The organism is Streptomyces sp. NPDC050418, assembly GCF_044458745.1.
GTDB lineage: Bacteria > Actinomycetota > Actinomycetes > Streptomycetales > Streptomycetaceae > Streptomyces.
This window is the reverse complement of sequence record NZ_JBITIG010000005.1, coordinates 171,922-229,592: the sequence shown is the minus strand read 5'-3', so window position 1 is coordinate 229,592 and position 57,671 is coordinate 171,922. Positions and strand designations below refer to the sequence as shown.

The window sequence follows — 57,671 nt, the reverse complement described above, 5'->3', positions numbered from 1 at the left end:
CCCACATGATGAACATCATCAGCCAGGCCAGGATGAACGTGGAGCGCGAGCGCCGTACGTCCAGATCGAGCGCGGCGACCTGGCTGTCCGTCGACGGGTCCCCCACCCGGGGCGAGAAGAACGGGTCCGTGTCCTGGAACTCCAGGCGCACCGCCAGCTGCTTGTCCTCGCTGACCGCGCTGAACCCGACGTCCGCCGCATAGCGGTCGAACGGATAGTTGGTGACCGTCCCGTCGTCGAGCGCGACGGCCACCTCCTGCGTCGTCACCCGCTCACCCGCCTTGAAGTGCATCTTTCCGCGCAGCAGCGAGGAGGTGTAGACGGTGAAGTCCTGGGACGGGGTGAACGCGTCGGCGGCGTCCTGGAGGCGGCCCTGCGGATACGCGTCCACCCGGAGCGTCAGATTCTGCGCCACCGGGTCCACCTTCTGCAGCTCCGCCTTGATGAGCACCCCGTCGTCGGGGGACGCGGCCCCCGCGTAGTGGACGCGCTGACGGGTGTCGCGCTCGTCGAAGTAGAGAAGGATCCCGGTCGCGGCGGCGACCAGGGCCAGCACGAAGACGATCACATGACGCACCGTGCGGGCCCGGGCCTGCGCGGCCCGCGCCCGGGCCCGCAGCCCGCCGGGGGGTGGTTCGTCACGCTCTGTGCGCATATGCCCACGGTACGGCGGATCCGCGCGGTGAGCGCGGCGCCGCCGTCCGGACCGGGTGCGGCCGAGGAGCCGGTGTGTCCGCAGTGTCCTGTACGGCTACGGGGTGGCCGCCCGCGTCAGCCTGCTGCCCAACCGGCCGATGTGCTCGGCCAGTTCGGCAGGGCCGTGCACCGTGAAGTCCACCCCGCTCAGCGCGAGCCGTATCGCCACCCACTCGAGGGAGTCGGTGATGGTCGTCCGCAGCCGGCAGCTGTCGCCGTCCGGGGAGTCCCCGCACGGCTCGGGCGTCCCGAAGGACGGCGGCAGCCGGCGCGCGAGATCGGCGGCCGGCGCATGGAAGGTCACATCGATCGCGAGCTCCGGCGCACCGCGCCACACCGTCGCCCGCATGAACTCCGCCGCGTCCCCGGTCGGCACCTCGCGCGGCGCGAACCGCGCCCCCGTCGCGAACGGATCGGCGACCCGGTCCACCCGGAACGTCCGCCAGTCGTCCCGGTCCAGGTCGTACGCCACCAGGTACCAGCGGCGGCCCGTCGCCACCAGGCGGTACGGCTCGGTCAGCCGGCGGGTGCGCGCACCGTCCCCGGCCTCGTACGAGAAACGCAGCCGCTCATGGCCCGAGGTCGCCGCGGCGAGCACCGTCAGCGTCTCGGGCGCGATGACCGCGCCGTCGCCGCCGTCCCCGTACACCAGGGAACTCGTCGCGGACTGGAGGGTGCTGACGCGGTGGCGCAGCCGCGAGGGCAGGACCTGTTCGAGCTTGGCGAGGGCGCGCACCGAGGCCTCCTCGATGCCCTCCACCGCATGGCCCGCGCCCGCGCGCAGGCCCACCGCGATGGCCACGGCCTCCTCGTCGTCGAGGACGAGGGGCGGCAGCGCCTTGCCCGCGACGAGGCGATAGCCTCCATCGGCCCCCATCGTCGCCTGCACCGGATAGCCGAGATCGCGCAGCCGGTCCACATCGCGGCGGACCGTGCGCCGCGAGACCTGGAGGCGATCGGCGAGCTCGCTGCCCGGCCACTCACGTGGCGTCTGCAGGAGCGACAGAAGCTGCAGCAGTCGTGCGGGAGTGTCTGTCGTCATGTTTCGAGCGTGCCCCGCAATTAGGTCGTGAACTGTCCTACATGACGTCTAACGTACTCCTTATGAAGAAGACAAGCAGCAGCGCGCAGGGCATAGCCCAGGACGTGGGCCAGGACATGGGCCAGGGCGCGGACGCGGGGGACCGGCGGCGCTGGATCGCGCTCGCCATCGTGATGACGGCGTCCTTCATGGACCTCGTCGACGTGACCATCGTCAATGTGGCGATTCCCACCATCAAGGCCGACGAAGGCGCGTCCGACAGCCAGATCCAGTGGATCACCGCGGGGTACGCGCTGGCCTTCGCGGCCGGCCTCATCACCGGCGGCCGCCTCGGTGACATCTACGGCCGCAAGCGGCTCTTCCTGATCGGCATCGCGGGCTTCACGCTCGCCTCCGCGCTCTGCGGCTTCGCCGCCAACCCGGACATGCTGGTCGCCTCGCGGTTCCTGCAGGGTGCGACCGCGGCGCTGATGGTGCCGCAGGTCCTCTCGATCGTGCACGCCACGTTCCCGGCGCACGAGCGCGGCAAGGTCTTCGGGCTGTTCGGCGCGATCGTCGGACTCGGCGCGGTGACAGGGCCGCTGCTCGGTGCGCTGCTCACCGAGTGGAACCTTTTCGGTCTGGAATGGCGCCCGATCTTCCTGATCAACCTGCCGGTCGGCATCGCCGCCCTGATCCTCGGCCGCAAGTTCATCAGCGAGTCCAAGGCGCCCAAGGCGCTGAAGCTCGACCTCGTCGGTGTCGTCCTCGTCGTCGCCGCGCTCCTGATGCTGATCTACCCGCTGACCCGCGGGCACGAGCTGGACTGGCCGCTGTGGGGCCACCTGATGATGGCGGGCTCGCTCCCGGTCTTCGGTCTCCTCGTCGCGTACGAGCGCTTCAAGGCGAAGAAGGACGGCTCGCCGCTGATCGAGCTGCCGCTGTTCAAGGTGAAGAGCTTCGCCGCCGGTATCGCGGTGCAGCTGACCTTCGGTCTCGTCATGGGCATCTTCTTCCTGGTGTGGACCCTCTACATGCAGACGGGTCTGGGCTGGAGCGTCCTCAAGGCCGGTCTGACAGGCATCCCGTTCTCGATCGCGGTCTCCGCCGCGGCCGGTATCTCCGTGCAGCAGCTGGTCCCGCGCTTCGGCCGCAAGGTCCTGCAGACCGGCGCCCTGACGATGGCGGCGGGTGTCCTCCTCTACATCTGGGAGGCCGACCGCTACGGGATGACCATCACCGCCTGGCAGATGGCACTCCCGCTGGTCGTGATGGGCATCGGCATGGGCCTGATCGTGGCGCCGCTGACCGACGCGGTCCTGTCCGAGGTGCCTCGCGAGCACGCCGGTTCGGCCTCGGGCCTGATCAACACGACGATGCAGATGGGCAACGCGCTGGGCCTCGGCCTCGTCTCGGTGGTCTTCTTCGGGCAGCTCTCGGACAACGCGACCCCGCAGCAGATGGCCCCGGAGATCGTCGAGGCCTTCCAGTACGCGCTCCGGTACGTGGCCGCGGTCCTCGCCGGCATCTTCCTGGTGATGTTCGCGCTCCCGAAGAAGCCGAAGCAGCACCTGGAGGGCGGCGACACGGACGAGCCCTCCAGCGAGTCCTCGAACGCGGCCGCGCCCGTGGGCAAGTCCTCGGACGACGACGAGGAGCCGGTGCTGGTGCACTGATTCCGTAGGTCTGCCTAGGCGCCTCCGCACCGTTTGTGGTGCGGAGGCGCTTTGCATATCCAGCCCCGCCGGCGTTTGAGGCGATCCGAACGAAGTTCGGATGCGGGGGTCCGGGGCGGAGCCCCCCACGCGGCGGAGCCGCTAGACGGGTGCAGTCGGGAAGGGGCGGGGTGGGGGAAAAAGTCACCCACCCACCGGGCCCAAAGCCCGTTTCTGCCCGAATAGGGCCCGAGTGCGTTTACTTACCCGTCATCCAGTCGTACGCTGGCGGAGAACCAACAGATCCGGGCACGAAGCGGAGCCAAAGAAACATGTACGCACCCGAGCGCCAGCAGGAGATCCTGCGGATCGCCCGCGAGAGCGGCCGCGTCGACGTACTCTCGCTCGCCGAGGAATTCCAGGTCACCGCCGAGACCGTCCGCCGCGACCTGAAGGCACTCGACCGGGCCGGCCTCGTCCGCCGCGTCCACGGCGGCGCCATACCGGCAGGACGCCTCGACTTCGAGCCGGACCTCGCCGAACGCGAGTCCACCGCCGCCGACGAGAAGGACCGCATCGCGCGCGCCGCCCTCGCCGAACTCCCCGCCGACGGCAGCGTGATCCTCGACGCCGGCTCGACGGTGGCCCGGCTCGCCGCGGGCCTGCCCCTCGAATCCGCGCTCACGGTCGTCACGCACTCGCTGCCCACCGCGGCCCGCCTCGCCGACCACCCCGGCATCCAGCTGCACCTCATCGGCGGCCGGGTCCGCCACCGTACGCGCGCCGCCGTCGACGCCTGGGCACTGCGGGCCTACGGCGAGGTCCGCGCCGACGTCCTCTTCCTCGCCGCCAACGGCTTCTCCGCCGCGCACGGCCTCACCACCCCCGACCTCGCCGAGGCCGCCGTCAAGCGCGCGGCCGTCGCCGCGGCCCGGCGCGTGGTGCTGCTCGCGGACTCCGCGAAGTCCGGCGCGGAGCACTTCGCCCGCTTCGGCGATCTGACCGACGTGGATCTGCTCATCACCGACACCGGCCTCTCCGACACCGACACCGCGGCCCTCGAGAAGGCGGGCGTCGCAGTCCGCCGCGTCTGACCCGCAGCCCTCCCCGAGGGCACCCCCCCACACGTACTCCCTTGAACCACCCGGAAGCAGCGGTACGCATGATCCTCACCGTCACCCCCAATCCCTCCCTCGACCGCACCTACGAAGTGCCCGCCCTGGAACGCGGCGAGGTCAACCGGGCCTTTGGCGACCGGATGGACCCGGGCGGCAAGGGCGTCAACGTCTCGCGCGCCGTGGCCGCGGCCGGCCGGCGCACCGTCGCCGTGCTGCCGCTCGGCGGGGCGCCCGGCGCGCTGGTCGCCGAACTCCTCGGCGAGCAGGGCATCGAGGTCGCGCCGGTCGCCGTGGCGGGCGCGACCCGGTCCAACATCGCGCTCGCCGAACCCGACGGCACCCTCACGAAGATCAACGCGGCCGGGCCCGAACTCACCGCCGCCGAGGCCGAGTCACTGCTCGCCGCGGTGCGCGCGGAATCCGCCGGCGCCTCGTGGATCGCCTGCTGCGGCAGCCTCCCGCGGGGACTCGCACCCTCCTGGTACGCGGACCTGGTGGCGCGGGCGCACGCCGCCGGAGCCCGGATCGCCCTCGACACGTCCGGGCCCGCGCTGCTCGCCGCACTGAGCGAGCGGCCCGACGTGGTCAAGCCGAACGCCGAGGAACTCGCCGAAGCGGTGGGCCGCCCGCTGCACACGGTCGGCGACGCCGTGAAGGCCGCCGAGGACCTGCGCGCGCTGGGCGCCCGCGCGGTCCTCGCCTCGCTCGGCGCGGACGGCCAGCTGCTCGTCTCCGACAGCGGAACGTACTTCGCGAGCGCCCCCGTCGAGACGGTCCGCAGCAACGTCGGCGCGGGCGACGCCTCCCTCGCGGGCTTCCTGATCGCCGGCGGCACGGGCCCCGAGGCCCTCGCCTCCGCGGCCGCCCACGGGGCGGCGGCGGTCCAGCTGCCGGGGAGCGCGATGCCGACGCCGGGGGATGTGGACCTGGCGGCGGTTCGGCTCACGGCCGAGGTTCCCCTGGACCGCGCCCTGACGGAGCCCGCCGTATGAGCACCCGCGCCCACGCCCCCGTCCCCATCACCGTTCCCGTCCCCGCCCTCTCCCCGTCCCCCATATGCGAGCAAAGGAGCCCGCGATGAGCGAGATGATCACCGCGGAACTTGTCGATCTCGACCTGTCCGCCGAGACCAAGGAAGCCGCGGCGCGGTCACTCGCCGAGCGCATGGTGGCTCTCGGCCGGGTCACCGACCTCGACGGGTTCCTCGCCGATGTCGCCGCACGCGAGGCGCAGATGCCGACCGGGCTCGACGGCGGTATCGGCATCCCGCACTGCCGCAGCGCCCATGTCACCGCGCCCACGCTGGCCTTCGGCCGGTCCGCGCGGGGCATCGACTTCGGCGCGCCCGACGGGCCCGCCGACCTGGTCTTCCTGATCGCGGCACCCGCGGGAGCCGACGAGGACCACCTCACCATCCTGTCCTCGCTCGCTCGTCAGCTGATGGACGCCGGGTTCACGGCGGCGCTGCGGGCGGCCGGGGACGCGGGTGCGGCGGCCGCGCTGATACGGGGCGAGGCTCCCGTAGCGGATGAGGCGCCGTCGGCGTCCGGACCGTCCGGGCAGGAGTCCGAGCCCGCCGGGGCCTTCCGGATCGTGGCCGTCACCTCCTGCCCCACCGGCATCGCCCACACCTACATGGCCGCCGAGTCCCTGGAGAACGCGGGACGTGAGGCGGGTGTCGAGCTCGTCGTCGAGACGCAGGGGTCCGCGGGCTTCACCCGGCTCGACCCGGCCGTGATCGCGGCCGCGGACGCGGTGATCTTCGCGCACGACGTCCCGGTACGCGACAAGGACCGCTTCACCGGGAAGCCCACCGTCGACGTCGGCGTGAAGGCGGGAATCAACCGCCCCGCCGAACTGATCGCCGAGGTCCGCGAGAAGGCCGCGCGCGGCGAGGTGTCCACCAAGGCGACGCCCGTCGAGGCGGCCGGTGACGAGGGCGACGGTTACGGCACCAAGCTGCGCAAGTGGTTGATGTCCGGCGTCAGTTACATGGTCCCGTTCGTCGCGGCCGGCGGTCTGCTCATCGCGCTCGGCTTCGCGATCGGCGGCTACGAGATCAACACCGCGAAGTCCGTCGTCGACCACTTCGTATGGACCGAGGCCGCCAGCTGGGCCGCGCTGTTCTTCCAGGTCGGCGGACTCGCATTCGGCTTCCTCGTCCCGGTGCTCGCCGGTTACATCGCGTACGGCATGGCGGACCGGCCCGGTCTCGTGCCCGGTTTCGTCGGCGGCGCGGTGGCCGTGACCATCAACGCCGGTTTCCTCGGCGGTCTCGCGGCCGGTCTGATCGCAGGCGCCACGGTCATGGCGATCCAGAAGGTCCGTATTCCTGCCGTATTGCGCGGCATCATGCCGGTGGTCGTGATCCCGCTGATCTCCTCCGCGGTGGTCGGCTTCCTGATGTTCCTGGTGGTCGGCGAGCCGATCGCCTCGCTGCAGAGCGGCCTCACGAACTGGCTGGAGTCCCTCGACGGCTCCAACGCGATCATCCTGGGCGTCATCCTCGGCCTGATGATGTGCTTCGACCTGGGAGGTCCTCTCAACAAGGTGGCCTACGCCTTCGCGGTAGGCGGCCTCGGCGCCGACGCAACGGACGGCAACCTCAAGGTGATGGCCGCGGTCATGGCCGCCGGCATGGTCCCGCCGCTCGCGATGGCGCTGGCCACGACGGTGCGCGGCAAGCTCTTCACGAAGGCCGAGCGGGAGAACGGGAAGGCGGCCTGGGTGCTCGGGGCCTCCTTCATCACCGAAGGCGCGATCCCGTTCGCGGCGGCCGACCCGCTCCGGGTCATTCCGGCCTCGATGGCCGGCGGTGCCGTCACCGGAGCGCTGTCGATGGGCTTCGGGGCGACGCTGCAGGCCCCGCACGGCGGTGTCTTCGTGGTGCCGCTGATCGGGCAGCCGCTGCTCTACCTCGTGGCGGTCCTCGCCGGTACGTGTGTGTCGGCCGCGCTCGTGATCGTGCTCAAGGGGATGCGCAAGACGACCCCCTCGGCCGTTCCCGGCCGGGCGACCGCCCCCGAGGTCACGGCCGAGCCCGCGTCGGTGGCCGTCAAGGAGACGGTCGCGGCCTGAGGCTGCGCGCAAGGCCCCGGATTCCCGCGAGGAAGTCCGGGGCCTTCCGTATGCCCGCACCCTTGTGCCCGATTCACCGCGTCCTGCGCCCGCTTCGTAGGCCCGTTCCGTAGGCCCGCTTCTTATGTCCGGTTCGCGGGCCCGCTGCAGAAACGCTGCGAGATACGTCACTTCGGGACCAAAGTCCCTTTCGGGGCCTGTCCTAAGGCCCGTTCGTGAGGTTCACTGGCCCGCATGTTCGATCAGATCTCGATAGTCCAGCAGATCGGCCTGGCAGTGCTGTTCGTCGCCACCGTCGCCTGGGTGGCCGGCCTGGCCCGTCTCCTCCGGCGCGACCGCTTCGAGATCGCGGCGTGGCGCGAGGCCCGGCGTGCGGGCACGCTGCAGGCCCATCTCGACGGCATCCCGCGGCAGTCGGTGCCGCACCCGGTCGAGCGCGTGGAGCTGACGGCCGAGGAGCACGAGGCCTTCGCCGGTCTGGTGCGCGGCCTGTCCGACAAGCGCTGACGCGGCCCGTACGGCCCGTACCGGTCAGAGCGAGGCGCTGCGGCCCTCCATGACGCCGCGGGCCCGGTCCTCCTGCGCGTACACCTCGCAGACATGGCGGCCGTCCGGTGAGTGGGTGTGCTCGACCTCCCACAGGCTCAGCTCGCTGCCGTCGGCGAGCAGGAACGCGTGCTCGTAGAGCGTGAAGCCCGGTTCGGTGTGCCCGGGGCGGCCGAAGGCCTGGGTGATCTGGTGGGCGACGGCCGTGCGCAGCAGGCGCGCGGTGTCCTCGGCGGGCCGGTCCGTGTTCTCCGCGCGGCGCAGGAGCCGGCGGCCGTGGTCGGCCGCATCCTCGTGCGCGAAGTGCGCATACGCGCTGCGGGGCGCGGGCGCGATCATCAGGACCGTCTCCAGGAGCAGCTGCTCGGCGGCCGCAAGGCCAGGGTCGGGCGCGCCCGCGGGGTCGTGGCGCGGCTGGGCCTCGGACGGGAAGGGCAGGCGGCCGCCCGCGGTGAAGGCCTCCTCGGCCTCCGTGTACAGCTCGTGCTGCTGCTCGCCGTCCGCCGTCGCGTTGTGCACGAGCTCCCACAGGACCAGGGCGCTGCCGTCGGCGAGCAGCCAGGTGTGCCGGTACGTCTCGCGGTGGAGGCCCGCGCTGTGCTGGGCCGAGTGCAGGGTGGTGTCGTGGGCGAGCGCCGAGGCGAGGCGGGTGATCGTCTCGTCGGGCAGCTCGAAGGAGTTGAGGGCGCGTCCGAGGAGCCGGTCCAGCTGCTCCTGGGGGGTCTCGTTCGGAACGCTCAAGGTTTCTCCCGGCGTTGCTCCGCTTGCGGCTGTGCTGCGGCTCGCTGCTTGCTGTTGGTGACCTCTTGGCCGCTCACCGTAGTGCCTCGGTCGGACATCATGTCCGTCGTTCGGGAAAACGTACGAGAACTCTCAGGGGTTCCCGCAGGACGATCTGCCCAACTCGCCTGTCGCGCGGGGGCGGAGAGGGCTGCGGCGTCCGTCACGAAGCCCCGTACAACTCGCGGTACGAGGGGAACTCGCCGCCCGGCCCTCGTACGCTCTGCGCCGCCTCGACGGCCTTCACGATCGCGCGCGTGACGGTGTCCGCGGCGGCCGCGAGCAGTGCGTTCACGGTGAGCAGGGCCTCGGCCGGCCCCTCGGGGAGCGGCCGCTCGCCGGTCGCGAGGGAGAACACGGTGTCCCCGTCGTGCAGCAGATGGACGGGGCGTACGGCGCGTGCCAGCCCGTCGTGCGCCGTACCCGCGAGCTTCTGTGCCTGGGCGCGGGTGAGTTCGGCGTCGGTGGCGACGACCGCGAGGGTGGTGTTGAGGGGCGGCCCGCCGCTGCCGGCGGCCGTCTGCAGCGCCGTCGTACGGGACCTCGCCTCGGCCAGCCGCGTGCGGGCGCGGTCGTGGGCCTCGGGTGCGGGGCGCTGGTCCGTCTCCGTGAAGTACCGGCCGTAGAGGACCCCGTTGCGCGGATCCGCCACGTCGCCGACGGCGTTGACCACGACGAGCGCGCCGAGCGTGTGCCCGGAGCCGAGGCGGACGCTCGCCGTCCCGACCCCGCCCTTCATGCCGCCGGCCACGGCACCGGTTCCGGCGCCCACGCAGCCCTGGGGGACGTCGGCGGTCTCCATGGCCGCGGCGGCTGCCGCGGCCTCGCGTCCGAGCGAGGCGTCGGGCCGCGCCCGCCAACTCCCGCCCCGTCCCAGGTCGTAGACGCACGCCGCGGGCACCACGGGGACCACCTGTCCGGGCCCGCCGACCGGGAAGCCGCGGCCCTGCTCCTCCAGCCAGGCCATCACCCCGGACGCGGCGTCGAGCCCGTACGCGCTGCCGCCGGTGAGCACCACCGCGTCGACGCGCTGCACAAGATTGCGCGGATCGAGCGCGTCGGTCTCACGGGTGCCGGGCCCGCCGCCGCGTACGTCGACGGCGGCGACGGCGCCGCCCTCGGGCGCAAGCACCACCGTCGTCCCGGTCAGCCACCCGTCCCCGGTCCGCGTCGCGTGCCCGATGCGTACGCCCCGAACATCGGTGATCGCGTCCCTGGTCTGCTGCTCGGCGCCCTGGTCCATGGCCTATAGGTAGCACGCGGTGTTACGGGGAAGGGGTGGACCGCGGTGTGCCGTAGGCCGTGCGGGCGGTCAGGGTCGTGCCCGTGGCGACCGTCGCCGTGAGGACGAGACCGGCCGCGAGCACCGCCCAGCGTCCCGCGAACGTGCAGGCCAGGACCGCCAACGCGCTGCACGGGAGCACCAGTTGCTGTGCCAGGCCCACCTTGAAGTGGCGCGAATGCAGGGCCCAGACCGTCAGCAGGTAGAGCGCGGTCGGCACGGTCACCGCGGCCGACGCCGCCGCCGTCGAGATGTGCGCCTCGTGCAGCGCCTCCTCGACGGCGACCTCCAGGCCGGCGCCGATCGCGGCCGCCGACGCGAAGATCACGTAGTGCCCGTAACCCCACAGGAATCCCTGCTTGTTGGACTTCAGGAGTCCGTGGACCGGCACGACGAAGTAGATCCACCAGGCCGCGAAGACGATCAGGAGTCCGCCCGCGGCGACGGGCAGCAGCTCGTCGAGGGCGTCGTGCTCCTGCACGCCCGACTTCACGGCGATGGTCGCGGCGGCGATCGTCTCGCCGAGGACGATGATCGTGAACAATCCGTAGCGCTCGGCGATGTGGTGCGGATGCCAGCTCGTGTACCGGTCGCGCTCGGCGATCACCGGTACGGCCATCTCGGCCGGCGCCATCACCAGGAACACCCAGGGCAGCATGTCCTTCGGCGCGAACAGGAGCGCGGTCCAGCCGAGCTGCACGATCAGGACGCCCACCGCGTACCGCAGCGCCGTCTGCCGCTCCGCGCCGCTCGTGTGCTTCGCGGCGCGCAGCCATTGGGTGACCAGGGCCAGCCGCATCACCGCGTACCCCAGCCAGACCAGGAGGAAGTCCTTGTCCTCGACCGCGCTCGAGATGCCCGCGGCGAGGATCAGCACACCGGCGATCTGGACGAGGGTGACCACGCGGTAGAGCGCGTCGTCGTTGTCGTACGCCGAGGCGAACCACGTGAAGTTCATCCACGCCCACCAGATCGCGAAGAAGACCATCGCGTAGTTCAGGATGCCTTCGCCCGCGTGCCCCTCGGCCACGGCGTGCACCAGCTGCACCCCGGCCTGCGCGACGGCCACGACGAAGCAGAGGTCGAAGAACAACTCCAGCGGAGTGGCCGCCCGATGCCCCTCCTCGCGGCTGCGCGCGGTCATCGGGAGCAGGGGCCTCGGGGGCTTGGGGACTTCGGGAACGTTGCTCATGCCGCACAGCGTGACAGCGCGGCGCTTCGTGCGGGGGCGGCGCGAGCGGGTGGGGCGGCGGTCGGAGGTTTTGAGCAGCCGGGTGGCTCAGGCGGCTGCCAGGTGGAGGGTGCGGTCGTGGTGGAGGACCTCCGCCGTGTAGCGGCGCAGCACCAGGCGGGCGACGCGGGGGTGGTCCGCGAGGGGCTCGGCCACGGTCCAGGCGCCGGCCGACGCCAGCGCGTGCGTGAAGCGGCCGGGGGCGAGGAGGTGGGTGGCGACGGCGACCCGACGGTGGCCGGCCGCTTCCAGCAGCGCCACGGCCTCGGCGACGGTCGGCTCGGACGAGGAGCAGTACGCGGCAAGCACCGGGACCGGTCCGCGCTCGGCGTCGAGCAGCGCGCTCAGCTGACCCACGGCCGTACGCGCCCCCTCGTTGCCGCCCGCGCGCGAGGAACCCGCGGCGGCGAGGACCACGGCGTCGGCGCGGCCGCCCGCCCGGCACTCGGCCTCGCGCAGCCGTCCGTACAGGGCGAGCGCCACATCGGGCGCACCGCTGAGCCCCTTGGTGACGGTGACGTCGAGGTCACGGGGCGCCGCCAGGACCTCCGGTATGTCGACGGTCCGGTGGAAGCCGTCCCCGAGCAGCAGCGGTACGACCACCGCTCGCCGCCCCGTGCCGGAGAGCCCGTCGAGCACCTCGGCGAGCGACGGCTCCTGATGATCCATGTGCCCGACGAGGGGCCGCACCCCACCGAGCGCCTCGACCGCGTCGCAGAGCCGCCCCACGGTCACCGCAGCCTCGGCCACGGCACTCCCGTGCACGGCGAGCACCAGCGCGGGGGCACGGTCGCCGGGGGACATGGGCGTGCCGGCCGCGTCCGCGCGGGAGACGTCGACGAGGACGGGGACGGGGACGGGGACGGAACCGCCGGCGGAGCCGGACGCCGGTGCCGGGGCGAGCGCCGGGACCGGTGCGAGCGCAGGGACGGAGGCGAGGGCAGGAGCATGCATGCCTTCGACGCTACGGATCCGGGCGCGGCGCCGAATCTGCCGTAAGCCCTCAGCTCGCCGGGCCGGTGGTCCCGGGCCGCCCCGCCCCGGAGAGCGCCCCGGCCCCCTGCCCGCGCCCCCGCCCGCGCGCCCCTGCCGGAGGACCCACCCCTGAAGGGCCCCATGACCTGTGCAAACAGGTCCTTCACGGGCCGGGAGCGGCGCCCGCGCGGCCTATCGTCGACACAGAGGCTTCCCCTACGTACGCCGGAGAGTGACCCACCATGACCCAGACCCTGGTACTCATAGGCCACGGCATGGTGGGCCAGCACTTCCTGGAGGTCCTCGCCGAGCGCGGCGCCCTCGCCCGCGAGCACACCCCCGGCTGGCAGGTGATCGTCCTCGCCGAGGAGGACCGTCTCGCCTACGACCGCGTGCACCTCTCCTCCGCGTTCACGGGCACCGACCCCGACGAACTCGCCCTCACCGACACCGCGTTCATCGAGCGGCACGGCATCGACCTGCGCCTCGGCGACCCGGCGGAGCACATCGACACCGCCGCCCGGCAGGTCACCACGGCCTCCGGCGCCGTCGTCGCCTACGACGCCCTCGTCCTGGCCACCGGCTCGTACCCCTTCGTCCCGCCGATCGACGGCGCCGACGCCCCGGGCTGCTTCACCTACCGCACCCTGTACGACGTCGAGACGCTCACCGCGTACGCGAAGAACGCCCGCACCGGCGTCGTCGTCGGCGGCGGTCTGCTCGGCCTGGAGGCCGCCGGCGCCCTGCGCACCCTCGGACTGCGGACGCACGTCGTGGAGTTCGCCCCGCGGCTCATGCCGCTGCAGGTCGACGACGGCGGCGCGGCCGCGCTGCGCGCCACGATCGAGGGCATGGGCGTGGCCGTGCACACCGGTGTCGGCGCGAGCAGCATCGACACCGACGTCGAGGGCCGCACCAGCGCCCTGCGTCTGTCCGACGGCGAGGTCCTCGACGCCGACGTCGTCGTCTTCTCGGCGGGCGTGCGCCCCCGCGACCGCCTCGCCCGCGAGGCCGGTATCGCCGTCGGCGACCGCGGTGGTGTCGTCGTCGACGAGCACTGCCGCACCACGGACCCGTATGTCTACGCGATCGGCGAGTGCGCCCAGACCGCCGACGGCCGCGTCTACGGCCTGGTCGCCCCCGGCTACCAGATGGCCGAGACCGCCGCCGACGCCCTCGCCGGCGAGGGCGGCAAAGTCTTCCGCGGCGCCGACACCTCCACCAAGCTCAAGCTGATGGGCGCCGACGTGGCCTCCTTCGGCGACCCCTTCGCCCAGGAGGGCAAGGACGGAGCGGTCTCCGTCGTCTTCTCCGACTCGCGCGACGGCGTCTACAAGAAGCTGCTCCTCGGCCCCGACGGCGCGCTGCTCGGCGGCATCCTCGTCGGCGACGCCGAAGCATACGGCTCGCTGAAGCCGCACACCGGCAAGCAGCTCCCGGCCCCCGCCGAGGCCTACGTCGGCCCGGTGACGGACGCCGGCCTCCCCGGCGCCGACGCGCTGCCCGACGACGCGGTGCTCTGCTCCTGCCACAACGTCACCAAGGCGCAGGTCACCTCGGCCATCGCGACCGAGGGCATCACGGACCTCGGCGGCATCAAGAAGTGCACCAAGGCCGGTACGGGCTGCGGCGGTTGCGTGAACACGCTGCAGGCCGTGCTCGACGCCGAACTCGCCGCCGCGGGCATCGCGAAAGCCAAGGGCCTGTGCGAGCACTTCGAGCTCAGCCGCCCGGAGATCTACGAGCTGATCCGCACCGAGCACATCCGCTCGTTCACCGAACTCCTCGAGAAGCACGGCACGGGCGAGGGCTGCACGGTCTGCAAGCCGGTCGTCGGCAACGTCCTCGGCACCCTCGGCCCCGAGCTGGGCCTGGCCCACATCCTCGACGGCGAACAGGCCACGCTGCAGGACTCCAACGATCTGTTCCTCGCCAACCTCCAGAAGGACGGCACCTACTCGGTCGTGCCGCGCATCCCCGGCGGCGAGATCACCCCCGACGCGCTCATCGTGATCGGCGAGATCGCCCGCGACTACGGCCTCTACACGAAGATCACCGGCGGCCAGCGCATCGACCTGTTCGGCGCCCGCGCCGAGCAACTCCCCGACATCTGGCAGCGGATGGTCGACGCCGGCTTCGAATCCGGCCACGCCTACGGCAAGTCCCTTCGTACGGTGAAGTCCTGCATCGGCTCCAAGTTCTGCCGCTTCGGCCAGGGCGACTCCGTGCAGCTCGCCATCGACCTGGAGCTGCGCTACCGCGGACTGCGCGCCCCGCACAAGATCAAGGGCGGTGTCTCGGGCTGTCTGCGCGAGTGCGCCGAGGCGCGCGGCAAGGACATCGGCGTCATCGCGACGGCCAACGGCTGGAACCTGTACGTCGGCGGCAACGGCGGCACCACGCCCCGTCACGCGGACCTCCTCGCCGCCGACCTGGACGCGGCCGGACTCTTCCGCCTCATCGACCGCTTCCTCATGTACTACGTGCGCACCGCCGAGCGCCTGGAGCGCACCTCCGCCTGGCTGGAGCGCATCGACGGCGGCCTGGAGCACCTCAAGTCCGTGCTCATCGAGGACTCCCTGGGCCTGTGCGCCGAGCTGGAGGCCCAGATGGACCGGCACGTGGGTGCCTACCAGGACGAGTGGGCCGCGGTGCTCGCCGACCCGGCGAAGCTGCGCCGCTTCAAGCCGTTCACGGCCGCTCCCGACGATGGAGTGTCCTTCCGCGAGGACCTGGCATCCGAGCTGGAGCCGGGCCGCGGCCGGGTCGCGGTCCTGCCCGACGGCACCGAGGCCGCCCTGTTCAAGGACCGCTCCGGAGAGGTCTACGCGGTCGGCAACCACGACCCGTACTCCGGCGCGGCCGTCATGGCGGGCGGCATCATGGGCAGCCGCGACGGCGTCCCGACCATCGCCTCGCCGATGCACAAGCAGGAGTTCGACCTGCGCACCGGCGTCAGCCTGGACGACCCCGCCGTCTTCCTCGGCATCCCCGAGCTGCCGTAACCCGACGACGCCACCCCCGTGGGCCGGTCCCGACCGAGGGCCGGCCCACTGGCCGTACCCGGGACCGGACCGCCCCGGCGCCTCGTCCCCGTGCACACCCCGCGCCCCTTGCCCGCGCCCCGGACCAACGTCCGCCCCGAAACAGGCCCTTGGCCTGCGCGGCAGCCGACTTACGCCTCTCCTGCCGAGGAAGCCGCAGGCGGAACCTGGATAAGTAAGGAAGATCCACTCCTCCTCCACCCCCAGGAACCGCACATGCCTGCCGTCAAGGAAAGTGTCGAGGTCGTCCCGTCGTCGTACGACCCCGCGCAATACCGCCCGGGTCGCCCGATCACCGACTGGGAACCGGAGAACGAACTCTTCTGGAAGTCCACCGGCAAGCGCGTGGCGCAGCGCAACCTGTGGATCGCCGTCCCCGCCCTGCTCGTCGCCTTCGTGGTGTGGCAGGTGTGGAGCGTCACGGCGACGAACCTCGCGGACGTGGGCTTCGCCTTCTCCACCTCGCAGCTCTTCTGGCTGACCGCCATCCCCGGCCTGACCGGCGGCACGGCCCGTATCTTCTACACCTTCCTCGGTCCGAAGATCGGCCAGCGCACCTTCACCGCGCTCTCCACGGTCGTGCTGATCGTCCCGCTCCTGTGGCTGGGCTTCGCGATCCAGGACACCTCGACGTCCTTCACCACCATGGCGATGATCGCCGCGCTCTGCGGTATCGGCGGCGCCAACTTCTCCTCCTCGCTCGCCAACATCGGCTTCTTCTTCCCCAAGCGCGAGAAGGGCAACGCGACCGGCATCAACGGCGGCCTCGGCAACCTCGGTGTCTCCGTGGTCCAGCTGCTCACCCCGATCGTCATCACCAGCTCGGTGATAGCCATCGGCTCCGGCCAGCACAACGCCAAGACCGGCGCGACGGTCTACCTGCAGAACGCGGCCTTCCTGTGGGTCCCGGTCCTGATCGTGCTCGCCGCCCTCGCCTGGTTCGGCCAGAACGACCTGAAGACCGCCTCCACCTCGTTCAGCCAGCAGAAGATCATCTTCAAGCGCAAGCACAACTGGCTGATGACCTGGCTCTACGTCGGCACCTTCGGCTCCTTCATCGGTTTCGCGGCCGCACTGCCGATGCTGATCAAGACCACGTTCCCGGCCTACTCGGTCGCCACGTACGCCTGGATGGGCCCGGCCCTCGGCGCCCTCGCCCGCTGGGCCGGCGGCTGGATCGCCGACAAGATGGGCGGCGCCCGCGTCACCATCCTGTCCTTCGTGGGCATGGCCGCGTCGATCATCGGCGTCATCAACTTCCTGCCCTCGGGCGGCAACGACGGCAACTTCGCCGGCTTCTTCGCCTGCTTCCTCGCCGCGTTCTTCTTCTCCGGCATCGGTAACGGCTCGACCTTCCGCCAGATCCCGGTCATCTTCCGCAACCAGCACCTGAAGGGCCTGACCGAGGGCACGCCCGAGTACGCGAAGGCGCTGAAGCAGACCGAGATGGAAGCGGGCGCCGTCACCGGCTTCACCGCCGCCATCGCCGCGTACGGCTTCTTCTTCATCCCGGCCCTGTTCGCCAACTTCGCGGTGACCAGCGCGATGTGGGGATTCGTGGCCTTCTACGCGAGCTGCATCGTGGTCACCTGGTGGTTCTACGCCCGCAAGGGCGCCGAGTCGCCGTCCTGACCACCCCTTCAGCACCCCGGGCCCCCGGACACCGCACAGCGGTTTCCGGGGGCCTTTGCGCATTCGGGTCACCCTCGCCGAAAAACTTGTGAAAGTTTTCACAAGCGGACAAGGGACCTTCGCCCTGCAAGAAACCGCAGGTCGGAGCCCTGTCGGCATGCGAGCCCCCTGCCTCGGAGGGACCATTGGTCCCGAACCAGGGACCATCGCTGCCTCAAATGATCGATCAAACGCAGTCCAATGGTGAGTAAGCAATGACGCGGCGATTCGGAAGGTGCGGCCATGACTGCAGCTCCTGCGGAAGCAACGGTGAACGGCGAGGCCTGGGACGGCTTCAAGGGCGGCCTGTGGCGCGACGCCATCGACGTCCGCGACTTCATCCAGCAGAACTACACGCCGTACGAGGGCGACGACTCGTTCCTCGCGGGCCCCACGGAGCGGACCACCGCGGTGTGGAAGGCGATCACGGACAAGTTCCCCGAGGAGCGCGAGAAGGGCGTCTACGACGTCTCGGCCGACATCCCGTCGACCATCACCTCGCACGGCCCCGGCTACATCGACCGTGACAAGGACCTGATCGTCGGTCTCCAGACGGACGCCCCGCTCAAGCGCGCGATCATGCCGTACGGCGGCTGGCGCATGGTGGCCGGCGCCCTGGAGACCTACGGCTACCCGGTCTCGCAGGATCTGGAGAAGGTCTTCACCGAGTACCGCAAGACCCACAACGCCGGTGTCTTCGACGCCTACACGCCCGAGATCCGCGCCGCCCGCAAGGCCGGCATCGTCACCGGACTCCCCGACGCCTACGGCCGCGGCCGCATCATCGGCGACTACCGTCGCGTGGCGCTCTACGGCGTCGACCGCCTCATCGCGTTCAAGAAGACCGAGAAGGACGAGCTCAACGCCATGCCGGCGGGGGAGCGTTCGATCGAGGAGACCATCCGGCTGCGCGAGGAGCTCTCGGAGCAGATCCGCGCGCTCGGCGAGCTGAAGCAGATGGCCGCCTCCTACGGCTGCGACATTTCCGCCCCCGCGCGGACGGGCCGCGAGGCCATCCAGTGGCTGTACTTCGCCTACCTCGCCGCCGTGAAGGAGCAGAACGGCGCCGCGATGTCGCTGGGCCGCACCTCCACCTTCATCGACGTCTACCTGCAGCGCGACATCGAGGCCGGCCTCATCACCGAGGAGCAGGCGCAGGAACTCGTCGACGACTTCATCATCAAGCTCCGCATCGTGCGCTTCCTGCGCACCCCGGAGTACGACGAGCTGTTCTCCGGCGACCCGACCTGGGTCACCGAGTCCATCGCCGGCATGGGCGAGGACGGCCGCCCGCTGGTCACCAAGACCTCGTTCCGCTACCTGCAGACCCTCTACAACCTCGGCCCGGCCCCCGAGCCGAACATGACGGTCTTCTGGTCGCCGCAACTGCCGCAGGGCTTCAAGGAGTTCTGCGCGAAGGTCTCGATCGACACCTCCTCCGTGCAGTACGAGTCCGACGAACTGATGCGCCCGCGCTTCGGCGACGACACCGCCATCGCCTGCTGCGTCTCGGCGATGCCGGTCGGCAAGCAGATGCAGTTCTTCGGCGCCCGCGTGAACGTCGCCAAGACCCTGCTCTACGCGATCAACGGCGGCCGGGACGAGAAGTCCGGCGCCCAGGTCGGCCCCGAGACGGGTGCGATCACCTCCGAGGTGCTCGACTACGACGAGGTCATGAAGAAGTTCGACGAGCAGATGGAGTGGCTCGCGAACGTCTACGTGCACTCGCTGAACGTCATCCACTACATGCACGACAAGTACGCCTACGAGCGCATCGAGATGGCGCTGCACGACCGCGACGTGCGCCGCACCATGGCCTGCGGTATCGCGGGCCTCTCGGTCGCCGCGGACTCCCTGTCGGCCATCAAGAACGCCAAGGTCACCGTCCACCGCGACGAGACCGGCCTCGCCACCGACTACACCATCGAGGGCGACTACCCGGCGTACGGCAACAACGACGACCGCGTGGACACCATCGCCGTCTGGCTCGTCGAGGAGTTCATGAAGAAGGTGCGCAAGCACCCGACGTACCGCGACGCCGAGCACACCCAGTCCGTGCTGACCATCACCTCGAACGTGGTCTACGGCAAGAAGACCGGCAACACCCCCGACGGCCGCCGCGCGGGCGAGCCCTTCTCGCCGGGCGCCAACCCGATGAACGGCCGTGACAGCCACGGCTACATCGCCTCGGCGATGTCGGTGGCGAAGCTCCCGTACGAGGACGCCGAGGACGGCATCTCGCTGACCAACACCGTCACCCCCGACGGCCTGGGCCGCACCCCCGAGGAGCGGATCAAGAACCTCGCGGGCGTGCTCGACGGCTACATGGCGTCCGACGGCTTCCACATGAACGTGAACGTCCTCAACCGGGCCGTTCTCGAGGACGCCATGGAGCACCCGGAGAACTACCCGCAGCTGACCATCCGGGTCTCGGGATACGCGGTCAACTTCGTCCGCCTGACCCGTGAGCAGCAGCTGGACGTCCTCAACCGCACGTTCCACGGCTCGCTCTGAGCCCCTGAACCGCGGCCCCGGACCCGGGCCCTCACTCCGGGTCCGGGTGCCGCGCCCACCCCACTGCTTGTCTCGTACGGGAGTTGTGCCATGACAGTGCTGCTCGGCAAGGACATCCCGGTCGGTGCGCCGGCCGCCGACGAACGGATCGGTCTGCACAGCCCGGCGAGCCCGGCCACCACCCCGGCCGCGGCCGCCACCCAGCGGCCCATCGAGGGCTCGGTGCACTCCTGGGACCTCTCGACGGGAGTCGACGGCCCCGGCACCCGCTTCGTGACGTTCCTGGCCGGCTGCCCGCTCGCCTGCCTGTACTGCCACAACCCCGACACGATGAAGATGCGCAACGGCAAGCGCACCTCCGCAGACGACGTGATCGCCGAGGCGGCCAAATACACGACCTTCATCAAGGCCTCCGGCGGCGGCGCCACCATCTCGGGCGGCGAACCCCTGCTCCAGCCCGTGTTCGCGGGCGAGCTCTTCCACCGGATGAAGCACGAACTCGGGCTGCACACCGCCCTCGACACCTCGGGCTTCCTGGGGGTGCGCGCCACCGACGCGATGCTGCGCGACATCGACCTGGTGCTCCTGGACATCAAGTCCTGGGACCGCGACACCTACAAGAAGGTGACCGCCCGCGAGCTGCAGCCCACCCTGGACTTCGCCCACCGCCTCGCCGACCAGGGCAAGGAGGTGCATGTCCGCTTCGTGCTCGTGCCCGGGCTCACCGACGACCCCGCCAACGTGGAGGGCGTCGCCGCCTTCGCCGGCTCCCTCGGCAACGTCTCGCGCGTGGACGTCCTGCCGTTCCACAAGCTCGGCCAGTCCAAGTGGGAGGCCCTGGACATGCCGTTCACGCTGGCCGAGACACCCTCGCCGTCGCCCGAGCAGGTCGACGCCGTCAAGCGCGTCTTCGAGGCCCACGGCCTCAAGGCCGTCTGAGCACCCGAGGGCGCACCGGACGTACCCTGGACGCATGAGCACCGCCCCGAAGCCCCACGACGGCGAGCAGCCCGAGCAGCCGAGGCCCCGGCCCGCGCTGGTCTTCGACGACCCCCTCGACCAGCAGTCCTCGGACGACACGGACCGCGGCTGGGGCGAGCGGCCGGGTGCGGGCGGCGACAGCGCCGCGGACCTCGCACGCTTCCTCGACGAGAAGCCGCCGCACCACATCTGAGCGCCCGCCGGAGCGGGCACCGCCTCCGCTAACGCTGCGTGCCGCGCTGCGCCACCAGCTCGTCGCGGATCTCCTTGAGTACCTCGATCTCGGTGACCTCCAGCGTCTCCTGGACGCCTTCCTTCGCCTTGCGGTGCGCCTCCACCTTCGCCAGGTACTTGGCCATGGGCAGCACCATCAGGAAGTACACGACGGCGGCGGTGATCAGGAAGCTCAGCGTGGCGCTGAGCACCGTGCCCCACATGATCGGGATGCCGGAGACGACCTCGCCGTTCTTGAACTCGCACGGGCCCTGAAGGCACGAGCTGTACTGGTCGAGATCCTGGGTGCCGAACGCCCCGACCAGCGGGTTGATGACGCCCTTCACCACGGAGTTGACGATGTTGGTGAACGCGGCGCCGATGACGACCGCTACCGCCAGATCGACCACATTCCCGCGCATCAGGAAGGCCTTGAAGCCTTCCCACAGGCTGGTCTTCTTCTCCTCGCTCACCGTGGAGCCTTTCGTCGCTGCAATGGAAACGGAAGCTGCCATTAGGCCCGGCGGCCCGAAGCGACGTCCAATCCATGCACACGAACAGGTGAGTTGACGAACGGCCGCACGCGTGCAGACGCGGGCTCATCGCAACGTCACCGCGAGCGGTGTGCCCGAACCCGCGCCCACCAGCGCCGTCGAGACCTGCCGCGTGACCTGGAGCACCACCAACGCACCGCCGTCCAGGCCCTCTTGCGTGGCCTCGGGCACCTGCGCCACGCGCGCGTCTACGGCGACGACCCGCGCCCGCCTGCCGTTCGAGCCCGCCGCGACGACATCCACGCGGTCACCGGGCGACAGCAGTCGTACGGAAGCGGCATCGGCGATCCGTACCGGGGCCGACACCAGCTCGACGGGCCGGGCGGCCGGAGCGGGTGCCTCGTCCGCACGCGCGGGGGAGTCCGGCTCGGGGACGGCGTCCCGCGTGCCGAGCGCCAGCGTGGCGGCGGCCACCGCGAGCCCCGCCGCGAGGGCACGTCTGCGCCGCCGCAGCGCCCGCCTCAACCGCGCGCTTCCCCCTCGTACATGAAGAGGCGAGAAGTGCGGCACCGCGCACCCCGGCGCGGGCACCGGGGAAGCGGGCGGGGCGGCAGGGCCGGAGGCAGGTCTGGAGGCAGATCTGGAGGCAGGGCCGGAGGGAGGCGCGAAGCCTTCGAAGGAAGAAGGGTGGATGGGGGAGGACATGAGGAATCACCGCCGGACGTGAGAAGCGCCGTCTGAACGCTCGAACGCTCTGCGCGCTCGGAACGCCCCTCACGATCCGCCGATCGCCACGATCCCGCCGAGGCCTGTGGACAACCACCGGCCTGTGGACAACTCCCTCACCGGAACGAGAAGCTCCCACCCGTCACGCCCGTCACGCCCGTCACGCCCGCGGCGTCACGGCCGCGGGCGGCAGCCAAAACCCTCCCTACGGCAGCTCGATCCCCAGATCCCACCCGTCATGCGCATGCGTACACAGGCACTCCCGCTCCGACGTCCCGGGCAGCGCCCCCACGACGTCGAAGAGCACCTCGCGCAGCCGCCCGACGTTCTCCCCGAACACCTTCAGGACCTCGGTGTGCGAGACCCCTTCGCCCGTCTCGGCGCCGGCGTCCAGGTCCGTCACCAGGGACATCGACGTGTAGCAGAGCCCCAGTTCACGCGCGAGGACGGCCTCGGGGTGCCCGGTCATGCCGACCACCGACCAGCCCATCGCCGCGTGCCACTGTGACTCGGCACGCGTGGAGAAGCGCGGCCCTTCGATGACGACCATCGTGCCGCCGTCCACCGCCTCCCAGTCCCGCCCGCGCGCGGCCGCGAGCGCGGCGGCGCGGCCCACGGGGCAGTACGGGTCGGCGAAGGTCGTGTGGACCACGTTGGGCACGGTGCCGTCCGGCAGCGGGTGTCCGTCGAAGTAGGTCTGGGCGCGGGTCTTCGTCCGGTCGACGACCTGGTCCGGCACGAGCAGCGTCCCGGGCCCGTACTCGGGCCGCAGTCCGCCCACCGCGCACGGGCCGAGCACCTGCCGTACGCCCAGGGAGCGCAGCGCCCACAGGTTGGCCCGGTAGTTGATGCGGTGCGGCGGCAGGCTGTGGCCGCGGCCGTGCCGGGGCAGGAACGCCACCGTGCGGCCGGCGAGCTCGCCGAGGAAGAGGGAGTCGCTGGGCGCTCCGTAGGGGGTTTCGACCGTGACCTCGGTCACGTCCTCCAGGAAGGAGTAGAAGCCGGAACCACCGATCACGCCGATCTCTGCGTTCGCCATGCGATCAGCGTAGCCATACGCGAAACCCCGCTGCCTGATGGCAGCGGGGCGCGGAAGAACGGGGAGCCGTCAGGCGGCCGACGTCGACGACGAGGAAGAAGAAGACGTCGAGGACGTGGACGACGAGGAGGTCGAGCCCGTCGTGGAGGACGAGGACGACTTCGCGGCCGAGGAGGACGACGACGAGGCCGGCGTGCTGCTCGACGAGGAGCCGCGGCTGTCGTTGCGGTAGAAGCCCGAGCCCTTGAACACGATGCCGACGGCCGAGAACACCTTCTTGAGGCGTCCCTGGCAGCTCGGGCACTCGGTCAGAGCGTCATCGGTGAACTTCTGCACCGCCTCGAGGCCTTCGCCGCACTCGGTGCACTGGTACTGATACGTCGGCACTTGCTTCCTCCTGGCACTCTCACTCGATGAGTGCTAACGACGTTCCATAGTGACGTATTCCGCTGGATCAGTCCACCGTGGCGAGCGCGCGGTGACCGACACCACGTGCCACGGTCCGCCCCTTGGAGGCCGGTACGAGCCGGTTGCGCAGGGCGAACAGGGTCAGCAGCGCCAGCGCGGTGGCGACCGCGGGCACCAGGAAGCCGAAGCTGGCACCGTGTGCGTCCGCGAGGCGGCCCGCCACGGTCACGGCGGCGGCCTGCCCGAAGGCGACCGCACCCGTCAGCCAGGTGAACGCCTCGGTCCGCGCAGAGGCCGGCACCAGCTGCTCGACCAGCGTGAACGCGGTGATCAGGGCCGGTGCGATGGACATGCCCACGAGCAGTCCGACGACCGCGAACAGGGCCACGGAGTTCAGCGTCCACAGGGTGGAGGCGACGACGGTCAGGAGCGCGTAGCCGAGCAGCAGCCGGCGGCGCGGACCGACCTTCCAGACGATGGCGCCGCACGCGATGCCCGCGATCATGTTGCCCGCGGCGAAGATCCCGTACAGCAGACCGTTCACGCCGGCCTGGCCGATCTCCTCGGCGAAGGCCGTCAGCGAGACCTGCATGCCGCCGAAGACGGCGCCGATGCCGAGCATCGCGACGATCAGCGCGCGCACGCCCGGGATGGACAGCGCGGAGGCCTGCGCGCTGCGCTCGCCGGAGGCGGCGGCCCGCGCGGGCTGGGTGCCGCGCTGTGCGGCGAAGAGCAGTCCGCCGGCGAGCGTCAGGACGGCCTGGGCGGCGAGGCCCGCGCCCGGGTGGACGTAGGTGCACAGGGCGGTGGCCAGGACGGGGCCGACCACGAAGGTGAGCTCGTCGGTGACGGACTCGAAGGCCGCGGCGGTCGGCAGCAGGTGCGCGCGGTCGGGCCGGTCGAGCACGGCGGCCCAGCGGGCCCGGACCATCGGGCCGACCTGCGGCACCGAGGCACCCGCGGGGACGGCCGCGAGGAACAGCGCCCACAGGGGCGCGTCCGCGAGGGCCAGGGCGGCGAGCAGGACCACCGCGACGGCGTTGACCAGGACGCCGGGGATCAGGACGGCCGACTGTCCGAAGCGGTCCGCGAGCCGGCCGCTCTGCGGGGCGAACAGGGCCATGGAGATACCGGTCACGGCGGCGACGGCGCCCGCGCTGCCGAACGATCCGGTCGTGTGCTGCACGAGGAGCACGATCGACATCGTGAGCATCGCGAAGGGCTGGCGCGCGGCGAAGCCGGGCAGGACGAACGAGAGCGCGCCGGGCGTGCGCAGGAGCTGGCCGTAACCAGGGCGGGATTCGACCGTGGACACCACGGTCCTTGCCTTTCTGCTGCCTGGTAGCGGGCCCGTGTGGCTGCGCCGAGAGCTGTCCATCGTGCGCAGGGATCGTCGGTGATGCCGGTCCCTGCGGGGGGCCGCGGCCGCCGTGCGAACGCGCCAGCTCTGCTTCAGACAGAGGTGATTCGTTTTCGGTTCACATTGATTGTACGGGTCTTTCCGGCCAGGCGCCTCGGAAATGCGAGGTCTGGCCGGTGCAAGACCTGCGATTAGGCTCCTGTTCCCAGCCAGCCGGCCAGCTTGCCGCCCTGTCCGACGTCCCGCAGCCGCTTCTCGGCCGCGTCCCGTACGGGGTCCGTGGCGACGACGAGCAGCTCGTCCCCGCGCCGCAGGACCGTGGTGGGCCCGGGCACGAAGGACTTCTCGTCGCGTACGACAAGGGTGACGGCGGACCCGGCCGGCAGCCGCAGCTCGCCGACCTCGACGCCGTGCATCTTCGAGCCCTCCGGGATCGCCACCGAGAGGAGATGGCCGCGCAGCCGCTCCAGAGGTGCGGACTCGATGCCCAGGTCGTCGGCCTCGCCGGACTTGCCGAGCTTCAGGGCTTTGGCGAGCCACGGCAGCGTCGGCCCCTGGATCAGGGTGTAGACGACGACGAGCACGAAGACGATGTTGAAGATCCGCTCGTTGCCCTCGATCCCCGACACCATCGGGATGGTGGCAAGAATGATGGGCACCGCTCCGCGCAGTCCGGCCCAGCTCATCAGCGCCTGCTCGCGCCACGGGATCCGGAACGGCAGCAGGCTCGCGAAGACCTCCAGAGGGCGCGCCACCATCGTCAGGATCAGACCGATGATCACGGCGGGCCAGAAGTCGTCCACCAGGTTGTGCGGGGTGACGAGCAGGCCGAGCAGGACGAACATGCCGATCTGGGCGATCCAGCCGAGGCCGTCCGCGAAGCCGCGGGTGGCCGGCCAGTGCGGCAGCTTCGCGTTGCCGAGCACCATCGAGGCCAGATAGACGGCGAGGAAGCCCGAGCCGTGCGCGATGGCACCGGCCGCGTACGCGGTGACGGCGATGGCCATGACGGCGATCGGGTAGAGACCGGAGGCGGGCAGCGCGATGTGGCGCAGACCCCACGAGCCGAGGAAGCCGACCGCGAGGCCGATGGCCGCGCCGATCGCGAGCTCCAGGGCGATCTCGCCGACGAGGACGTACCAGGCGTGCACCGGCTCCACGGAGGAGAAGGCCACGACGAGGATGACGACGGGGGCGTCGTTGAAGCCCGACTCGGCTTCGAGCACACCCGTCACACGCGAGGGCAGCGGCACCTTGCGCAGCACGGAGAACACGGCGGCGGCATCGGTCGAGGAGACGACCGCGCCGATGATCAGCGCCTGACGCCATTCCAGACCCACGAGGTAGTGCGCGCCCGCGGCCGTGATGCCCACGCTGACCGCCACTCCGACCGTCGACAGGACGATCGCGGCCGGCAACGCGGGCTTGACTTCCTTCCACTTGGTGCCAAGGCCACCTTCGGCAAGGATCACCACAAGTGCGGCATAACCGATGACCTGGGTCAACTCGGCGTTGTCGAACTTGACGTTGAAGATTCCGTCCTGGCCTATCGCGATGCCGATACCCAGGTACAGGAGCAGGCTGGGCAGCCCGCTGCGCGAGGAGATGCGCACCGCCGCGACGGCGATGAGCAGGACGAGCGAGCTGATCAGGAGGAGTTCGTTGAGCTGATGGACAGTCAGTGGCCGTTCCTTTCGCGCGCGGTGGGTACTTCGTTACCTTACCTAATCGTTAACGCTTCCTTGACGGCGTCGAGGGGTTCGGCCTGCGGAACGGACTCCGCTTCCTGCCGCACATCCCACTGCGCCTAAGGTTGCTCCTGCACTCAGGACCCCAGGACCACCGCACGGCACACGTAGGCCGGCAGGACCACAAGGACAGCGATGCCCGCGAACACCACCGCCACTTCGGCCGACCGCAAGGCCGGCCGCAAGAAGGGGCGCCGTCTCCGCCTGCTCGTACTCGTCCTCGTGGTGGCCCTCGTGGCGGGCCTCGGGTACGGCGCGTGGTGGAGCATCAGCACGGTCCGCGCCTCCCTTCCGCAGACGAAGGGTTCGCTCACCCTCGACGGCCTCTCGGCCCCCGTCGACGTACGCCGCGACGCCCAGGGCATCCCGCAGCTGTACGCGGACTCGGACGAGGACCTGTTCCGCGCGCAGGGGTATGTGCAGGCGCAGGACCGCTTCTGGGAGATGGACGTCCGCCGCCACATGACCTCCGGCCGGCTCTCCGAGATGTTCGGCAAGGGCCAGGTCGAGACCGACGCCTTCCTGCGCACGCTGGGCTGGCACCGGATCGCGAAGCAGGAGTACGACGAGAAGCTCTCGCCCGAGACGAAGAAGTACCTCAAGGCGTACGCGGACGGGGTCAACCAGTACCTGGAGGGCAAGTCCGGCGAGGACGTCTCCGTCGAGTACGCGGCCCTCGGTTTCACCACCGACTACACGATCGAGAAGTGGACCCCCGTCGACTCGGTGGCCTGGCTCAAGGCCATGGCCTGGGACCTGCGCGGCAACATGCAGGACGAGATCGACCGTTCGCTGATGTACAGCCGGCTCGGTCCGAAGGAGATCGCCGAGCTCTACCCGAAGTACCCGTACGAGACGCACAAGCCGATCGTGCAGGAAGGTGCCGTCGACACGGCGTCGGACACGTACGACCCGAAGGCGAGTGCCACTCAAGGGCAGTCCGGTGGGGCGAACGGCCTGAACACCGGCACCGACGGCGCGGCCCTCACCACCCAGCTCTCGGGCCTCTCCAGGATCCTCGAGAACATGCCCGACGCGATCGGACCCAACGGCAACGGCATCGGCTCCAACTCGTGGGTGGTCGCCGGTGACCACACCACCACCGGCAAGCCGCTGCTGGCCAACGACCCGCACCTCGCGCCGCAGCTGCCCTCGCTCTGGTACCAGATGGGCCTGCACTGCAAGACCGTCAGCGAGAAGTGCCAGTACGACGTCTCCGGCTACACCTTCTCCGGCATGCCCGGCGTGATCATCGGTCACAACGACGAGATCGCCTGGGGCATGACCAACCTCGGCGCCGACGTCACCGACCTCTACCTGGAGAAGATCCAGGGCGACGGCTACCTGTACGACAACAAGGTGCAGCCGTTCAAGACCCGCAAGGAGACCATCAAGGTCGCCGGCGGGGACAGCCGCACCATCACCGTCCGCGAGACCAACAACGGGCCGCTGCTCTCCGACCGCAGCGACGAACTGGGCAAGGTCGGCGAGGAGGCGCCCGTCACCGCCTCCGCGCCGGACCGATCCGACGGCTACGCGGTGGCGCTGCGCTGGACCGCGCTCGACCCGGGCCGCTCGATGGACGCGGTGTTCAGCCTCAACAAGGCGAAGGACTTCAAGGAGTTCCGGGCCGCCGCCGCCCTCTTCGAGGTGCCGTCGCAGAACCTGATCTACGCGGACCGCGCCGGCAACATCGGCTACCAGGCACCCGGCCGCATCCCCACCCGCGCCGCGAAGCACACCGGCACGGTGCCCGCGCCCGGCTGGGACGCCGCGTACCGCTGGACCGGGTACATCGACCAGAAGGCGCTGCCCTACGAGTACAACCCCGAGCGGGGCTACATCGTGACCGCCAACCAGGCCGTGGTGGACGAGTCGTACCCGTACGAGATGACCCGGGACTGGGGCTACGGCGCCCGCAGCCAGCGGATCAATGACCTCATCGAGTCGAAGATCGAGGACGGCGGGAAGATCTCGACCGAGGACATGCGCACCATGCAGATGGACTCCAGCAGCGAGATCGCCAAGCTGCTCACGCCCATGCTGCTCAAGATCGACATCACGGACCCGGACGTCCGCGACGGCCAGCAGCTCCTGGAGGGCTGGGACTACACGCAGAGCGAGGACTCGGCGGCGGCCGCGTACTTCAACGCGGTGTGGCGCAACATCCTCAAGCTCGGCTTCGGCAACAAGCTGCCCAAGGAGCTGCGGGTCAAGGGCTCCTGCATCAGCGTCGAGCCGGCCGACAAGACGGGACCGGTCGACGACCCCGACGCGAGGGTCCGCGAGTGCGGCGAGCGGGACGCGGACGCGGCCCAGCCGGACGGCGGCGACCGCTGGTTCGAGGTGGTGCGCCGGCTCGTCAAGCAGGAGGACAGCGAGTGGTGGCAGACGCCGAAGAGCCGTACGGACAAGGCGACCACCACGCGTGACGAGCTGTTCGAGCGGGCCATGGAGGACGCGCGCTGGGAGCTGACCGCCAAGCTCGGCAAGGACATGGACACCTGGAGCTGGGGCCGGCTGCACACCCTGGAGCTGAAGAACCAGACCATCGGCACCGAGGGCCCGGGCTTCATGCAGTGGCTCCTCAACCGCGGCCCGTACAAGCTCGGCGGCGGCGAGGCCACGGTCAATGCGACCGGCTGGAACGCGGCCGGCGGCTACCAGGTGATCTGGGTGCCGTCGATGCGGATGGTGGTCAACCTCCAGGACTTCGACAAGTCGAAGTGGATCAACCTGACCGGTGCGTCGGGGCACGCGTACAGCCCTCACTACACCGACCAGACCGACAAGTGGGTCAAGGGCGAGCTCTACGACTGGTCCTTCGGCGAGAAGGCCGTCGAGGAGGCCACCGAGGACCATCTGGTGCTGAAGCCTTAGAAGGGCTGAAGCCTTAGAAGGTACGGATCCCCGAGGGGGTCACCACCGCGTGCACGGGGTGGTCGTGCGGTTCCGCCGGAACCCGCGCGACCACCTCGTTGTCGTAGAGCAGCACGACGAGCCGCGGATTCGCCCCGGCCCGTTCCAGTCGCGCGAGCACCCGGTCGTACGAGCCTCCGCCGCGGCCGAGCCGCATCCCGCGCCCGTCCACGGCGAGCCCCGGCAGCAGCACCGCGTGGGCGGAGGTGACGGCCTCGGGGCCGAGCCGCTCGCCGACGGGTTCGAGCAGCCCGCGCGCGGCCGGCGCGAGGCGCTCAGGGCCTTCGTACGCGGCCCAGTCCAGGTCGTTGTCCGCGAGCAGTACCGGCAGCAGCACCCGGACGCCGCGCGCCCGCAGGGCGTCGAGCAGGGCGCGCGTGCCGGGCTCACGGCCCACCGACACATAGGCGGCGACCACGGTCCCGGGGGCGCTCAACGCGTCGAGCCGCAGCGCCCGTTCGCTCAGCGCGAGCGCCGCCACCTGCACGTCATCTGCCGTCAAGGTCCTCCTCACGTCGAGGAGTTCCCGGCGCAACCCGGCCTTGGCAGCCTTGCGGTCGGGGTCGATTGTCACAGGTCGTCCACACCCATCACGTCCAAAGTGCCTCAAAGGGAATGAATCAAGCGGAACCAAATGTTCCGCACATTCCCAGCGGATATGGTGCGGGACATGACTGAGCGCCCCACCATCACCAAGGCTGTCATCCCGGCAGCAGGTCTCGGCACCCGCTTCCTGCCGGCCACCAAAGCGACCCCGAAGGAAATGCTTCCGGTCGTCGACAAGCCGGCCATCCAGTACGTGGTGGAAGAGGCCGTGGCAGCCGGTCTCTCCGACGTCCTGATGGTCACCGGCCGCAACAAGCGCCCGCTCGAGGACCACTTCGACCGCAACTACGAACTGGAAAGCGCCCTGGAGAAGAAGGGCGACGCCGGCCGCCTCGCCAAGGTCCAGGAATCCAGCGACCTCGCCACCATGCACTACGTACGCCAGGGCGACCCCAAGGGCCTCGGCCACGCCGTCCTGTGCGCCGCCCCGCACGTGGGCAACGAGCCCTTCGCCGTCCTCCTCGGTGACGACCTCATCGACGCCCGCGACCCGCTCCTGCAGCGCATGGTCGAGATCCAGGAGCGCGAGGGCGGCAGCGTCATCGCCCTCATGGAGGTCGACCCCTCGCAGATCCACCTCTACGGCTGCGCGGCCGTCAAGCCGACCGGCGACGACGACGTCGTGCAGATCACCGGCCTGATCGAGAAGCCCGAACCCGCCGAGGCGCCCAGCAACTTGGCGATCATCGGCCGCTATGTGCTCGCCCCGGAGATCTTCGCCATACTGCGGGAGACCGAGCCCGGTCGCGGCGGCGAGATCCAGCTCACCGACGCGCTGCAGAAGCTCGCGACGTCCGATGTGGGCGGCCCGGTGCACGGCGTGGTCTTCAAGGGCCGCCGCTACGACACCGGTGACCGCGGCGACTACCTTCGCGCCATTGTCCGACTCGCGTGCGAACGTGAAGACCTGGGCCCGGACTTCCGGACCTGGCTTCGCAGTTACGTCACCGAGGAGATGCAGCAGTCTTGACCAGCACCACGGATCAGGCCGCCCCCGTGTGGTCGGTGACCGAGCACCTCGACGACATCCTGGCCACCGTCCGGCCGCTGGAGCCCATCGAGCTCCAGCTCCTGGACGCGCAGGGCTGCGTCCTCGTCGACGACGTCACCGTCCCTCTCTCGCTGCCGCCCTTCGACAACAGCTCCATGGACGGGTACGCGGTCCGGGTCGCCGATGTCGAGGGCGCGAGCGAGGAGTTCCCCGCCGTCCTCGAAGTGATCGGGGACGTGGCGGCGGGCAGCGCGGGCGACCTGACCGTGGGCGCGGGCCAGGCCGCGCGCATCATGACCGGCGCACCGCTGCCGCCCGGCGCGGAGGCCGTCGTCCCGGTCGAGTGGACCGACGGCGGGCTCGGTGAGGGCCCCGTCGGCGGCATGACCCCGCACTCCGCCTCGCCCGAGGGAGCCTCGGGCGAGGTGCGGGTGCACCGGGCCGCCGCGGCCCGCGCGCACGTCCGCGCCCAGGGCAGCGATGTCCAGGCCGGCGAACTGGCGCTCGCCGCGGGCACGGTGCTCGGACCGTCCCAGATCGCCCTCCTCGCCGCGATCGGCCGCGCGACCGTGCGGGTACGGCCCCGCCCGCGCGTGGTCGTGATGTCCACCGGCAGCGAACTGACGCAGCCCGGCGAGGGCTTGGGCAAGGGCCAGATCTACGACTCCAACTCCTTCGCGCTGACCGCCGCCGCGCGGGACGCGGGCGCCATCGCGTACCGCGTGGGCGCCGTCGCGGACGACGCGGAGACCCTGCGCTCCACCATCGAGGACCAGCTGATCCGCGCGGACCTCCTTGTCACGACGGGCGGGGTCAGCGTCGGCGCGTACGACGTCGTCAAGGAAGCGCTGCAGAGCGTGGGCGACGAGGACGAGGCGGGCGCAGGGATCGAGTTCCGCAAGCTCGCCATGCAGCCGGGCAAGCCGCAGGGCTTCGGCTCCATCGGCCCCGACCACACACCCCTGCTCGCCCTGCCGGGCAACCCCGTCTCGTCGTACGTCTCCTTCGAGCTCTTCGTCCGCCCGGCGATCCGCACCCTGATGGGCCTCGCGGACGTCAGCCGCCCCACCGTCCGCGCCGTATTGCGCTGCGAGGCGCCGCTGTCGTCCCCGAAGGGCAAGCGGCAGTTCCTGCGCGGGGTGTACGACGCCGAGGCCGGGGCCGTCCGTCCGGTGGGCGGATCCGGGTCACACCTGATCGCGGCGCTCGCACAGGCGGACGCGCTGATCGTCATCCCCGAGGACACGGCCGAGGTCGCTCCGGGCACGGAGCTGGAGGTCGTCCTGCTGGGCTGAGCGGGGCGTCTGCCGGTTGGGCGCCACACCTGTCCCGTACCGCTGCCGTATGGCCGGTCCGTGTGCTCCCCGGGGGCCGTCGGGCGACCGGTGCGGGTACCGTGTCGCCCACATACGGCCCGCATGCCGGCCCCCGCACCGGGCCCGTGCGCGGCCGCCGATGGCCCGACCGGGAGCGCAGCAGCACATGAGCACGCAGGACCGCGACTTGTCACTCACCCATATCGACGAGGCGGGCGCCGCCCGCATGGTCGACGTGTCCGGGAAGGACGTCACCGAGCGGATCGCGCGCGCCTCGGGCCGCGTGCTCGTCTCGCCGCAGGTGATCGCGTTGCTGCGGGGCGAGGGCATGCCGAAGGGCGACGCGCTCGCCACGGCCCGTATCGCCGGGATCATGGGCGCGAAGAAGTGCTCGGACCTGATCCCGCTCTGCCACCCGCTGGACATCTCCGGCGTCAAGCTCGACCTCTCGGTCGCCGACGACGCCGTGGAGATCGCCGCCACCGTGAAGACGACGGGCCGCACGGGCGTCGAGATGGAGGCCCTCACCGCGGTCTCGGTCGCGGGCCTCACGGTCGTCGACATGATCAAGGCCGTCGACAAGGGCGCGGTCATCACGGACGTACGCGTCGAGTCCAAGTCGGGCGGCAAGTCGGGCGACTGGAGCCGGGCATGAGCGCCGCCCCGTACCGCGCCCTGGTCGTCACCGCCTCCAACCGCGCCGCCGCCGGCGTCTACCCGGACAAGGGCGGCCCGCTGCTCGCCGAGGGTCTGCGCGGCCTCGGCTTCGAGGTCGACGGACCGCAGGTCGTGCCCGACGGCGAGCCGGTCGAGGCCGCGCTGCGGGCCGGCGTCGCCGCCGCGTACGACGTGATCCTCACGACAGGCGGCACCGGGATCTCGCCGACGGACGCGACACCGGACGTGACGCGCCGCGTCATCGACTACGAAGTGCCCGGCATCCCCGAGGCGGTCCGGGCGTTCAGCCGCGACAAGGTGCCCGCCGCCGCCCTCTCCCGGGGCCTGGCCGGTGTCGCGGACCGGACCCTGATCGTGAACCTTCCCGGCTCGACCGGTGGCGTACGCGACGGACTCGCCGTACTCGAGGCCGTACTGCCGCACGCGGTCGAGCAACTGCACGGTGGCGACCACCCCCGCCCCGCGGACCCCGGGAGCCCGAGCTGAACAGCCCTGCCTGGCCCGCGGAGCCGGCGGACGGCGATGTGGTCCTCCGGCCCATAAAGCTGCGCGACCAGCGCGCCTGGCGCGAGGTCAACCGGCGCAACCGCGACTGGCTGCGCCCCTGGGAGGCGACCATCCCGCCGCCCGCCCCCGGCGCGCCGCCCGCGCACCGGCCCACGTACCGGCAGATGGTCCGGCATCTGCGGGCCGAGGCGAACGCGGGCCGGATGCTGCCCTTCGTCATCGAGTACCAGGGGCGGCTCGTCGGCCAGCTGACCGTCGCCGGGATCACCTGGGGCTCGATGTGCTCGGGGCACATCGGCTACTGGGTGGACCAGGCGGTGGCGGGCCGCGGCGTCATGCCGACCTCCGTCGCGCTCGCGGTCGACCACTGCTTTCGCCGCGTCGGACTGCACCGCATCGAAGTCTGTATTCGCCCGGAGAACCGGCCGAGCCGCAGAGTCGTGGAGAAACTCGGATTCCGCTCCGAAGGACTGCGTCCACGCTATCTCCACATTGATGGAGGCTGGCGCGACCATCTGGTGTTCGCACTGACCGCCGAAGAGGTGCCCGAAGGGCTGCTCGCGCGCTGGCATCAGACGCGCAGGCTCGCAGCTCAGGAGCAGGATCGTGCGCAGGATCACGAACAGCAGAAATGAAATAAGTGTTCGAAAGCAGGCGTCACTTGGCCGTGAATATGCCTGTAATCGAAGCCTGCTGATCGCATCAGTCACAAAAAAAGTTCGAGATATCAGCCAGATCGTGCGACACACCGGGCCAATTGGCAGATGGCCTCACCGAAACCCCTCTACCGTGTGAGGCGTGAGCAGCAGCGGCCTCATCTACGCAGTCATCGTCGGGGCCTGGGCCGCCTACTTGGTGCCGATGTGGCTCCGTAGGCAGGACGAGCTCAACGAAGCCCGTCCGACGGAACGCTTCAGCACCGCCATCCGTCTGCTGTCCGGACGGGCGGGCATGGAGCGCCGCTACGCCAAGGGCCTCAAGTCCCGCGGCGAGAGCGACGAGCCCGGGTCGGAGCCGGTCGGGACGGATCCCGTGACGGGATCCGTGGACGTCCGGTCCTTCGCCGCGCCTTCCGCCCCCGAACCGGCCCCCGAACCCGCCCCGTCCGCACCGGCCCCCGAGGCCCCGGCCGCCCGCCGGCCCGAGCCGAAGGCCGCGCGCCGCCCGGACCCCCAGGCCGCCGCGCGCGCCCGGCGCTCGCAGGTGCTCGCGCGCCGCCGCCGCACCACGATGGTGCTCTTCCTCGCGTTCACGCTCGGCGCGGTCGTCGCCGCGGTCGGCGGGCTCGCGTTCCTGTGGGCGCCCGCCGCCCCTGCCGTCCTCCTGAGCGCGTACATCCTTCATCTGCGCGCACAGGAGCGCCGCCGCTTCGCGTACGTCATGGACCGCCGCCGCGCCGAGGCCGCAGCCCGCCGCGTGCGCGAGCGCAGCGCGGCACGACGCCGCGAACCGGCCGCACGCGAAGAGGGCCCCACGGGCCCCGACCTCGCCGCCGACCGCCGTGCCCTCGTCGAGCAGACCGACCACGCCGAGTGGGTCGACCAGCAGCGCGAACGGCAGCGCGGCGGCGCCCGCGGCGACAGCTGGGAGCCCGTGCCCGTCCCGCTGCCCACGTACGTCACCGCGCCCGTCGCGCCCCGCGCGCACGGCGAGGTCGACCTCGGCGCACCGGACACCTGGAGCTCGGCCCGCTCGTCGGCCGCCGGCGCCGCGGCCGCGCGCCCGGCGAAGGCCGCCGCGGAGGAGACCGCGGAAGCGGCCTCGGAGACCCCCGAGGCCCGCCCCGCCAAGCCCACCGACGCCCAGGCCGCCGCCCGCCGCGCCGCCTCGGGCCGCCGCTCGCGCGAGCGCGGCCGCACCCCGCTCTTCGACCAGTACGCGGACCCGGAGCGTCCGCGCGCGGCCAACGAGTGAGCCCCGATCCGGGCCGCGGGGCTGACCAGCGCGGAACGGATTTTTGAGTACCCCGATCGGGGTGCTAAGGTTTCACTCGTTGCAAGGGCCTGTGGCGCAGTCTGGTAGCGCACCTCGTTCGCATCGAGGGGGTCTGGGGTTCAAATCCCCACAGGTCCACCGCAATTGAGAACCCCGCCGGGAATCCCCGGCGGGGTTCTTGCTTTGCGGGGGCATCGCAAGGGCCTGGCAGGGGCTTCCCGCCGGTCAGGCCAGCGGCTTGGCGAAGCAGCGGCTGCTCTCGTACGTCCGGTAGTGGCCGAACTTCTCGCACGGCTCGTAGCCGCTCGACGTGTACAGCGCGATGGCCTCCGGCTGCTCGGTGCCCGTCTCCAGAACCATCCGGACCCGGCCCGCGGCCCGCGCGTCCTCCTCCAGAAGGGCGAGGACCCGGCGCGCGAGGCCGAGCCCCCGGGCCTCACGGACCACGTACATGCGCTTCAGCTCGGCGTCCCCGTCCGCGTACCCCTCGTCGCCCGCGGCGCACTGGCTGCGCCAGCCACCGGTCGCGACCGGGCGGCCCTCGGCGTCGTACGCCAGGAGGTAGAGGCCCTGCGGCGGGACGAACATGGCGGCGTCGAGCGGGGTGATGTCGCCCTCGGGGTCGCCGTAGCGCTCCATGTACTCCAGCTGCACCTGGTCATTGAGCTTGATGGCGTCCGGGTGGTCATAGCGCACCGGCTGTATGTTCATGCGAGACATCGTACTTCTATGCGATCTGGCGGAGTGGGACTCATCCAGTGTGCCGGTATCGTGCCGGGGTGCTGACTGTGACTTCCGTGAACGTGAATGGGATCCGCGCCGCCGCCAAGAAGGGCTTCGCCGAGTGGCTCGCGGAGACCGGCGCCGATGTCGTCTGCCTGCAGGAGGTGCGGGCCGAGGCCGCGCAGATCCCCGACGAGGTACGGGAGCCGGACGGCTGGCACGTCGTCCTCGCCCCCTCCGTCGCCAAGGGACGCGCCGGCGTCGCGATCTACTCGCGCCGCGCGCCCGAGCGCGTGCAGACCGGCTTCGGCTCGGACGAGTTCGACACCAGCGGCCGCTACGTGGAGATCGACCTGCCGGGCGTCACGGTCGCGAGCCTGTATCTGCCGTCCGGCGAGGTCGGCACCGAGAAGCAGGACGAGAAGTACCGCTTCATGGCCGAGTTCCGTACGTATCTGACGGAGCTCAAGGCGCGGGCCGCCGCGGACGGCCGGGAGGTCGTGGTCTGCGGCGACTGGAACATCGCGCACCAGGAGGCGGACCTCAAGAACTGGCGCGCCAACCGCAAGAACTCCGGCTTCCTGCCGGAGGAGCGGGACTGGCTCGGCACGGTCTTCGAGACGGAATACGTGGATGTGGTGCGGGCTCTGCACCCGGATGCCGAAGGGCCGTACTCGTGGTGGTCGTACCGCGGGCGGGCTTTCGACAATGACACAGGTTGGAGGATCGACTACCAGGTCGTGACTCCGGGGTTGGCCGAGCGGGCCGTGAAGGGCTTTGTCGAGCGGGCGGCCACGCATGAGGAGCGCTGGTCGGACCATGCGCCGGTGACGGTCGTCTACGGGGCCTGAGAAGCGGCGAGCGCCCTCTCGCGGGGTTCTCGGTTCCCAGGCGGTGTGGCAGCGTTGCCGGGCGTACGGTCCGGCAACGTCAACTGCCCTTTCCGTAGGGGGACTTCATGTCATGGTCTCGGCGTTCGGTGATGCTCGGTGCGGTCGGTACGGGGGTGGGAGCCGCGCTGCTGGGTGCTCCCGCGGCCCATGCCTCGGAGCGGAGGAGCGGGGCGCCCGTCGTGGTCACCGACCAGGCGTCCAAGCAGATACTCGTACTCGATTCGGCGCGGTCCGCGTGGACCGCCGGGGAAGCGATATGGGCGTTCTCGCCCCTGGGGGACGGGCGGTACGCGGATGTGCTGCCCGAGGTGAGCTGGGTGTATCCGAGTGAGGCGAAGGTGCGGCGGTTCCGCGGGCGGACGCTGCTGCTGACCTGCGCGTCGTTCGGCTTCGCGGCGGCGGTCGAGGTGCCGAGCGGGCGGCGGTACTGGGCGGCCGGTCTTGGGCCCGGTGACGATCTGTTGAATCCGCACAGCATGGAGATCCTGCCGGACGGGAACGTCGCGGTGGCCTGCAGCACAGGTGCGCGGGTCCGCGTGTACGCGGCGTCGCAGGGCGGGCGTGATGTCCCGTACGCGGAAGTGGTGCTGAAGGGGGCGCACGGGCTGCACTGGGACCGTGAGCGGCGGGTGCTGTGGGCGATCGGCGACGACGAGCTGGTCACGTACCGCGTGGGCGGGAGCCCGGCCCACCCGGAGCTCGCGCAGCTGTCGGCGCTGGCGCTGCCGGGGGCGAAGCCGGGCGGGCACGACCTGTTCCCGGTGGCCGGCCGGCGCGGGCGGCTGTGGGTGACCACGAACGCGGCGGTGTTCCAGTACGACATCCGGCGCGGGGAGTTCGTGCAGGACTTCGCGGGGGCCGAGGTGATCAACCGGGCCAAGGTGAAGGCGGTGGGGGACGATCCGTGGACCGGGCAGGTGGTGAGTACGGTGCCGGAGCCTGGGCTTGAGGAGACATGGTGGACGACCAAGGTTGACATGCACCTGCCCGAGCGGCGTCCCGTACTCGCCGATGGAGGGATCTACAAGGCCCGTTGGTGGCTGCCCAGGTAGCGGAACGTCGGCCGGTCAGTCGCCCTCGGCTGCCAGCCGGCGGTCCAGGGCCAGCGAAAGCTCCGCCTCCACCACCGCCTTCGCCAGTGGCCGCAGCTTCTCGATGCTCTCGGACGGGGCGTGGGTGCGGACGGTGCTGAGGAAGAGCTCGGCCAGGGCGTCCGCGTGTTCGCGTACGCGGGCGCCCGCCTGCATGACCTCGGCGAGCGGGACGCCCGCGCGGACCAGGGCCGTGGAGGCGTCGAGGAGGCGGCGGCTGATGTGCACGATCTCCTCGCCGTCGGGGGCGAGGTAGCCGAGGTCGAGGGCCGCGGCGAGGTTCTCCGGGGTGACCTCGCCGGCGAAGGCGTCGGCCAGTTCCTCGGGGCTGAGGCGGACCGGGGTCTCCTCGGTGGGGTTGATGCCGAGGATCTCGCTGACGTCGCGGCCCGTCTCCAGGGCCTCGTTCAGCTCGGCGATGACCGAGAGGGTGTGGCCGCGCTCCAGCATCGCCGCGATGGTGTGCAGCCGGGCCAGGTGGTGCTCGTCGTACCAGGCGAGGCGCCCCTCGCGGCGTGGTGGCGGGATCAGGCCGCGTTCGCGGTAGAAGCGCAGGGTGCGCACGGTGATGCCGGCCGCCTCCGCGAGTTCCGTCATCCGGTACTCGCGGACCCCTTCGCGTACGCCTTGTTCCTTCGCCTTCTCCGCCACGTCGAGCACCTTATGTCGTACCGCCGGTAACAAGTCGGTGAGATGAGTCCGCCGAACCCCTACCCATGAGTACGGCGCTGCTCTACTCTCCCCACTATGCCAGTGGTTACTGGCGCGGTTGCGTACACACCGGGTACTTCGGGAGGCGGGCTGCATGGCCGGGCACCAGGGCGGGGAGCAGGGCGGGCGGCAACACGAGCATGTGCGGGTGGCGGTGATCGGGTCCGGCTTCGGCGGGCTCGGGGCGGCGGTCCGGCTGCGGCGCGAGGGCGTCACGGACTTCGTGGTCCTGGAGCGGGCCGGCGCGGTGGGCGGCACCTGGCGCGACAACAGCTATCCGGGCTGCGCCTGCGACGTGCCGAGCCATCTGTACTCGTTCTCCTTCGCGCCCAACCCCGAATGGCCGCGCACCTTCTCCGGCCAGGAGCACATCCGGGCGTATCTGGAGCATGTCGCCGACACCTTCGGGCTGCGGCCTCATCTGCGCCTGAACGCCGAGGTCAAGCAGATGCGATGGGACGCCGAGCGGCTGCACTGGGTGGTGGAGACGGCCGGCGGAACCCTGACCGCCGATGTGGTCGTGTCCGCGACCGGGCCGCTCTCCGACCCGAAGATCCCGGACATCGCGGGCATCGACACCTTCGAGGGCAAGATCTTCCACTCCGCGCAGTGGGACCACGACTACGACCTGCGGGGCAAGCGCGTCGCGATGATCGGGACCGGGGCGTCCGCGATCCAGATCGTGCCCGAGGTCCAGCAGCAGGCCGGGCGCCTCACGCTGTTCCAGCGCACCCCGCCGTGGGTGCTGCCGCGCGCGGACCGGCCGATCACGGGCGCGGAGCGCTGGCTGCACCGGCAGCTGCCGTTCACCGCCAAGGCCCGGCGCGGAATCCTGTGGGGCATACGGGAGCTGCAGGTCCAGGCGTTCACGAAGCGGCCCGGTGAGCTGGGCCTGATCGAGTCGCTGGCCAAGCGGAACATGTACCGGGCGGTCAAGGACCCGGTGCTGCGGGAGAAGCTGACGCCCGCGTACCGCATCGGCTGCAAGCGGATCCTGCTGTCCAACACGTACTACCCGGCGCTCGCGCGGCCCAATGTGGACGTCGTCGCGAGCGGTCTCGCGGAGATACGGGGCAACACCCTCGTCGCCGCGGACGGCACCGAGACCGAGGCCGACGTGATCGTCTTCGGTACCGGCTTCCACGTCACCGACATGCCGATCGCCGAGCGCGTGGTCGGCCACGACGGGCGGACGCTCGCGGAGAGCTGGAAGGACGGGATGAAGTCGCTGCGCGGCGCGACCGCCGCCGGCTTCCCCAACTGGATGACGATCATCGGGCCCAACACCGGGCTCGGGAACTCCTCGATGATCCTGATGATCGAGTCCCAGCTGAACTACATGGCCGACTACGTACGCCAGTTGGAGACGTTGGGCGGCCAAGTCGCCCTCGCCGCACGCCCGTCCGCGGTCAACGCGTGGAACCGGCGCGTGCAGGAGCGGATGAAGCGCACCGTGTGGAGCACCGGCGGCTGCAACAGCTGGTACCTGGACGAGAACGGGGTCAACACCACCGTCTGGCCCGGCACCACCACCGAGTTCCGGTCCGCGACCCGGCACGTGGACCTCGCCGAGTACGAGGTCGTACGCCCGCCCAAGTCCGTGACCACCGCCGCCGGTTCCGCCTCCCGCGCGGAAGCCGGTCCCACCTCCCGTACAGAGAAGGCCGAGGCATGAGCCGTCTGATGCATGTGATGTCCGGGCCCTACGCCCCGCCCGCCGCCGCCCGTGAACTGGTCGCCGTCTCCGCCGACGGCTCGCGGCTGCATGTCGAGGTGCACGGCCCCGTCGACGATCCCGCTGCCCCGGCCGTGGTGCTCGTGCACGGCTGGACCTGCTCGACGGCGTTCTGGGCCGCGCAGATACGGGAGCTGGCGCGCGACCACCGCGTCATCGCGTACGACCAGCGCGGTCACGGGCGCTCCCCGGTGCCCGCCGGGCCGACCGGATACAGCGTGGCCGCGCTCGTGGACGACCTCGAAGCGGTGCTCGCGACCGCCCTCGAGCCCGGTGAACAGGCCGTGCTCGTCGGGCACTCGATGGGCGGGATGACGCTGATGGCGGCCGCCGGGCGGCCGAAGGCCGAGGAGCACGCGGCCGCCGTGCTGCTGTGCAGCACCGGCACGGAGCGGCTCGCCGAGGTGTCGACGGTGATGCCGCTGCGGGCGGGCAGGCTGCGGACGCGGCTCACGCGCGGACTTCTGCACTCCAAGGCGCCGCTCGGGCCCGTCACGCCGGTCGCGAAGGCGGTCCTGCGGTACGCGACGATGGGGCCCGGATCCGCGCGCGACAAGATCGACGCCTGCACCCGGATCGTGCACGCCTGCCCGCGCGGGGTACGGCAGGGGTGGGGGCGGGTGCTCGCCTCGCTCGCGATCCACGCGAACCTCGCGCGGCTGACGGCTCCCACCGCCGTGATCGCCGGGGCCACGGACCGGATGACGCCGCCGGAGGCCGCACGCGCCATCGTGGCCGCGCTGCCGCACTGCGAGGGTTACACGGAGCTGCCCGGGATCGGGCACATGACCCCGGTCGAGGCGCCCGACCTCGTCACCGCGCAGATACGTCAACTCGTCGCCGCCCACCTCGTGGTGGCGTCCCACGCCGAAGTGAAGGAGGGGGCATGAGCAAGGTCGCCCTCGAAGGACAGGTCGCCGTCGTCACCGGGGCCGCGCGCGGTGTCGGGGAGCTGCTCGCACGCAAGCTCTCGGCACGCGGGGCGAAGGTCGCGCTGGTCGGTCTTGAGCCGGAGCTCCTCAAGGAGGTCAGCTCGAAGCTGCACACCGAGTCCGACTGCTGGACCGCCGACGTCACCGACCACGAGGCGATGGCGCGGGTCGCGCAGGAGGTCAAGGAGCGCTTCGGCAAGGTGGACATCGTGGTCGCCAACGCCGGGGTCGCGGCGGGCGGTCCGTTCGTCGAATCGGACCCGGACGCGTGGCGGCGCGTCATCGAGGTCAACCTGATCGGGTCGGCCGTGACCGGGCGGGCGTTCCTGCCGGTGCTCATGGAGTCCCGCGGCTACTTCCTGCAGATCGCCTCGCTCGCGGCCATCACGCCGGCGCCGATGATGACGGCGTACTGCGCCTCGAAGTCCGGCGTCGAGGCCTTCGCGCACAGCCTGCGGGCCGAGGTCGGCTTCAAGGGCGTACGGGTCGGGGTCGGCTATCTGTCCTGGACCGACACGGACATGGTGCGCGGCGCGGACCAGGACGACGTGATGCGGGAGCTGCGCGGGCGGCTGCCCTGGCCGGCCAACAAGACGTATCCGCTGGGTCCGGCCGTGGACCGGATCGTCGCCGGGATCGAGCGGCGTTCGGCGCATGTGTACGGGCAGTGGTGGCTGCGCGGGATGCAGTCGATGCGCGGGTACCTGCCGTCGATCATCGGGACGGTCGGGGCGCGCGAGATGCGGCGCTTCGACGGGCGCACGGGCTCGGTGAGCAAGGGGCTCGTCGGGGCGGGCGGCGCGGCGGACGAGGTCGGGCGCAGCGCACGCAGTTCGTGAGCCTTTCCGCATGACAGAGGGCGCACCCGGGACCTCCGGGTGCGCCCTCTTCAAGCGCAGGGTGTGACGCGCGTGCGCTGCGTCAGGAGTCGTAGTCCTTCGACTCGTCGAAGGCGTTCTGGTACGCGCTCTTCGAGGACTCCTGCTGCCGGCCGCGCTCCGACTGCTGCTGGCCGCGTTCGGCCTGCTGCTGGCCGCGCTCCTGGGCCTCCTGGCCGTACTGCTGCGCCTGCTCGGCGCCGCGTTCGGCCTGCTGTGCGCCGCGCTGCTGCGCTTCCTGGCCCATCTGCTGGGCCTGGTCGGCGCCCTTCTCGCTCTCTTCGCCCATCGCGCCCTTGGCGCGGTCGGCGAGCTCGGAGGCCTTGTCCTTGAACTGGTCAGCGATGCCCATGTGGATTCACTCCTGAGGTGGGTGAGGGGATTGGGCCTCGACCAGCGTGGCACGCCGGGACATACCTCGCATTTCGATCTCCGTCACCCTGTGTCAGCCCAGTCCTGCCAAGGGCTGTACCGGCAGGGCACGTCAGATCCGCGGCGGCAACTTGGGGCGGCGGCGGTCCGGGACCGCCGATAGGTCCGGGGGGACCGCCGCCGGGTCCTGGGCGAGGAGCTCCAGGGCCAGGCCGACCGCGTCGTCCAGCTGCGCGTGGCGGCCCTCCGCCCAGTCCAGGGGAGTGCGCAGGACCTCGACGTCAGGTTCGACGCCGTGGTTCTCGATCGACCAGCCGTACTCGTCGAACCACGCCGCGTTCATCGGAACCGTGATCACCGTGCCGTCGCCCAGGCGGTGGCGGCCCGTCATGCCCACCACGCCGCCCCAGGTGCGCTGGCCGACCACGGGCCCGAGGCCGAGCAGCTTGAACGCGGCCGTGATCATGTCGCCGTCGGAGGATGTCGCCTCGTCGGCGAGGGCCACGATCGGGCCGCGTGGCGCGCTCGACGCGTACGAGACGGGCTGGGCGTCGCGGGTCAGGTCCCAGCCGAGGATCGAGCGCGTGAGCTTCTCCACGACAAGCTCGCTGATGTGTCCGCCCGCGTTGCCGCGTACGTCCACGATCAGCGCCGGACGCGAGACCTCCATGCGGATGTCGCGGTTGAACTGCGCCCAGCCCGAACCGCCCATGTCGGGGATGTGGAGGTAGCCGCAGCGCCCGTGGCTCAGGTCCCGTACGACCTCACGGCGCTTGGAGACCCAGTCCTGGTAGCGCAGGGGGCGTTCGTCGATGAGGGGGACGATCGCGACGCGGCGCGCGCGGCCCTCGCCTTCGGCGGGGGTGAACGTCAGCTCCACGGTCGTGCCGCCCGTCCCGGCCAGCAGCGGGTACGGGCCCGCGACCGGGTCCACCGGGCGCCCGTTGACGTGCGTGAGCACCGCGCCCTCGCGCAGACCGAGACCGGCCAGCGGGGAGCGGGCCTTGGAGTCGGAGTTGTCGCCGGGCAGGACCCGCTTGACGAGCCACTGCCCGTCGCGGCAGACGAGGTTGGCACCCAGCAGCCCTTGCGCGCGCTGGTAGTGCGGCGGCCCTTCGTTGCGCCGCGCGGGCGTCACGTACGCGTGCGAGGTGCCGAGCTCGCCGAGCACCTCCCGCAGCAGATCCGCGAACTCGTCGGGGGACGCGACCCGTTCGACCAGCGGACGGTACTGGTCGAGGACGCCCCGCCAGTCGATCCCGCACATGTCCGGCTCCCAGAACAGGTGCTTGATGATGCGCCCGGCCTCGTCGTAGGCCTGCCGCCATTCGCTGGGCGGATCGACCTCGTGGACGATACGGCGCAGATCGATCCAGACCGTGGAGTCGCTGTCCCCGGTCTCGGTGGAGGGCACGGCCCGCAGCTCGCCCTCGTCGACCACGACGAGCCGGCTCAGGTCACCGCTGACCGCGAACCAGTCGAGATCGCCGACGAGTTCGGTCTTCTTCGCCTTCGCGATGTTGAAGTACTCGAGCGTCGGACGCCCGGAGGTGTCGGCGGGATTGGCGAAGGTCTCGCCGAGCGCACCCGAGATCGGCCACCGCAGCCACACCAGACCGCCGCCGCTCACGGCCGCGAGCGAGGAGTACTTGGAGGCCGCCACGGGGAACGGCGTGACCCGGTCCGCCAGCCCCTCCAGCTCCACAAGCACCGTCCCGTCACTGCTGTCCCCCTCGACCGGATCGAGCCCGCCCGCTGCGGGCCGCCCGTCGGGCGACAGGGCGAAGGGGGAGGGCGTGGCCGAGGAGAGCGGTACGAGGTAGGGGCGGCAGCCGAGCGGGAAGGAGAGGTCGCCGGTGTGGACGTCGTAGACCGGGTCGAAACCGCGCCACGACAGGAACGCGAGGAAGCGGCCGTCGCTGGTGAAGACCGGGTTCTCGTCCTCGAAGCGCCCGTTGGTCACATCGATGACCGAGCGTGCGCCGGGCCCCACGATCCGCGCCATCTTGATCTGCCGCAGCGAGCGGCCGATCCCCGGATGCGACCAGGTCAGCCAGACCCCGTCCGGCGAGAACGAGAGGTCGCGCACGGGCCCGTTCACCGACCTGATCAGCTCGGTGACCTCCCCGTTCGACTCCTCGGTGACATCGATCAGGAGCAGCCGTCCGTCGTTCGACGCGATGGCGATCCGCTCGCCGTCGGGGTCGGAGACAAGCTCCTGCACCCGGCCCAGCTCACCGGAGGCGAGCCGGCGCGGGGAGCGGTCGCCGCTGGCGCGCGGCAGATACGAGATCTCCACGGCGTCCTCGCCGTCCGCGTCCGTCACATACGCGACCTGCCCGCCGGTCCCCAGCATCTCGGGCAGCCGCACCCGCACCCCCGGGGTGTCGACGATGGTGCGGGCCGGCCCGTCGCGGTGGGTCAGCCAGTAAAGGCAGCCGCGGACGCAGACGGCGCTCGCGCGGCCCGTGGTGTCCACCGAGATCCCGTCGACATGGTTCGCGGCCGGCACCTGGTAGGGCCGCCGCCCCACCCGCGGCCCGGCCAGGCGCAGCTCCAGGCGGCGCGGACGGGACTCCGGCGACAGGTCGTCCACGATCCACACGTCACCGGCGCACTGGTAGACCACCCGCTCGCCGTCGCTGGACGCGTGCCGGGCGTAGAACTCGTCGTGGTCGGTGTGACGCCGCAGATCGGTGCCGTCGGGCGCACACGAGTAGAGGTTGCCGACGCCTTCGTGGTCGGACAGGAACGCGATCCGGTCCCGTACGAACATGGGCGAGGCGAGATGCCCGCCGAGGTCGTCGAGCAGCCGCTTCCCGTGCAGCCAGAGGCGGCCCGTCGCCCCGCCCCGGTACCGCTTCCACGCGGCCGGCTCGTGCGGCGGCTTGCCCGTGAGCAGCAGCGTCTGCCGCTCGCCCGCGAGATCGGCGACGGCGATGTCGTTCACCGGGCCCCAGGGCATCTTGCCGCCGGGGGAGCCGTCGGTCGGCACGGTGTAGGCCCACGAGAAGTACGAGAAGGGCTGGCCGTGACTGGCCACGGCGAGGATGTCCCCGTCGGGGGACCAGCCGCACACGCGGGTGTCGGTGTTGCCCCAGTAGGTGAGGCGGCGCGCGGATCCGCCCGCGACCGGCACGACATGGATCTCCGGATCGAGGCTGCGCCACGTCGTGTACGCGATGTGCGTGCCGTCGGGCGAGAACCGTGGGTGGCTGACGCGGGTCCGGTCCACGGTCAGCCGCCACGCCCGCTCGGGCACCGCGCCCTCGGGGGTGAGGGGGCTCAGCCAGAGGTCGTCCTCGGCGGCGAAGCACAGCAGGTCGCCGTGGAGGTGCGGGAAGCGGAAGTACGCCGAGTTCACAGAAATCGCGGAGTCGCTCACCTCCCCATGCTTTTCCGGTGAACGGGGCCCGGCAACTCGGGTCGGCGGGTGATCTTGAGAGCCTGCTTCAGCCGGCTCTCAGTGCGTGACCGGCGTCCGTCCCGTGCCGGTGCGGCTCAGGAACCGGGTGAGACAGGTGTTGTCGAGCTGCAGGACCGCGACGCCCTGCGCCGAGTGGAATTCGAGGACGGTGGCGACCCGGCCGCACGGCCAGACGCGGGCCGGTCCGCTGGTGGCCGGGGCCGTCATGCCCTGTTCGAGGACATCGCGGGGCAGCGACCAGGTCGGGCCGCTCTCGCCGACGACGGCGATCCGCACCTCGCCCTCGGGGACCTGCCGCAGCGAGACCCGGACGGCGCGGTGGGTGTCGTCACCGTCGTCGTCCGTGACCAGGTGGGCCCGCGTGCAGACCTCACCTTCCGGCGCGTGCTGCTGGTCCATCGACGGGCTCCTCGGGGCTGATCGGATCGCGGTCGGTCACGGCAGAAGCTTTCACCTGGCAATTATCTCGTTATGCCCGTATTCATCCGATTTAAAGCTCCGCTCGGGCCTCCTGGCAGTGATCCCGGCCACTATTTGTGACAAGCCCGCTCTTGCAAGCCGTTCGCAGGAGGCCACTATCATCGAACGGTTGACCACAGAGTGGAGCCCTCTGCCATGCATGTACCCGACGGATTCATCAACGCACCCGTCTCGGCCGCGGCCGCGGTCGTCGCCGCGGGCGCCGTCGCCGTCTCGCTGAAGGGTGCGCGCAGGGAGCTCGACGAGCGCACCGCGCCGCTCGCGGGCCTGGTCGCCGCGTTCATCTTCGCCGTGCAGATGCTGAACTTCCCGGTCGCCGCGGGCACCAGCGGGCACCTCCTGGGCGGGGCGCTCGCGGCGATCCTCGTCGGACCGTTCACGGGCGTGCTCTGCATAGCCGTGGTGCTGCTCCTGCAGGGCGTGCTCTTCGCCGACGGCGGTCTGACCGCGCTCGGCGTGAACATCACGGTCATGGGCGTCGTCACCGCCGTCGTCGCGTACGCGCTGTTCCGCGGCCTGCTCAAGGTGCTCCCGAAGAAGCGCCGCTCGGTGACCGTCGCCGCCTTCGTCGCCGCGCTGGTCTCCGTACCGGCCTCGGCGGCCGCCTTCGTCCTCGTGTACGCGATCGGCGGCGTGACCGAGGTGCCGCTCGGCACCGTCTTCACCGCCATGGTCGGCGTGCACACCCTGATCGGCATCGGCGAGGCCGCGATCACCGCGGCGACCGTCGGCGCCGTGATCGCCGTACGGCCCGACCTCGTGCACGGCGCCCGCGGCCTCACCACCCCGCTCAAGCTGCGCGTCGGCGGCGAGCTGGTCGACGCGCAGCCGGAGGTCATCGCGGGGCCGGTCCGCTCGCCGCGCAAGGTGTGGATCGCCGGGCTCGTCGCGTCCCTCGCGCTCGCCGGCTTCGTCTCCTTCTACGCCTCCGCGAGCCCCGACGGCCTGGAGAAGGTCGCGGCCGACAAGGGCTTCGACAAGGGCGCCGAGAACCGCGAGCACGCGAGCGCCGACTCCCCGCTCGCCGACTACGGCGTCAAGGACGTCGACAACGCACGGCTCTCCGGCGGCCTCGCGGGCGTCATCGGTGTCGGCGCCACGGTCCTCGTCGGCACGGGCGTCTTCCTCGTCGTCCGCAAGCGGCGTGCCTCCGAGGCCGCGCCCCCGCAGTCCCGTACGCCGGAAACCGTCTGACATGGGTGCGGGCCACGCCCACAAGCTCTACCGGCACGGGCACTCGCCGGTGCACGCGCTGCCGCCGCACTGCAAGCTCGCCGCCGTGCTCTGCTTCGTCGTGGTGGTCGTCTCGACGCCGCGCGAGGCGGTCTGGGCCTTCGGGCTCTACGCGGTGCTGCTCGGCGCGGTCGCGGTGGTGGCCCGTATCCCCGCGGGATTCCTGCTCAAGCGGCTGCTCTTCGAGGTGCCGTTCGTGGCGTTCGCGGTCCTGCTGCCGTTCGTCGCGCAGGGCGAGCGCACCGAAGTCCTCGGGATGTCCCTGAGCGTCAGCGGTCTGTGGGGCGCCTGGAACATCCTCGCCAAGGGCACCCTCGGCGTCGCCGCCTCCGTGCTCCTCGCCTCCACCACCGAACTGCGCGAGCTGCTGCTCGGACTGCAGCGCCTGAAGCTGCCGCCGCTGCTCGTGCAGATCGCCTCGTTCATGATCCGCTACGGGGACGTCATCTCCGACGAGCTGCGCCGGATGCGCATCGCCCGCGAGTCCCGCGGCTTCGAGGCGCGCGGCGTGCGGCAGTGGGGTGTGCTCGCCAAGACCGCCGGCGCGCTCTTCATCCGCTCGTACGAGAGGGGCGAGCGGGTCCATCTGGCCATGGTCAGCCGGGGGTACGCGGGCACGATGCCGGTGATCGACGAGGTGACCGCCTCGCGCGCACAGTGGTCGTACGCACTGACCCTTCCCGTCTGCGCCCTGCTCGTCTGTCTGTTGGGATGGTTCCTGTGACGGCTGCTCCTTCGCTCGAGGTCTCCGGCCTCGCGTACGCCTACCCCGACGGCCACCAGGCCCTGTTCGGCGTCGACTTCACGATCGCGCGCGGGGAACGCGTCGCGCTGCTCGGACCCAACGGCGCGGGCAAGACGACGCTCGTGCTGCATCTCAACGGGATCCTCGGCGGCGGCGCGGGCACCGTCCGTGTCGCCGGGACACCCGTGGTGAAGGCCAACTTCGCCGAGGTGCGGCGCCGCGTCGGGATCGTCTTCCAGGACCCCGACGACCAGCTGTTCATGCCGACCGTCCGCGAGGACGTGGCGTTCGGCCCGGCCGCGGCGGGGCTGCGCGGGCCGGAGCTCGAGGCATGCGTCCACAAGGCGCTGTCCCTGGTGGGCATGGAGGGCTTCGCCGACCGCCCGCCGCACCACCTCTCCTTCGGGCAGCGCCGCCGCGTCGCGGTGGCCACCGTGCTCGCGATGGAGCCCGAGATCCTGGTCCTCGACGAACCCTCGTCGAACCTGGACCCGGCCTCGCGCCGTGAACTCGCCGACATCCTGCGCTCGTTGGACGTCACCGTCCTCATGGTCACGCACGACCTGCCGTACGCCCTCGAACTCTGCCCGCGCGCGCTGATCCTCAGCGACGGCTCCATCGCGGCGGACGGCGCGACGGGCGACCTGCTCGCCGACGACGAGCTGATGCGCGCGCACCGTCTTGAGCTGCCGTTCGGCTTCGATCCGCGGTCGGTACGGGCCGGGGCCTGAGCACCCGGCCGGGGCGCGGGCCCCGGAATCGTGCGGTCGTCGTGCACGTTGCACCATGGTGAGCGGCCGGATCGGGCCGTACGGAATGGAGCAGTGACGTGGACGGGGTCCAGGGCGGTGTCGAGGTCGAGGGCACGGTCGAACCGGGCTGGGAGGGCGTGCGCGACGCCTTCGTACGCAACTTCACCGAGCGCGGCGAGCGCGGGGCCTCCGTGGCCGTGTACCAGGGCGGGCGGCCCGTGGTCGACCTGTGGGCCGGCACGCGGGACGTGGACTCCACCGAGCCGTGGGTCCCGGACAGCCTGCATCTGATCCGTTCGGCGACCAAGGGCGTCGCGGCGGCCGTCCCGCTGCTGCTGCACCAGCGCGGGCAGCTCGACCTCGACGCGCCGGTGGGCACGTACTGGCCCGAGTACAAGGCGGCGGGCAAGGAGCACACGCGCGTACGGCACCTTCTGTCGCACCGCGCGGGCGTGCCCGTCCTCGACGTGCCCGTCGACTTCACGGACCCGGCCGCCGGGCCGCGCGCCGTCGCGGCGCAGGCGCCCGTCTGGGAGCCGGGCACGGACCACGGCTACCACGCGCATACGTACGGCTGGCTGATCGGTGAGCTGGTACGGCGGGTCACCGGGCGCAGCCTCGGCACCTGGCTCGCGGAGCAGATCACCGGGCCGCGGGGGATCGATCTGTGGGTCGGGCTGCCCGATGAGCTGGAGCACCGGGCGGGGAGCGTCACGCGCGTCGACCCGCCCTCGGCCGCCGGCGGTCTGAAGCTGCGGCCGAAGCGGGCGGTGTCCGAGGCGTACGCGGATCCCTCCTCGCTGACGCGGCGGGCGTTCGCGGCGCTGGCGCCCGCGGACGAGAACTCCGCGGCGTACCGGGCGGCGGAGCTGCCCGCGACGAACGGGATGGCCAACGCGCGGGCGCTGGCCCGGTTCTACGCCTCCCTGATCGGCCCGCTCGACGGCCGCCCGGCGCTGTTCGCCCCCGCGACGGTCGCCCTCGCGCGCACGGAGGAATCGGCCGGCCCCGACCGCACCCTGATCGTCAACACCCGCTTCGGCCCGGGCTACATGCTCCACTCGGGCGCCTCGCCCTTGCTGGGCCCCTCCTCCTTCGGCCACCCCGGGCGGGGTGGGCCGCTGGGGTTCGCGGATCCCGAGTCGGGGGTGGCCTTCGGGTACACGACGAACGGTCTGCAGAAGGGGGTTACTGCGGATCCTCGGGCGCAGGCGTTGGTGCGGGCGGTTCGGTCGGCGCTGGGTTGAGCCGTCTCAGCCTGGCCGGCGTTTGAGGCCGAGCGCGTTCAGCGCGAAAGGGGGTCTGGGGGCGAAGCCCCCAGTTTCGGGAAGGGGCGGGGTGGGGAGAAAGCCCGCCGCAGGCGCCACGGACCGCCACCACGACGCCCCCTTACGCCGCCGTCAACATCAGCCCGATCCCCACAGCCATCACCCCCGCCGCCACAATCCGCGGCGCCCCGAACCGCTCCTTGAACAGCACGGCCCCGATCGCCGCCCCCACAATGATCGAGGACTCCCGCAACGCCGCGACGGGCGCGAGCGGTGCGCGGGTCTGGGCCCAGAGGACCAGGCCGTACGCGACGATCGAGAGCGCCGCGCCCACGAGGCCGCGGACCGCGAACGGGCGGAGCAGCGGCACCAGTCGGGAGCGGTGGCGGTACCACGCGTAGACCGGGATCGCGATGCCTTCGAGGATCATCAGCCAGGCGATGTAGCCGAGCGGTGTGCCGGAGGCGCGCACGCCCACACCGTCCACGACCGTGTACGACGCGATGGACACCCCCGTCGCGAGCGCCGCGAGCAGCGCCGGCCACTGCGGCCGCTTCCCCGCCCCGTGGATCCCCCACAGCGCGAGCCCGAGCAGCCCCGCACACGCCACCGCGACGCCCGCCAACTGCAGCCCCCCGATGCGCTCGTGGAGGAGGACCGCCGCGACGGCCGTGACGAGCAGCGGCGCCGTGCCGCGGGCGATCGGGTACATCTGCCCGAAGTCGCCCAGCGAGAACGACCGCATGAGGAGCGCCTGGTACGCGACGTGCAGTACCGCCGAGATGATCAGCCAGGGCCAGGCCCCGGCCGCGGGCAGCGGCGTGAACACGGCGAGGAGTCCGCCGAGCAGCGCCCCGCCGCCGGATATCAGGGTGAACGCGAGGAGCTGGTCCTTGATGTGGTGGGCCAGCGCGTTCCAGGAGGCGTGGGTGACGGCCGCCAGGACGACGGCCGCGGCGACGAGCGGTGTCACTTCTCGCGCACGTCCACCAGCGCGCCGCCCGCATGCGCGATCAGCGACTTCGGGTCCATCGGGAACACCGTGTGCGGAGTGCCCGCGGCCGCCCACACGACCGCGTGGTCGAGCAGTCCGCGGTCGGCCAGGACCCGGGTCCGCGTGCGGTGCCCGAAGGGCGGCACACCCCCGATCGCGTACCCGGTGGTCTCCCGTACGACATCCGCGTTCGGCCGCGTCACCTTCTCGGCGCCCAGCTCACGCCGGACGAGCTCCATGTCGACCCGCGACGAGCCGTCCATCAGGACCAGCACCGGCACTCCGTCCGCCGCGAAGATCAGCGACTTGACGATCTCGCTCAGCTCGCAGCCGATCGCCTCCGCGGCCTGCGCGGCGGTGCGCGTGGCGTCCGGGAAGGTGCGGACCTCGGTGAGCACGGAGTCGAGGCCGAGGCCGCTGAGAGCCTCGGCGAAACGGGGATGCGCGGCGGATTCCGGAGTACTCATGCGCCGCACGCTAGCGGTCCGTGTATCCGCCACGCGAGCGGGTTACCCGTTACCGATGCGTCACTTCGCGGACCACCCCGTTGCTACCCCACGGCCTTGAGCACCGAAGCCACCAGCGGCCCCGACGACTTGCCGCCGCGCCCGCCCTCCTGCATCACCGCGGCCGCCGCCGTGTCCCCGCGCCAGGCCGTGAACCAGCCGTTGGGCTTCTCCTGCCCGTCGACCTCCGCCGAACCGGTCTTGCCGCCGATGTCCCCGCCGACCGAGGCCATCGCCTCGGCCGCGGAGCCCGACGTCGCCGTGTACGCGAGGAGTTCCCGCAGCTGCGCGTGCGCCTTGGCGTCCATCTTGCGCGGGGCGGTGGCCAGTTGACGGCCGTCGACCTCCGGCGAGACGAGGTAGGGCTGCTTGAAGACGCCGGTCTTGGCGGTGGCGATGATCGACGCGACGTTCAGCGGGTTCATCCGCACCCCGCCCTGCCCGATCAGCGAGGCCGCCTTCTGCGCCGCCGACTGCACCGGCACCGCGCCGTCGAAGCTCGGCACGCCGATCGACCAGTTGCCGCGCCCGAGGCCGAAGACCTCCTGCGTCTGCTTCGTCAGATCGTTGTCGGCCAGCTTGCCGGCCTGCGAGATGAAGGCCGTGTTGCAGGACGCGGCGAAGCTGGAGCGGAACGTGCCGTTCTTGATCTCGAACTTCTCGACGTTCTGGAACTTCCAGCCGCCGGACGTGAAGTACTTCGGGCACGGATGCGGCTTGTCGATCCCCGCGAGCCCCTTCTCCAGGAGCATCGACGCCGTCACGATCTTCATCGTCGAACCGGGCGCGAGCGAACCCTGCAGCGCGACGTTCATGCCGGACGGGTTCGAGTTCGCCGCCGCCAGGATCTCGCCGGTGCTCGGCTTGAGCACCACGATCGCGGCCCGGCTGCGCTTGGCCACCTCACGCTCGGCGGCCGCCTGCGCGGCCGGACTGATGGTGGTCTTCACGGTGCCCGGGGTGCCCTCGGAGAGCGTCAGCAGGGTCTTGTCCGGGAGCGCCTTCCCGTCATCCTTGCTCTTCGCCGCGTCGCCCTCGGCGTCCTTCTCCGGCTCGGCGCGCACGATCTGCAGCTCGATCCCCGCGCTGCCGCCCGCCTTCTCGCCGAACTTCTCGCGCAGCCCGTCGAGCACGTTCCCGAGCGAGGGGTACTTCTCGGCGGTGATCTCCCCGCCGTTGCGGTCCACGGCCTTGATCGGCGGGGTCCCGGCCGCGCCCGCGCGCAGGATGTCACCCTCCTTGAGCCCCGGGTGCAGCACCGACGGCTGCCAGGCGACGACCGGGGTGCCCTTCGTCGTCCGCACCACGGTCAGTGCCGAGTCGTACGCGTAGGGCTTGGACTTTCCCTCGTACGACACCGTCGCGGCGACCTTGAACGGCACCTTGGCGCCCGCGCCCTTGCCGGGCGTGAACTTCACACCGGTCAGATGCGCGTCCTTCTCGTACGAGGCGAGCGCGCTCTGTGCGGCCCCCGCGTCATCGGTGAGGGCCGCCGCGCCCGCGGCGTCGCCCTTGGCCCACGCGTCGAGGAACTTCCCCGAAGCCTCCTGGACCTCCGCCTTCGTCAGCGGCTTCGCCTGCAGTTCCTTCGGCGAGAGCGGCTGGTCGGCGTCATCGTCGGCCCCGCCGCCGACGAGGGCGTACGCCGTGATGCCGATGCCCGCGACCACGGCACCGGCCGTGACCGCGATCAGCGCGACCTTGGTCTCCTTGCTCATGGCGTTCTGCTCGCCCGAGCGCCCTCGCTTGCCCACCAGTTCCTCCGCCTTGCCCTGCCGCGTGCCCGACTCCGGGGCACCCTATAGGTCTTCGATGAGTGCGCCTGCTCCGCTTGACGGGCGGGACCCTTCTGTGAAGGGCCCCGCCCGCGTCAGCGTTCAGGGCAGGCTCTCAGCCCGCGGCCAGCACCTGCGCCACGATGGGACCGGCGGCCTCGCCGCCGCGGCCGCCCTCGACGACGACGGCGGCCACCGCGATGTCGTCGCGGAAACCGGCGAACCAGCTGTTCGGCTTCTCCTGCCCGCCCACCTCGGCGGAGCCGGTCTTGGCACCGATGTCACCGCCGAGGCCGCTCATCGCGCCCGCGGCGGAGCCGGAGCGTGCGGTCGCCCGCATCATCTGGGCCACCTGGCCGGCCGTGCCCGTCCCGATGCCGCTCGCCGTGGCCCGCTCGATCCCGTACGAGGTGGGCACGATCACCGGCTGGCGGAACGTGCCGCCGCCCTTCACCGTGGCCACCACGGACGCCATGGTGAGCGGGTTCATCTGCACCACGCCCTGGCCGATCGCGTTCGCCGCACGGTCCGATGTGTCGGCCGCGGGCACCGAGCCGTCGTACGAACGGATGCCGGTGTGCCACTCGGTGCCGATGCCGAACTTGGCGGCCTCCTGGGTCAGCGAGTTGTCGTTCAGGTTGTCGTGCGCGATGCCCTTGATGAAGGCGGTGTTGCAGGAGCGCTTGAAGCTGTCGGCGAGCGTGGCGCCCTCGTTCGGTGCGAGGCCGGGCAGATTGCCGAAGGTCTGGCTGCGGTAGACGATGCTCGGCTTGCAGGGGATCGTGGTGCCCGGCCCGGCGACACCGTTGTCGATGAAGGTGGCCGCCGTCACGATCTTCATCGTGGAGCCGGGAGCCAGCCGTCCCATGAACGCCGCGTTGTCCCCGGGTTCCTGGTTGGCCACCGCGAGCACCTGCCCGGTGCTCGGCTGGATCGCCACCACCGAGGACTTGGCCTTGGACTGCACGGCCTTCTCGGCGGCGGCCTGCACCCGGGCGCTCAGCGTCGTCCTCAGCTTCCCCGGCTCGCCCTTCTGCAGCGTCACCAGGGTCGGGTTGACCTCCGAGGGATTCTTCCGCTCGATCCACAGCTCGATGCCGGGCTTGCCGCCCGCCTTGCTCTCGTACTTCTCCCGCAGCTGGTCCAGGACCGGCCCGAGTGACGGGTACGTGTCCCGGTCGAGCACCTTGCCGTCCCGGTCCACGGCCTCGATCTGCGGGGTCGCCGCCTCGCCCGCCTCGAAGGTGTCGTCCTTCTTCAGCTGCGGATGGATCACGGCCGGCTGCCAGTCGACGAGCGCGCGCCCGGTGCTCTTGCCCCGGACGACCTTCAACTCGCTCTTGTACGCAAGGGGCTTGGACTTCCCCTCGTACGACACCGTCGCCTTCACCGAGAACGGCACCGTCGTGCCCTTCGCCTTGCCCGCAGCGATCTTCACCTTCGTGATGTCGGCGCCCACGAAGGAATGCAGCACACTGCCCGCCGCTACGGGGTTGTTGGTGAACTCGGCGGCCGCGTCCGCCTCCCCCTTCTCCCACTGTCCGAAGAAGGACGCGACAGTCTTCCGTACTTCCTCTTCGGTCACCGGACCCGAACTCGGAGCGGAATCCGAACCGGTCGGGGACGACCCCCCGGTCACCCCGTTGTAAAGATTGAACGCGCCATAACCGGCAACTCCCACCATCACGGTGAAAACTCCGCCGACCAGGCTTGTCTTGACTCCATTGCGCATCGCTGCGCTCCCCTCCCCAGGAGTCCCGAACGCAGGTTGAACACGTTCAGGAAGTTATCGGGGAGCAGGTTATACCCACCCGGTCATCACCCGGCTAAACCCAGGTGTCGAACCACATCCTCGCCCGCCAGGAATCCACCGGAATGGGATGGGCCGTATAGAGAGGCCAGAAATAAATGAAGTTCCAGATGATGAGAAGGACGAGAACACCCGCCCCCACCACACCGACCACACGCCGCCGTTCACTCGACCCCGCGCGCCCGATCATCGCGCCGATCATCATCGCGAGCCCCAGGCACAGATACGGAATGAAGACGACCGCGTAGAAGAGGAAGATCGTGCGTTCCTGGTAGTTGAGCCAGGGCACGAAACCCGCGGCGAACGCGGCCGCGATGGCGCCCGCGCGCCAGTCGCGCCGGAAGAACCAGCGCCACAGCACGTAGAGGATCGCGAAGCAGGCGGCCCACCACAGGAGGGGGGTGCCGAGCGCGAGGACCTCGCTCGCGCACTTCTCGCGGGCGTCGGCCGGACAGCCTTCGGCGCCCGGCGCCGGTGACTCGTAGTAGTACGAGACCGGGCGGCCCAGGACCAGCCAGCTCCACGGGTTCGACTCGTAGTCGTGCGGGGTGGTCAGCCCGACATGGAACTCCCAGACCTGGTGCGAGTAGTGCCACAGGCTGCGCCACCAGTCGGGCAGCAGCCCGCCGACCCCGCTCGACGGATGGTCCGCGCCCCACTCGCGCAGATAACCGCGGTCGCCGGGCGCCGTGTTGAGCAGCCAGCCGGTCCAGGTCGCGAGGTAGGTGACGACCGCGACCGGCACCGTGGAGACGAACGCGGGCAGCACATCCCGCTTGAGGACCGTGAGATACGGCCGCCGGGCCCCCGCGGTCCGGCGCGCCCCCACGTCCCACAGGACCGTCATCAGGCCGAACGCGGCCAGGAAGATGCCGCCGTTCCACTTGGTGGCGAAGGCCAGGCCGAGCGCGACACCGGCCACGATCCGCCACGGCCGCCGGCCCAGGCGGAGCGTTTCCGCGATCGACGCGTCGGGCCGTACGACCCCTTCGTCGTCCATCGGCAGGGCCGCCGCGAGCCGGGCCCTCGCCTTGTCCCGGTCGATCACCAGCGCGCAGAACGCGGCCAGCACGAAGAACATCAGCGGCAGGTCGAGCAGCGCGGTCCGGCTCATCACGAAGTGCAGACCGTCGACCGCGAGCAGCAGACCGGCCAGGCAGCCCAGGAACGTCGAGCGGAACATCCGGCGTCCGACGCGGCACACCATCAGGACCGAGAGCGTGCCGAGCAGCGCCACCATGAAGCGCCAGCCGAACGGGGTGAGTCCGAAGAGCCACTCACCGGCCGCGATGACCCACTTGCCCATCGGCGGATGCACGACGTACGAGGGGTCGTGGCCGACCGGGACGTTCGAGCCGAGGTCGATGACCGTGTCGTTGTACTTCTCGGGCCAGCGGACCTCGTACCCCCGCTTGAGCAGGGCCCATGCGTCCTTCGCGTAGTACGTCTCGTCGAATATCACCGCATTCGGCTTGCCCAGCTGCCAGAAGCGCAGGATCCCCGCGAACAGCGCGACGAGCAGCGGGCCGCCCCAGCCGACCGACCGGGCGGCGCGGGAGGCGGGGTGCACCCTGAGCAGCGCCCACAGGCGCGGATTCGGCTCCGCGTACGGCGGGTCCAGACGCAGTCCCACGTCGTCCACGGGCCGTGCGGTGTACCCGAATCTGCGCAGCCGCGGCAGCCAGTCGCGCGTCTGCGGCTCGTCGGGGGCATCGCCGGGCGGCCGGGCGGTGGAGTCCCTTGTGGGTGGGGACGGAGCACTGGTCACCGCGCCATCGTAGGGAACCCGGCTGTGCACGTCCCCGGCACGGCCC

The 57,671-nt window shown here is 71.2% G+C and carries 49 protein-coding genes and 1 tRNA gene (1 of these 50 running past the window's edge); 27 read left to right on the top strand and 23 right to left on the bottom strand.

The window, feature by feature from the left end:
- Positions 1–655, bottom strand: partial view of a DUF4436 family protein gene (locus tag ACIBI4_RS13795; RefSeq protein WP_399203994.1) — the 5' portion only. Its footprint begins 278 nt before the window's first position; only the first 655 of its 933 coding nucleotides appear in the window; it begins with the start codon at positions 653–655; its stop codon lies beyond the left edge, outside the window.
- 96 nt (positions 656–751) lie between these two features.
- Positions 752–1,738 carry a helix-turn-helix transcriptional regulator gene (locus ACIBI4_RS13790; protein ID WP_399203993.1) on the bottom strand — a complete coding sequence of 329 codons (987 nt, stop codon included), beginning with the start codon at positions 1,736–1,738 and terminating at the stop codon, positions 752–754.
- A gap of 116 nt (positions 1,739–1,854) precedes the next feature.
- Between ACIBI4_RS13790 and ACIBI4_RS13785 the strand changes: the two genes are divergently transcribed.
- From ACIBI4_RS13785 to ACIBI4_RS13765, 5 genes are all read left to right on the top strand, one after another.
- Entirely contained in the window at positions 1,855–3,393 is a 1,539-nt protein-coding gene (locus ACIBI4_RS13785; RefSeq protein WP_399204309.1) for an MFS transporter, read from the top strand.
- 311 nt (positions 3,394–3,704) lie between these two features.
- Positions 3,705–4,466, top strand: coding sequence for a DeoR/GlpR family DNA-binding transcription regulator (locus ACIBI4_RS13780; protein WP_399203992.1), 762 nt, complete (start codon positions 3,705–3,707; stop codon positions 4,464–4,466).
- A gap of 68 nt (positions 4,467–4,534) precedes the next feature.
- On the top strand, positions 4,535–5,482 hold the full coding sequence (gene pfkB / locus ACIBI4_RS13775; protein ID WP_399203991.1) for a 1-phosphofructokinase: 948 nt from the start codon (positions 4,535–4,537) through the stop codon (positions 5,480–5,482).
- 85 nt (positions 5,483–5,567) lie between these two features.
- Positions 5,568–7,568 carry a fructose-specific PTS transporter subunit EIIC gene (locus ACIBI4_RS13770; protein ID WP_399203990.1) on the top strand — a complete coding sequence of 667 codons (2,001 nt, stop codon included), beginning with the start codon at positions 5,568–5,570 and terminating at the stop codon, positions 7,566–7,568.
- A gap of 234 nt (positions 7,569–7,802) precedes the next feature.
- Positions 7,803–8,075, top strand: coding sequence for a hypothetical protein (locus ACIBI4_RS13765; RefSeq protein WP_399203989.1), 273 nt, complete (start codon positions 7,803–7,805; stop codon positions 8,073–8,075).
- Positions 8,076–8,099: 24 nt separating this feature from the next.
- On the opposite strand, the gene ACIBI4_RS13760 is transcribed toward ACIBI4_RS13765, so the two are convergent.
- The 4 genes from ACIBI4_RS13760 to ACIBI4_RS13745 form a co-directional block, all read right to left on the bottom strand.
- A complete protein-coding gene (locus tag ACIBI4_RS13760; protein WP_399203988.1) occupies positions 8,100–8,855 on the bottom strand; it encodes a DUF6227 family protein in 756 nt (251 codons plus the stop codon).
- A gap of 202 nt (positions 8,856–9,057) precedes the next feature.
- Positions 9,058–10,137: a P1 family peptidase gene (locus tag ACIBI4_RS13755; RefSeq protein WP_399203987.1), complete on the bottom strand. Its 1,080-nt coding sequence runs from the start codon at positions 10,135–10,137 to the stop codon at positions 9,058–9,060.
- A 22-nt stretch (positions 10,138–10,159) separates the two neighbouring features.
- The gene (locus tag ACIBI4_RS13750) at positions 10,160–11,368 is read right to left on the bottom strand and encodes a low temperature requirement protein A (protein WP_399203986.1); all 1,209 of its coding nucleotides are present in this window, start codon (positions 11,366–11,368) and stop codon (positions 10,160–10,162) included.
- Between the two features lie 87 nt (positions 11,369–11,455).
- The gene (locus ACIBI4_RS13745; RefSeq protein WP_399203985.1) at positions 11,456–12,361 is read right to left on the bottom strand and encodes a sirohydrochlorin chelatase; all 906 of its coding nucleotides are present in this window, start codon (positions 12,359–12,361) and stop codon (positions 11,456–11,458) included.
- 263 nt (positions 12,362–12,624) lie between these two features.
- Between ACIBI4_RS13745 and nirB the strand changes: the two genes are divergently transcribed.
- The 5 genes from nirB to ACIBI4_RS13720 all read left to right on the top strand — a co-directional run bounded on the left by nirB (position 12,625) and on the right by ACIBI4_RS13720 (position 20,785).
- Positions 12,625–15,387 carry a nitrite reductase large subunit NirB gene (gene nirB, locus ACIBI4_RS13740; RefSeq protein WP_399203984.1) on the top strand — a complete coding sequence of 921 codons (2,763 nt, stop codon included), beginning with the start codon at positions 12,625–12,627 and terminating at the stop codon, positions 15,385–15,387.
- A gap of 255 nt (positions 15,388–15,642) precedes the next feature.
- Complete coding sequence (locus tag ACIBI4_RS13735) at positions 15,643–17,058, top strand: NarK family nitrate/nitrite MFS transporter (RefSeq protein ID WP_399203983.1); 1,416 nt, start codon at positions 15,643–15,645, stop codon at positions 17,056–17,058.
- 282 nt (positions 17,059–17,340) lie between these two features.
- The gene (gene pflB, locus ACIBI4_RS13730; protein WP_399203982.1) at positions 17,341–19,611 is read left to right on the top strand and encodes a formate C-acetyltransferase; all 2,271 of its coding nucleotides are present in this window, start codon (positions 17,341–17,343) and stop codon (positions 19,609–19,611) included.
- Between the two features lie 90 nt (positions 19,612–19,701).
- The gene (gene pflA / locus ACIBI4_RS13725; RefSeq protein ID WP_399203981.1) at positions 19,702–20,550 is read left to right on the top strand and encodes a pyruvate formate-lyase-activating protein; all 849 of its coding nucleotides are present in this window, start codon (positions 19,702–19,704) and stop codon (positions 20,548–20,550) included.
- Positions 20,551–20,584: 34 nt separating this feature from the next.
- The gene (locus ACIBI4_RS13720; protein ID WP_399203980.1) at positions 20,585–20,785 is read left to right on the top strand and encodes a hypothetical protein; all 201 of its coding nucleotides are present in this window, start codon (positions 20,585–20,587) and stop codon (positions 20,783–20,785) included.
- Between the two features lie 28 nt (positions 20,786–20,813).
- On the opposite strand, the gene mscL is transcribed toward ACIBI4_RS13720, so the two are convergent.
- The 6 genes from mscL to ACIBI4_RS13690 all read right to left on the bottom strand — a co-directional run bounded on the left by mscL (position 20,814) and on the right by ACIBI4_RS13690 (position 26,514).
- A complete protein-coding gene (gene mscL, locus ACIBI4_RS13715) occupies positions 20,814–21,278 on the bottom strand; it encodes a large conductance mechanosensitive channel protein MscL (protein ID WP_399203979.1) in 465 nt (154 codons plus the stop codon).
- A gap of 126 nt (positions 21,279–21,404) precedes the next feature.
- Positions 21,405–21,824, bottom strand: a complete 420-nt coding sequence (locus ACIBI4_RS13710; RefSeq protein ID WP_399203977.1) for a hypothetical protein — start codon at positions 21,822–21,824, stop codon at positions 21,405–21,407.
- A gap of 406 nt (positions 21,825–22,230) precedes the next feature.
- Entirely contained in the window at positions 22,231–23,064 is an 834-nt protein-coding gene (locus ACIBI4_RS13705) for an S-methyl-5'-thioadenosine phosphorylase (protein ID WP_399203976.1), read from the bottom strand.
- Positions 23,065–23,133: 69 nt separating this feature from the next.
- Positions 23,134–23,451 carry an FmdB family zinc ribbon protein gene (locus ACIBI4_RS13700; protein ID WP_399203975.1) on the bottom strand — a complete coding sequence of 106 codons (318 nt, stop codon included), beginning with the start codon at positions 23,449–23,451 and terminating at the stop codon, positions 23,134–23,136.
- Between the two features lie 67 nt (positions 23,452–23,518).
- On the bottom strand, positions 23,519–24,790 hold the full coding sequence (locus ACIBI4_RS13695; protein ID WP_399203974.1) for an MFS transporter: 1,272 nt from the start codon (positions 24,788–24,790) through the stop codon (positions 23,519–23,521).
- 233 nt (positions 24,791–25,023) lie between these two features.
- Positions 25,024–26,514, bottom strand: coding sequence for a potassium/proton antiporter (locus ACIBI4_RS13690; RefSeq protein WP_399204307.1), 1,491 nt, complete (start codon positions 26,512–26,514; stop codon positions 25,024–25,026).
- 201 nt (positions 26,515–26,715) lie between these two features.
- On the opposite strand from ACIBI4_RS13690, the gene ACIBI4_RS13685 reads away from it, so the two are divergent.
- Entirely contained in the window at positions 26,716–29,460 is a 2,745-nt protein-coding gene (locus ACIBI4_RS13685; protein ID WP_399203973.1) for a penicillin acylase family protein, read from the top strand.
- 13 nt (positions 29,461–29,473) lie between these two features.
- Here the strand turns inward: ACIBI4_RS13685 and ACIBI4_RS13680 are convergent, their stop codons facing one another.
- Positions 29,474–30,073 carry a 5-formyltetrahydrofolate cyclo-ligase gene (locus ACIBI4_RS13680; protein ID WP_399203972.1) on the bottom strand — a complete coding sequence of 200 codons (600 nt, stop codon included), beginning with the start codon at positions 30,071–30,073 and terminating at the stop codon, positions 29,474–29,476.
- A 96-nt stretch (positions 30,074–30,169) separates the two neighbouring features.
- Between ACIBI4_RS13680 and galU the strand changes: the two genes are divergently transcribed.
- From galU to ACIBI4_RS13645, 7 genes are all read left to right on the top strand, one after another.
- Positions 30,170–31,075, top strand: a complete 906-nt coding sequence (galU, locus tag ACIBI4_RS13675) for a UTP--glucose-1-phosphate uridylyltransferase GalU (RefSeq protein ID WP_399203971.1) — start codon at positions 30,170–30,172, stop codon at positions 31,073–31,075.
- Complete coding sequence (glp, locus tag ACIBI4_RS13670) at positions 31,072–32,391, top strand: gephyrin-like molybdotransferase Glp (RefSeq protein WP_399203970.1); 1,320 nt, start codon at positions 31,072–31,074, stop codon at positions 32,389–32,391. The genes galU and glp overlap by 4 nt, the downstream gene beginning before the upstream one ends.
- A gap of 187 nt (positions 32,392–32,578) precedes the next feature.
- Complete coding sequence (gene moaC / locus ACIBI4_RS13665; RefSeq protein ID WP_399203969.1) at positions 32,579–33,067, top strand: cyclic pyranopterin monophosphate synthase MoaC; 489 nt, start codon at positions 32,579–32,581, stop codon at positions 33,065–33,067.
- Positions 33,064–33,576: a molybdenum cofactor biosynthesis protein B gene (locus tag ACIBI4_RS13660; protein WP_399203968.1), complete on the top strand. Its 513-nt coding sequence runs from the start codon at positions 33,064–33,066 to the stop codon at positions 33,574–33,576. Before moaC ends, ACIBI4_RS13660 begins: the two co-directional genes overlap by 4 nt.
- On the top strand, positions 33,573–34,232 hold the full coding sequence (locus tag ACIBI4_RS13655; RefSeq protein ID WP_399204306.1) for a GNAT family N-acetyltransferase: 660 nt from the start codon (positions 33,573–33,575) through the stop codon (positions 34,230–34,232). The genes ACIBI4_RS13660 and ACIBI4_RS13655 overlap by 4 nt, the downstream gene beginning before the upstream one ends.
- Positions 34,233–34,395: 163 nt before the next feature.
- Positions 34,396–35,511, top strand: a complete 1,116-nt coding sequence (gene glpR / locus ACIBI4_RS13650; RefSeq protein ID WP_399203967.1) for a gephyrin-like molybdotransferase receptor GlpR — start codon at positions 34,396–34,398, stop codon at positions 35,509–35,511.
- A gap of 85 nt (positions 35,512–35,596) precedes the next feature.
- A tRNA-Ala gene (locus ACIBI4_RS13645) sits at positions 35,597–35,670 on the top strand.
- 87 nt (positions 35,671–35,757) lie between these two features.
- Here ACIBI4_RS13645 and ACIBI4_RS13640 read toward each other — a convergent pair.
- Complete coding sequence (locus ACIBI4_RS13640; RefSeq protein WP_399203966.1) at positions 35,758–36,243, bottom strand: GNAT family N-acetyltransferase; 486 nt, start codon at positions 36,241–36,243, stop codon at positions 35,758–35,760.
- A 47-nt stretch (positions 36,244–36,290) separates the two neighbouring features.
- Here ACIBI4_RS13640 and ACIBI4_RS13635 point away from each other — a divergent pair, with 47 nt between their 5' ends.
- Both ACIBI4_RS13635 and ACIBI4_RS13630 read left to right on the top strand, forming a co-directional pair.
- Positions 36,291–37,106 (top strand): exodeoxyribonuclease III, encoded by an 816-nt coding sequence (locus ACIBI4_RS13635; protein WP_399203965.1) that lies wholly within the window; start codon positions 36,291–36,293, stop codon positions 37,104–37,106.
- Between the two features lie 107 nt (positions 37,107–37,213).
- A complete protein-coding gene (locus tag ACIBI4_RS13630) occupies positions 37,214–38,200 on the top strand; it encodes a DUF6528 family protein (RefSeq protein ID WP_399203964.1) in 987 nt (328 codons plus the stop codon).
- Between the two features lie 15 nt (positions 38,201–38,215).
- Here the strand turns inward: ACIBI4_RS13630 and ACIBI4_RS13625 are convergent, their stop codons facing one another.
- Positions 38,216–38,836 (bottom strand): MerR family transcriptional regulator, encoded by a 621-nt coding sequence (locus ACIBI4_RS13625; RefSeq protein ID WP_399204305.1) that lies wholly within the window; start codon positions 38,834–38,836, stop codon positions 38,216–38,218.
- 208 nt (positions 38,837–39,044) lie between these two features.
- Between ACIBI4_RS13625 and ACIBI4_RS13620 the strand changes: the two genes are divergently transcribed.
- From ACIBI4_RS13620 to ACIBI4_RS13610, 3 genes are read left to right on the top strand one after another with little or no spacing between them, the layout of a single operon-like run.
- Positions 39,045–40,625 carry a flavin-containing monooxygenase gene (locus ACIBI4_RS13620; RefSeq protein WP_399203963.1) on the top strand — a complete coding sequence of 527 codons (1,581 nt, stop codon included), beginning with the start codon at positions 39,045–39,047 and terminating at the stop codon, positions 40,623–40,625.
- Positions 40,622–41,575: an alpha/beta fold hydrolase gene (locus tag ACIBI4_RS13615; protein WP_399203962.1), complete on the top strand. Its 954-nt coding sequence runs from the start codon at positions 40,622–40,624 to the stop codon at positions 41,573–41,575. The genes ACIBI4_RS13620 and ACIBI4_RS13615 overlap by 4 nt, the downstream gene beginning before the upstream one ends.
- Positions 41,572–42,456 carry an SDR family oxidoreductase gene (locus ACIBI4_RS13610; RefSeq protein WP_399203961.1) on the top strand — a complete coding sequence of 295 codons (885 nt, stop codon included), beginning with the start codon at positions 41,572–41,574 and terminating at the stop codon, positions 42,454–42,456. The genes ACIBI4_RS13615 and ACIBI4_RS13610 overlap by 4 nt, the downstream gene beginning before the upstream one ends.
- Positions 42,457–42,538: 82 nt before the next feature.
- Here the strand turns inward: ACIBI4_RS13610 and ACIBI4_RS13605 are convergent, their stop codons facing one another.
- The 3 genes from ACIBI4_RS13605 to ACIBI4_RS13595 form a co-directional block, all read right to left on the bottom strand.
- Positions 42,539–42,847 carry a hypothetical protein gene (locus tag ACIBI4_RS13605; protein ID WP_399203960.1) on the bottom strand — a complete coding sequence of 103 codons (309 nt, stop codon included), beginning with the start codon at positions 42,845–42,847 and terminating at the stop codon, positions 42,539–42,541.
- Positions 42,848–42,979: 132 nt separating this feature from the next.
- A complete protein-coding gene (locus ACIBI4_RS13600; RefSeq protein ID WP_399204304.1) occupies positions 42,980–46,237 on the bottom strand; it encodes a S41 family peptidase in 3,258 nt (1,085 codons plus the stop codon).
- A gap of 93 nt (positions 46,238–46,330) precedes the next feature.
- A complete protein-coding gene (locus ACIBI4_RS13595) occupies positions 46,331–46,693 on the bottom strand; it encodes an SsgA family sporulation/cell division regulator (protein WP_399203959.1) in 363 nt (120 codons plus the stop codon).
- A gap of 216 nt (positions 46,694–46,909) precedes the next feature.
- On the opposite strand from ACIBI4_RS13595, the gene ACIBI4_RS13590 reads away from it, so the two are divergent.
- From ACIBI4_RS13590 to ACIBI4_RS13575, 4 genes are all read left to right on the top strand, one after another.
- Positions 46,910–47,968: an energy-coupling factor ABC transporter permease gene (locus ACIBI4_RS13590; RefSeq protein WP_399203958.1), complete on the top strand. Its 1,059-nt coding sequence runs from the start codon at positions 46,910–46,912 to the stop codon at positions 47,966–47,968.
- 1 nt (position 47,969) lies between these two features.
- Positions 47,970–48,731, top strand: coding sequence for a cobalt ECF transporter T component CbiQ (gene cbiQ, locus ACIBI4_RS13585; protein WP_399203957.1), 762 nt, complete (start codon positions 47,970–47,972; stop codon positions 48,729–48,731).
- Positions 48,719–49,483 (top strand): energy-coupling factor ABC transporter ATP-binding protein, encoded by a 765-nt coding sequence (locus ACIBI4_RS13580; RefSeq protein WP_399203956.1) that lies wholly within the window; start codon positions 48,719–48,721, stop codon positions 49,481–49,483. Before cbiQ ends, ACIBI4_RS13580 begins: the two co-directional genes overlap by 13 nt.
- 98 nt (positions 49,484–49,581) lie before the next feature.
- A complete protein-coding gene (locus ACIBI4_RS13575; RefSeq protein WP_399203954.1) occupies positions 49,582–50,751 on the top strand; it encodes a serine hydrolase domain-containing protein in 1,170 nt (389 codons plus the stop codon).
- A 142-nt stretch (positions 50,752–50,893) separates the two neighbouring features.
- Here the strand turns inward: ACIBI4_RS13575 and ACIBI4_RS13570 are convergent, their stop codons facing one another.
- The 5 genes from ACIBI4_RS13570 to ACIBI4_RS13550 all read right to left on the bottom strand — a co-directional run bounded on the left by ACIBI4_RS13570 (position 50,894) and on the right by ACIBI4_RS13550 (position 57,625).
- Positions 50,894–51,745: an EamA family transporter gene (locus tag ACIBI4_RS13570; protein ID WP_399203953.1), complete on the bottom strand. Its 852-nt coding sequence runs from the start codon at positions 51,743–51,745 to the stop codon at positions 50,894–50,896.
- Positions 51,742–52,233 carry a YbaK/EbsC family protein gene (locus ACIBI4_RS13565; protein ID WP_399203952.1) on the bottom strand — a complete coding sequence of 164 codons (492 nt, stop codon included), beginning with the start codon at positions 52,231–52,233 and terminating at the stop codon, positions 51,742–51,744. The genes ACIBI4_RS13570 and ACIBI4_RS13565 overlap by 4 nt, the downstream gene beginning before the upstream one ends.
- A gap of 83 nt (positions 52,234–52,316) precedes the next feature.
- Entirely contained in the window at positions 52,317–54,026 is a 1,710-nt protein-coding gene (locus ACIBI4_RS13560) for a penicillin-binding transpeptidase domain-containing protein (RefSeq protein WP_399203951.1), read from the bottom strand.
- A 136-nt stretch (positions 54,027–54,162) separates the two neighbouring features.
- A complete protein-coding gene (locus ACIBI4_RS13555; protein WP_399203950.1) occupies positions 54,163–55,632 on the bottom strand; it encodes a penicillin-binding transpeptidase domain-containing protein in 1,470 nt (489 codons plus the stop codon).
- Between the two features lie 241 nt (positions 55,633–55,873).
- Positions 55,874–57,625, bottom strand: a complete 1,752-nt coding sequence (locus ACIBI4_RS13550; RefSeq protein WP_399203949.1) for a dolichyl-phosphate-mannose--protein mannosyltransferase — start codon at positions 57,623–57,625, stop codon at positions 55,874–55,876.
- Positions 57,626–57,671: the final 46 nt, after the last annotated feature.

Bases quoted from the DNA above. Each gene is read 5' to 3' on its own strand.
- ACIBI4_RS13790 (WP_399203993.1), bottom strand. From the start codon at position 1,738: ATGACGACAGACACTCCCGCACGACTGCTGCAGCTTCTGTCGCTCCTG.
- ACIBI4_RS13785 (WP_399204309.1), top strand. From the start codon at position 1,855: ATGGGCCAGGGCGCGGACGCGGGGGACCGGCGGCGCTGGATCGCGCTC.
- ACIBI4_RS13780 (WP_399203992.1), top strand. From the start codon at position 3,705: ATGTACGCACCCGAGCGCCAGCAGGAGATCCTGCGGATCGCCCGCGAG.
- pfkB (WP_399203991.1), top strand. From the start codon at position 4,535: ATGATCCTCACCGTCACCCCCAATCCCTCCCTCGACCGCACCTACGAA.
- ACIBI4_RS13770 (WP_399203990.1), top strand. From the start codon at position 5,568: ATGAGCGAGATGATCACCGCGGAACTTGTCGATCTCGACCTGTCCGCC.
- ACIBI4_RS13765 (WP_399203989.1), top strand. From the start codon at position 7,803: ATGTTCGATCAGATCTCGATAGTCCAGCAGATCGGCCTGGCAGTGCTG.
- ACIBI4_RS13755 (WP_399203987.1), bottom strand. From the start codon at position 10,137: ATGGACCAGGGCGCCGAGCAGCAGACCAGGGACGCGATCACCGATGTT.
- ACIBI4_RS13750 (WP_399203986.1), bottom strand. From the start codon at position 11,368: ATGAGCAACGTTCCCGAAGTCCCCAAGCCCCCGAGGCCCCTGCTCCCG.
- ACIBI4_RS13745 (WP_399203985.1), bottom strand. From the start codon at position 12,361: ATGCATGCTCCTGCCCTCGCCTCCGTCCCTGCGCTCGCACCGGTCCCG.
- nirB (WP_399203984.1), top strand. From the start codon at position 12,625: ATGACCCAGACCCTGGTACTCATAGGCCACGGCATGGTGGGCCAGCAC.
- ACIBI4_RS13735 (WP_399203983.1), top strand. From the start codon at position 15,643: ATGCCTGCCGTCAAGGAAAGTGTCGAGGTCGTCCCGTCGTCGTACGAC.
- pflB (WP_399203982.1), top strand. From the start codon at position 17,341: ATGACTGCAGCTCCTGCGGAAGCAACGGTGAACGGCGAGGCCTGGGAC.
- pflA (WP_399203981.1), top strand. From the start codon at position 19,702: ATGACAGTGCTGCTCGGCAAGGACATCCCGGTCGGTGCGCCGGCCGCC.
- ACIBI4_RS13720 (WP_399203980.1), top strand. From the start codon at position 20,585: ATGAGCACCGCCCCGAAGCCCCACGACGGCGAGCAGCCCGAGCAGCCG.
- ACIBI4_RS13705 (WP_399203976.1), bottom strand. From the start codon at position 23,064: ATGGCGAACGCAGAGATCGGCGTGATCGGTGGTTCCGGCTTCTACTCC.
- ACIBI4_RS13685 (WP_399203973.1), top strand. From the start codon at position 26,716: ATGCCCGCGAACACCACCGCCACTTCGGCCGACCGCAAGGCCGGCCGC.
- galU (WP_399203971.1), top strand. From the start codon at position 30,170: ATGACTGAGCGCCCCACCATCACCAAGGCTGTCATCCCGGCAGCAGGT.
- moaC (WP_399203969.1), top strand. From the start codon at position 32,579: ATGAGCACGCAGGACCGCGACTTGTCACTCACCCATATCGACGAGGCG.
- ACIBI4_RS13660 (WP_399203968.1), top strand. From the start codon at position 33,064: ATGAGCGCCGCCCCGTACCGCGCCCTGGTCGTCACCGCCTCCAACCGC.
- ACIBI4_RS13640 (WP_399203966.1), bottom strand. From the start codon at position 36,243: ATGAACATACAGCCGGTGCGCTATGACCACCCGGACGCCATCAAGCTC.
- ACIBI4_RS13630 (WP_399203964.1), top strand. From the start codon at position 37,214: ATGTCATGGTCTCGGCGTTCGGTGATGCTCGGTGCGGTCGGTACGGGG.
- ACIBI4_RS13625 (WP_399204305.1), bottom strand. From the start codon at position 38,836: ATGACGGAACTCGCGGAGGCGGCCGGCATCACCGTGCGCACCCTGCGC.
- ACIBI4_RS13620 (WP_399203963.1), top strand. From the start codon at position 39,045: ATGGCCGGGCACCAGGGCGGGGAGCAGGGCGGGCGGCAACACGAGCAT.
- ACIBI4_RS13615 (WP_399203962.1), top strand. From the start codon at position 40,622: ATGAGCCGTCTGATGCATGTGATGTCCGGGCCCTACGCCCCGCCCGCC.
- ACIBI4_RS13610 (WP_399203961.1), top strand. From the start codon at position 41,572: ATGAGCAAGGTCGCCCTCGAAGGACAGGTCGCCGTCGTCACCGGGGCC.
- ACIBI4_RS13605 (WP_399203960.1), bottom strand. From the start codon at position 42,847: ATGGGCATCGCTGACCAGTTCAAGGACAAGGCCTCCGAGCTCGCCGAC.
- ACIBI4_RS13595 (WP_399203959.1), bottom strand. From the start codon at position 46,693: ATGGACCAGCAGCACGCGCCGGAAGGTGAGGTCTGCACGCGGGCCCAC.
- ACIBI4_RS13590 (WP_399203958.1), top strand. From the start codon at position 46,910: ATGCATGTACCCGACGGATTCATCAACGCACCCGTCTCGGCCGCGGCC.
- cbiQ (WP_399203957.1), top strand. From the start codon at position 47,970: ATGGGTGCGGGCCACGCCCACAAGCTCTACCGGCACGGGCACTCGCCG.
- ACIBI4_RS13580 (WP_399203956.1), top strand. From the start codon at position 48,719: ATGGTTCCTGTGACGGCTGCTCCTTCGCTCGAGGTCTCCGGCCTCGCG.
- ACIBI4_RS13565 (WP_399203952.1), bottom strand. From the start codon at position 52,233: ATGAGTACTCCGGAATCCGCCGCGCATCCCCGTTTCGCCGAGGCTCTC.